This window comes from Pseudomonas congelans (assembly GCF_900103225.1).
In the GTDB taxonomy this organism is placed as follows: domain Bacteria; phylum Pseudomonadota; class Gammaproteobacteria; order Pseudomonadales; family Pseudomonadaceae; genus Aquipseudomonas; species Aquipseudomonas congelans.
In genome coordinates, this window is the sequence record NZ_FNJH01000001.1 from 1,370,919 (window position 1) to 1,428,208 (window position 57,290).

The window sequence follows — 57,290 nt, forward strand, 5'->3', positions numbered from 1 at the left end:
GCCATCCTGCTTCCCCCGCCATATGTTTAGTCTGCCGCTCAGCGTGGCATGCACCTGCACGACCAAAAACCGAGCCAGGCGAACAGGCCTCTGAAAAACCTTCCTAAAGTGCCTTCTGCCAGAACATGGCGCGCCCCATTTCAGGGCTCAATTGATAATTATCAAAACCGAGCTTCCTGTAGGCCCCCTGTGCAACCTCGTTGCCCTCCAGAACTTCAAGCGTCAGCTTGCAGCAGCCACGCTGGCGCGCAATCTCTTCGACCTTGAGCAACATTTTCTGACTGATACCCATGCCACGGTATTGCGAGATGACCGCTACGTCATGAATGTTCACCAACGGACGACAGGCAAAAGTTGAAAACCCCTCGAAACAGTTGACCAGCCCTACCGGCTCTCCCGAGATGAATGCCAGCACGCTGAACGCGTAAGGACGCTTGGCGAGCTCAATTGCCAACTGCTGACGGGTATCGCTCGACAGAGGCCGCCCTGTGCCCATGGCATCCATCGAATACTCGTTCAGAACGAACCCGATCGCATCCGCGTGCACAGGATTTGTGTAACTCGCTTGCAGTACCAGTACCTCGGGGGCTTCCATTTCCATCCTCGTCAATTCAATCAGAGTGATTCAGTGAAATCAGTCAAAGGGTAATGCCTCAGGCCAGCGTCAAGGCCGGGGCTTGTGGCCCGATTCTATCCTGCCCTGCTGCAAAATGTTCCAGCGTAGATGTAAGGATTTTCTCGTCGCGCCCGAAGATTGACCGCTGTACGCACTCGGAAAAGGCGTTGTGCACCGTTGCTGCTCGTCACGACCTGCTGCGAATGCTATTTAGTGATGCAAACCAAGCGTCTGGACCGAATTGTCCAACGATCCGACGACCGGTAATGGCCCTTACGGGCGCAAAAAACACCGGTAAAAAAGCGCAGCGACCGCCGGGCTGCCACCTGCAGCGTGCCACCACCTGCGGCGTTGAAGCCTGTCCCAGACATTCGCAAATAAAAAAGTCGAAACTTCTCCAAAACGACCGGGTCAGGTGATTAGAGCATCTATGCTATTGGCTGACATCCGGTAATGGCGACATCACACCGCTTTGTCACTATGCATGGTCCAAACGGGTATCGATCTTGCGTAGTGCACGTATGTGTACCCGGCCATAGGAAATGGCCAATAAAAATCAAGTGATGCACCAAGACTGTTTTAAGGGGAAAAACTGATGATTAGCGCCGCTGTGAAAACCCAGAAGGGAGAGAGTTTTAACCAGCCTGTCGGCGAGCTGACTCATCTTCCGGTGTTCTCTACCAAGAGCGTTCCTGTGTTGCAAATGCCTACGTCGACTGTTCAGCCTCAGCCGACCATGTCCCAGGTCAACAGACGCAAAGTGTTGTTCGTGACCTCCGAGCTGGCCGATCTGGTGAAAACCGGTGGGCTGGGCGATGTGTCTGCCGCACTGCCGCGAGCCATGCGCCACCTGCATGACGTTCGAGTACTGATTCCAGGTTATCCGCAGGTCATCAATAGCGGTAATCCGATCCATATCATCAGCCAGCTGGGTGGCTATGCAGCGTTGCCGCCTTGCAAGGTGGGTCGCATGGACATGAAAGACGGTCTGGTGATCTACGTACTGATCTGCCCGGAGCTTTACGAGCGCGAAGGCACCCCTTACGCCGACAGCACCGGTCGCGACTGGTCCGATAACCATATTCGCTTCGCCCGTCTGGGCCTGGCAGCTGCCGAGTTCGCCGCTGGCGAAGTCAAGAGCCAGTGGTGCCCCGAGCTGGTTCATGCCCACGACTGGCCGGCCGGCCTGGCGCCTGCGTACATGCGCTGGCGCGGGCAGTCCACGCCAAGCATCTTCACTGTTCACAACCTCGCCTATCAAGGCACGGTAAGCACTGCCTCGAGCCGTGAGCTGGGCATCCCGGACTCCGCCATTACCCCCGAAGGCATGGAGTTCTACGGTCAGCTGTCGTTCATCAAGGCGGGCATGGCCTTTGCCAGCCACATCACCACCGTGAGCGCCACCTACGCCCGGGAAATCACGACCCCGGAGTTCGGTTGCGGCCTGGAAGGCTTCCTGCAAAGCAAGGCCAACAAGGGTCAGCTCAGCGGCATCCCCAACGGTATCGACGAAAGCTGGGACGCGGCCACCGACGAACACCTGATCTGCCACTTTGCACCCAACGAGTGGACGCGCAAGGAAATCAACGCTGATTACGTACGTGAGCTGTTCGAGCTGGATGCATCGACCGGGCCGCTGTTCGCAGTGGTATCGCGCCTTGTGTATCAGAAAGGCCTGGACCTGACGATCGGCGTCGCCGAACACATCGTCAACAACGGCGGACAGATCGCAATCATCGGCCGCGGCGAGCCCGAGGAAGAGCAGGCCATGCGCGAGTTGGCGGAACGCTTCCCCGGACGTATCGGCGTGCGCATCGGCTTCAACGAAACCGACGCACGACGCATGTTCGCCGGCAGTGATTTCCTGTTGATGCCGTCCCGCTATGAACCATGCGGTCTGAGCCAGATGTACGCGCAACGCTTTGGCTCTCTGCCTGTCGCACGCAACACTGGTGGCCTGGCAGATACGATCGAAGACGGCGTCACCGGCTTCCTGTTCAACGAATCGACAGTTGAAAGCTATACCGAGGCCCTGAATCGCACCTTCCAGGTCTTCGCCCATCCTGAGCTGCTCAACGCCATGCGCTGCCGCGCCATGGCGGCTCCCTTCAACTGGCATCAGGCAGTAGAGCCCTACGCAGATCTCTATCGCGACCTGTTGAAGAAAAACGTGAGCATTTCCAGCAACTACTAGGTTAAGGATTTAATGGATGCCCCTGCGTACAGACGATAACTGGCGCCACGGCGCCGTTTTGTTGGACCCTGAACACACCCGGTTTGCCCTCTGGGCACCGGATGCCTCCTTCGTAAATGTCGAACTGCAGGATGGCCAGTCACTGGCCATGCTGCCTCAGTCCGACGGCTGGTTCGTCCTTGAGGCCCGCTGCAAGGCGGGTACTCGCTACCGCTTCAGGATCGACCATGAACTGGACGTTCCTGACCCCGCATCACGCGCGCAGGTCGATGACGTTCATTCCGAAAGCCTCGTCGTCGACCCTCATGCTTACTCATGGCAAAACAGCGCATGGAACGGTCGTCCGTGGCATGAAGCGGTGATCTATGAGCTGCACGTGGGCGCCATGGGTGGCTACGCTGGCGTGGAAAAGCACCTGCCGCGACTTGCCAAACTGGGCGTTACCGCAATCGAACTGATGCCGATTGCACAGTTCCCCGGTGACCGCAACTGGGGCTACGACGGCGTTCTGCATTACGCCCCGCAATCCTCCTACGGCACGCCCGAGCAGCTCAAGCACCTGATCGACACCGCTCACGGTCTTGGCCTGATGGTGATTCTGGACGTGGTCTACAACCACTTCGGCCCGGACGGCAACTACCTGGGCAGTTACGCCAAGGAGTTTTTCCGCAGCGACCTGCACACCCCATGGGGCGATGCGATCGATTTCAGACGCCCGCAGGTGCGCGACTTTTTCGTCGACAACGCCCTGATGTGGCTGCTCGAGTATCGCTTCGACGGCCTGCGCATGGACGCTGTGCACGCCATTCGCGACAAGACCTTCCTACCGGAATTCGCCGAGCGGGTACGTGGCCGCATTGAACCGGGCAGACACGTGTGGCTGAACCTCGAGAACGAGTTCAACCAGGCCAGTCTTCTGGAAAAAGGCTTCGATGCACAGTGGGACGACGACGGGCACAACACCCTCCATGTGCTGCTGACCGGTGAAACGGACGCCTACTATTCCGACTTCGCCAAAGAGCCTACGCAAAAGCTCGCGCGGCTGCTCAGCGAGGGGTTTGTCTACCAAGGCGAACCAACGCGTCACGGGCACACGCGCGGTGAGCCCAGCGCGCACCTGCCGCCATCAGCCTTTGTGCTGTTCCTGCAGAACCACGATCAGATCGGCAACCGCGCACTCGGTGAACGCTTGCCGCAACTCTGCTCGCCGGCTGCATTGAAAGCCGCCACTGCCCTGCTGCTGCTTTCACCGATGATTCCGCTGATGTTCATGGGCGATGAGTGGGCGGCCAGCGAACCGTTTCTGTTCTTCACCAGCCACCATGGCGAACTGGCCGATGCGGTACGCGAGGGACGTCGCAAGGAATTCGCTGATTTCGCCGCGTTCGCCGACCCGGAAAAGCGCGAGCACATTCCTGATCCCAACGACATCAAGACGTTCGAAGCCTCACGCCCGGCATTTTCAGCGGTCGATCTCGACACCGACATAGGCCTCGATCACCGCAGCTGGCTGGAGTTCTACACGCAGTTGCTGGCCTTGCGGCACAAGGAAATCATGCCGCGCCTGCAGGGCGCACGCTTTCTGAGTACCGATATTCTTGGCGACAAAGCGGTCAGTGCACGCTGGACGCTCGGCGATGGCAGCGAACTGCGTATTGACCTCAATCTCAGTGAGCACGCGGTGGACGCGCCGCAACAAACCGGGGCCCGCGAGATATTCTCCAGCGCCGAAAAATCGTCCGAACTTTCCCCACGCGGCATCCTCAATGCTTACACGGCCATTGTCAGCCTGAAAGCAAGTGATGTTCTGGAGGAACAGGATGAACAATGAGCAATTGGAGAGGCTTGCGACCGAGGCAGGATTGTCGGTGCACTGGGTCGATGCCAACGCTCGGCCGCAGACCGTCAGCCCTGATGTGCTGCGCAAGGTTCTGGAAGCGCTGGGCTATCCTGCTGAAAACGGCGAGGCTATCGATGCCAGCCTGCTGCGCCTGCAAAAAGCCAGTCACGGCACCAGTGCCCCGCCACTGCTGACGGTCGATGTGGAAAGCAATCTGGACCTGTCCCAGTGGTTTGCTCCACAAACGCCGTTCACGCTACACCTCGAAGACGGCTCCTCACTGGATGCCAGGCTAACCTCGAATGCAGAGCTTCCGGCATTGGCCCCGCCAGGCTACCAGCAGCTGGAAATTGCCGGCCAGCACCTGACCATCGCGGTCGCGCCGAAAACCTGCTTCAGCATGGCAATGGCCACCGACACTTCAAAGCCGCACGGCTGGGGGTTGACCGCTCAGCTTTACAGCTTGCGCCGCGAAGGTGATGGCGGTTTTGGTGACACCGAGGCACTGGAGAAAGTCTTGCGCTCTGCTGGCGAGCGAGGTGCCGACGCACTGGGCATCAGCCCGATCCACGCCATGTTTGCCAACGACCCTCACCGTTACAGCCCTTATTCACCTTCCAGCAGGCTGTTCCTCAACAGCCTGTATGCGTCGCCTGGTGCGATTCTCGGTGAAAGTGCGTGGCGTCAGGCAATCGAAGACGCGCGTGTCGGCGACGAGATGAAGCGCCTTGAAACACAGACGCTGATCGACTGGCCAGCCGCTGCCAACGCCAAATGGAAAGCGCTTCACGCGCTCTATGAAGGCTTCAGTGCAGGTGATCACCCACTGCATGAAGACTTCAACAGCTTCCGCCACAGCGGTGGTGAAGCGCTGGAAAATCACTGCCGCTTCGAGGCGCTGTGTGCCGAGTCCGAAACGCTGAACATTGGCAGCAATTGGCATGAATGGCCGGAGCAGTTCAAAGACCCTCGCGGTGACGCAGTAGCAGAATTCGCCAAAAGCCATAGCGAGCAGATCAGCTTTCATGCGTTCGCCCAATGGCTCATAGCCCGTGGCCTGGAGCGCGCGCAGGTTGCAGCACGCAGCAGCGGCATGCGCGTCGGCCTGATTGCCGATCTGGCAGTGGGTGCCGATGGCGCCGGAAGCCAGGCCTGGAGCCGTCAGGACGAGCTGCTGTCGGCCCTGACCGTTGGCGCACCACCCGACATCCTCAACCGCGCTGGCCAGAGCTGGGGTATTTCCGCGTTTTCACCGGACGGCCTCAAGCGTAACGGCTTTCGTGCGTTCATCGAGATGCTGCGGGCCAACTTTGCTCATGCAGGCGGTCTGCGTATCGACCATGTCATGGGCCTGCAGCGGCTATGGGTCATCCCGCAGGGAGCGCCTCCCAGCGAAGGCGCGTACCTGAATTTCCCGCTGGACGACATGCTCCGCCTGCTGAGTCTGGAATCCTCGCGGCACAAGGCGATCGTGCTGGGTGAAGACCTCGGTACAGTGCCCGAAGGCCTGAGCGAAAAACTCAGTGCCCGGGCGATTCTCGGCATGCGCGTCCTGCTGTTCGAACAGAACAATGGTCAGTTCAAGCCGATTCTCGATTGGTCGGATCAGGCACTGGCAACCACCAGTACCCACGACCTGCCTACCCTCGCGGGCTGGCTCAGCGAACTGGATATCGAATGGAATGCGCGCCTCGGGCACATCGACGAGCAGCATGAATCGCAATGGCGCGAAGAGCGCACCCGGGAATATGAAAGCCTGCGGCGTGCCTTGAGCCAGAACATCGACAGTCTGCCGTCCGATACTGAAGACCCGGCGCAGATTATCGACGCGAGCATCAGCTACCTGGGTCATACACGTGCGCCACTGGTACTGCTGCCGATAGAAGACGCGCTGGGTGTCGAGGAGCAGGCCAACCTGCCCGGCACCATTGACAGCCACCCCAACTGGCGCAGACGTCTTCCCGGCGATGCGGCCTCTCTGCTTGATAACCCGAATGCTGCTCGACGACTGGAATTGCTTTCCCGATCCCGGCTGCAGGCTACGGAGCGTGATCAATGACCCGTCCATTACAGCCTTTGCGCGCCACCCAGCGCCTGCAATTTCACAAGGACTTCACCCTCGACGACGCCGTACCACTGGTGCCCTACTTTGCCAGTCTGGGTATCAGCCACCTCTACGCGTCGCCGCTGCTCAAGGCCCGTGCCGGCTCGATGCACGGCTATGACGTGGTCGACCCGACGGTCATTAACCCGGAACTGGGCGGCGAACCTGCCCTGCTGCGCCTGGTCGAGACCTTGCGCGAACACGGCATGGGGCTGATTCTCGACATCGTGTCCAACCACATGGCGGTCGGTGGTGCCGACAACCCGTGGTGGCTGGACCTGCTGGAATGGGGCCGTCGCAGCCCTTATGCAGAGTTCTTCGACATTCAGTGGAATTCGCCGGACCCGCTGCTGGAAGGTCAGCTGTTGCTGCCATTCCTGAGCAGCGACTACGGCACGGTATTGCAGGCCGGCGAAATCCCGTTGCGCTTCAATGCCGAGCAGGGCTCGTTCTACATCGAGCACTATCAGCATCACTTTCCGGTCTGCCCGTTGACCTACGACTCGCTGTTGCAGGCCGTGGACCACCCGCAACTGAAGGAAATGGCCCAGCGCTTCACTGCACTGGCGCAGTTCCCGCAAGCTTATGAGCGCGCACGCCAGGCCAGAGCCGAGTTGGCCGAACTGGCCAAGGACCCGCAGGTGCTCAAGGGTATCGAGCAGGTTCTCGCGCATTTCGATTCCAGCAAGCCGGAAGGCTTTCAGCGTCTGCACCAGTTGCTGGAGCGTCAGCACTACCGCCTGGCCAGCTGGCGCACCGCCGGCGATGACATCAACTGGCGGCGCTTCTTCGACATCAACGAGCTGGGCGGCCTGCGTGTCGAGCGGCCACAGGTGTTCGAGGCCACCCACGGGAAGATATTCCAGCTGATCGCCGAGGGCCTGGTCGACGGGCTGCGTATCGATCATATCGATGGGCTGGCCGACCCGCGCGGCTACGGTCGCAAGCTGCATCGTCGGGTCAAGGGCCTGCTCAAGCTGCGCCCCGAGCACGCACAGATCGATCATCTGCCGATCTTCGTCGAGAAAATCCTCGGCCCCGACGAGCCGTTGCGTGAAGACTGGAGCGTTGACGGCACAACGGGTTACGAGTTCATGAACCAGGTGTCACTGCTGCAACACGACCCCAAGGGCGAAGAGCCTCTGGGCGAGCTGTGGAGCCGCCTGACAGAACGTACCGCCGACTTCGATCAGGAAGTACTGGTAGCCCGGGATCTGGTCCTGCACGGCACACTGGCGGGTGATTTCGAGAACGTTGCCCAGTCGTTGCTGCAGGTTGCACGCAGCGACCTGATGAGTCGCGACCTGACCCTGGGTGCGATTCGCCGCGCACTGCTCGCGCTGATCGTTAATTTCCCGATTTATCGCACCTATATCTCGGTGTGCGGCCGCTCGGCGCAAGACGACAAGTACTTCCAGCAGGCAATGGAAGGCGCGCGCGAGACGTTGAACGAAGGTGACTGGCCGGTGCTGGATTACCTGGCACGCTGGCTGGGCGGCGAACCCTGGCGCAAACTGCCACGCGGCAGGCTGCGCAAGCTCTACAAGAATGCCTGCGTACGCTTCCAGCAACTGACCTCCCCGGTTGCCGCCAAGTCGGTCGAAGACACCTCGTTCTATCGCTCTGCCGTGTTGCTCTCGCGCAATGATGTGGGTTTCCATCCGCAGCACTTCAGTGCGCCGGTAGAAGACTTCCATCAGGTCTGCCTACAGCGTCTGGAGAAGTTTCCAGCCAATCTGCTGACCACCGCAACGCACGACCACAAGCGTGGCGAAGATACGCGCACACGTCTTGCGGTCCTGAGTGAATGCGCCCCGTGGTACGCCGAACAGGTAGAACGCTGGAGACAGCTGGCGATACCGCTCAAGGGTGACGAGCCGACTATCAGCGCCGGCGACGAACTGATGCTTTACCAAGCCCTGCTTGGCAGCTGGCCGCTGAGCCTGGAGGGCGAAGAAGCTCACCAGGAATACGCGAAGCGCATGGTCCAGTGGCAAGAGAAAGCCCTGCGCGAAGCCAAGCTGCAAAGCAGCTGGAGTGCACCGAATCAGCCCTACGAAACCGCTTGCCGCGAATTTCTGGAGCGTTTGCTGCTGGCTCCGGAAGCACTGGCGTTGCGCCAATCCCTCAGTGCGACAGCCAACCGTATTGCCACCGCCGGCGCGCTCAACAGTCTGGCGCAAACCTTGCTACGCTTGAGCGTACCCGGCGTTCCCGATTTGTATCAGGGTACCGAGTTCTGGGATTTCAGCCTGGTGGATCCGGATAACCGCCGCCCGGTCGACTACGCTGCACGTAAACAGGCCCTGGCGGAAGAGACAAGCGTTGCCGACCTGCTGACTGACTGGAAGGACGGACGCATCAAGCAGGCTCTGATCGCGAAGGTCTTGAACCTGCGGGCCGAACATCCGGGACTGTTCAGCGAGGGCAGTTATCAACCTCTGGAAATAAAGGGCAGCCACGCCGAGCAGGTGATGGCTTTTGCCCGGGAGACGCAAGGAGTGCGCGCTATCATCGTAGTACCACGCACATGCAGTGAACTATTGGGTACTGCGCAAACTCCATTGATTAATGCTGCCAATTGGGGCGACACGCGGATCATGTTGCCGTTTGCCGACTCCGGTTCTGACTGGAAGGGACTCTTTTCTGACGTTGTCGTGACGAGTGATCGGGAAGTACCGCTCAGTGCAGCGCTTGAAAGATTTTCCGTCAATTTGCTTATTCAAACTATGTAATAGCTGGGAGTCTCAAGATGAGTGCCGACGAAAAAAGAATTCGCGACTTTGCTTACCAAATCTGGGAATCGGAGGGCAAACCGTCCGGTCATGACGAACGTCATTGGGAAATGGCGCGCAAGCTGGCCGAAGCAGAAGCACTGGCGCCGAACAAGTCCAGTGTGCGCAAATCGACCAAGCCCAAGCTACCTGAAGTAGACAGCGCCAAGGCGCCGGCCAAGGGTGCAGCCAAGCCCGCAGCAAAATCGGCGCCTGCGCCAAAGCCTGCTGGTGAAGCCAAGCCCAAGCCTGCTCCCAAGGCGGCCGCCAAACCTGCACCCAAGGCCAAGCCCGCTGCAGCCGCTACAACCGATGCCCCTGCCAAACCCGCTCCCAAGAAGCCGCGCAAGCCGTCGAATTCTTGAAACTCTTCTGGCCGCGCACCGGTCAATTAATGCAGGTCTCGCTCTGACCAGAGATGAGGCCTGCTACACCCCCTTGCATTATCGTCAGTATCGGAGCCTGCGGCTCCGATAGCGGTCTTGGCCGCTCAGAAAATCATTCGACGTCAGGAAGTCATCATGAATACGAAGTCCACTACACCGGCAGAAGATAATTCGGCCCCGCTAGACAACCCTGGCAGTACCCCGTCTCGCATTCGTGAAGGACTTCCCTTTCCTCTCGGTGCAAGCTGGGATGGCCTGGGCGTCAACTTCGCCCTGTTCTCGGCAAACGCCACCAAGGTAGAGCTGTGCCTGTTCGACTCCACCGGCGAAATCGAACTGGAACGCATCGAACTTCCGGAATACACCGACGAGATTTACCACGGCTACCTGCCGGACGCGCACCCGGGCCAGATCTACGGCTATCGTGTGTACGGTCCGTACGATCCGAAGAATGGCCATCGTTTCAACCATAACAAGCTGCTGATCGACCCGTACGCCAAACAATTGGTTGGCGAACTGAAGTGGTCGGAAGCGCTGTTCGGTTACACCATCGGCCATCCTGACGGCGACCTGAGCTTCGACGAACGCGACAGCGCCCCTTTCGTACCGAAAAGCAAGGTGATCGACGAAGCCTATACCTGGGGCCGTGATCAGCGCGTCGGTACGCCTTGGGACAAGACGATTTTCTACGAAACCCACGTGCGCGGCATCACCATGCGTCACCCTGAGGTGGCCGAAGAGCTGCGCGGTACGTTTGCCGGTCTGGGATCAGCCCCGGTCGTCGAGCATATTCGCAAGCTGGGTGTGACCTCCGTCGAGCTGCTGCCAATCCATGCCTTCGTCAACGACCAGCATTTGCTGCAGAAGGGCATGACCAACTACTGGGGCTACAACAGCATCGCGTTCTTCGCCCCGGACCCGCGTTATCTGGCAAGCGGCAAGATCGCCGAGTTCAAGGAAATGGTTGCGCACCTGCACCATGCCGGTCTTGAGGTCATCCTCGATGTGGTCTACAACCACACCGCCGAAGGCAACGAGTTGGGCCCTACCCTGTCGATGCGCGGTATCGACAACGCCTCGTACTACCGGTTGATGCCGGACGACAAGCGCTACTACATCAACGACTCGGGCACCGGCAACACCCTCGACCTGAGCCACCCTTGCGTATTGCAAATGGTCACCGACTCCCTGCGTTACTGGGCTTCGGAAATGCACGTCGACGGCTTCCGCTTCGACCTGGCGACCATTCTGGGCCGCTACCATGACGGTTTCGACGAACGCCACAGCTTCCTGGTCGCCTGCCGTCAGGATCCGGTGCTGCGTCAGGTCAAACTGGTCGCCGAGCCATGGGACTGCGGTCCGGGCGGCTACCAGGTGGGCGGTTTCCCACCAGGCTGGATGGAATGGAACGACAAGTTCCGCGACACCGTTCGTGCCTTCTGGAAAGGCGACGAAGCTCAGTTGGCCGACTTCGCTGCGCGCATGACCGCGTCCGGCAACATGTTCAACCAGCGCGGTCGTCGCCCTCAGGCGTCCGTGAACTTCATCACCGCGCACGATGGTTTCACGCTGCATGACCTGGTGTCGTACAACGACAAGCACAACGAAGCCAACGACGAAAACAATCAGGACGGCAGCAACAACAACCTGTCCTGGAACCATGGCGTCGAAGGTCCGACCGAAGATCCGGAAATCAATACCCTGCGTCTGCGCCAGATGCGCAACTTATTCGCCACCCTGCTGCTGGCACAAGGCACGCCGATGATTGTTGCAGGCGATGAATTCGCGCGTACTCAGCACGGCAACAACAATGCCTACTGCCAGGACAGCGAGATTGGCTGGATCAATTGGGATCTGGACGAAGATGGCGAAGCACTGCTCAAGTTCGTCACCCGCGTGATCAAGCTGCGTCAGACCTACCCGATCCTGCGTCGCAGCCGCTTCCTGGTAGGCGATTACAACGAAGAGATCGGCGTCAAGGACGTGACCTGGCTCGCTCCGGATGGCAACGAGATGAGCGTCGAGCAATGGCACGATGCCAATGGCCGTTGCCTGGGCATGCTGATGGATGGTCGCGCACAGGAAACCGGTATCCGTCGCGCGGGTGCCGACGCCACGCTGTTGCTGGTGGTCAACGCGCATCACGACGGCGTCAACTTCACCTTGCCGGAAGTGCCTGAAGGTACCCATTACGAGTGTCTGATCGACACCAATCAGGATGATGCACGCAGCAAGGAGCACTTTGCGTTCGGTTCGCAATACACCGTGACGCCGCGTTCGCTGCTGCTGTTCGAACTGAAGCGTGAAGACCAGCAATGATTGATGCCTTGAGTGAGTTTCTCGACTGGCGCAAGCACGGTTATGCCGATACGCGTGCGCTGGGCGAGTGCTTGCAGGCATTGGTCAACGAAGGTCTGGATCAGCTTCCCCTGCCTGCCCGCGGTCAGACACTTGAGCGCTGGCGGGCGCTGGCCTGCGTTGCAGGCCACGACCTGGGGTTGTGCAAGTTGTACGAGGGGCACACAGACGCCTTGGCGATCATGGCGGAACTGGGTGCCCCGCCCCCCGAACAATTCAGCACCTGGGGCATGTGGGCGGCAGAGCCGCCGCAGGCACGGGTGAATATCAGCGGCGCAGGCGATGCACTTCGCCTGCACGGCCGCAAGGCATGGTGCTCGGGCGCTGCGGCGCTGAGCCATGCGTTGATCACTGCATGGGACGCCGAACATCGTCAGCAACTGGTTGCAGTGCGCCTTGACCAGCCTGGCGTGCACATGACCAGTGACGGTTGGCGCGCGGTGGGCATGGGCGCTACCGGCAGCATCGATGTGGTTTTCGACAACGCCATCGGTCAAGCGATCGGTGCGCCGGGCGGCTACCTCGACAGGCCTGGCTTCTGGCAGGGCGGCATCGGCATAGCGGCCTGCTGGTACGGCGCATCACGCGCCATCGCGCAGCGCCTGCTGGCCCACGTCGGCAAGCGCGAAGAGCCGCACGCCCTCGCGCACCTTGGCGCCGCGGACGTAGCGCTGCATGCTGCAATCGATGTATTGCGCGCAGCTGCCGTGCACCTGGATCAGGCCCCGACCGACAACGCCGAAATACTTGCCAGACGTTGCCGTGCTTATGTCGAACAAGCCGCCGATCTGGTGATTCAGCATGTGGGCCGTGCCGTCGGCGCGGGTCCTTATTGCAAGGACCCGCACTTTGCCCGGCTGATCACCGACCTGCCGGTTTTCCTGCGTCAGAGCCACGCCGAGCAGGACCTGGCGGCATTGGGTCAATTGGCTGGCAAGGCATTGCCTGCGGCACGGACGTGGTCACTATGAGAGCGTATAGAGCATGAGTGAAGGGTTCGTGGTGAGTGATGACGAGTCCGGCCAGGGTACTTCCCTCGCCGCCTGGAATGCTTCGAACAAGCTGCGCGGCCTGCCTGCGATCACCGCCGACTTGCTGGTGCCGACCAATTGCCGAGCCGTGATCATCGCCCCGCACCCGGATGATGAAGTCCTGGCCTGTGGCGGCCTGATGAGCCAGCTGGCACAGCTGGAACGTAACCTGTTACTGATCTCGGTGACCGATGGTACGGCCAGCCATCCGGGCTCCACGCTCTGGCCTGTCGATCGTCTGTGCAAAGCCCGGCCTGAGGAAAGCGCCGAAGCCTTGAATCGCCTCGGCATACCTGTCGAGCGCCTGGAGTGGTTGCGTTGCGGCTTTCAGGACGGCGCAGTGGCCGAAGCGGAAGATCAGTTGGCGGCCTTTCTCGAACAGCATCTGGGCCCTGCCGACGTGGTGTTCGCCACGTGGGCAGAAGATGGCCATAGCGACCATGAAGCGGTTGGCCGGGCCAGTGCCAGAGCCTGCGCGACGACTGGGGCACAGCTTCACGAAGTACCGGTCTGGGCCTGGCACTGGGCTGATCCTGAAGACCAACGTTTGCCATGGGACAGAGCACGCAAGCTGCTGCTCGATCCGGTGACGCTTGCGCATAAACGCAATGCCGCTCAGGCGTTCACCAGCCAGTTGCAGGGTGATCCGGCAATCGGTCTTTCCCCGGTTTTGCCGGACGCCGTGCTGGAAAGACTGCTGCAGCCCTTTGAAGTGGTGTTCACATGAGCGTCGAGGACAGCTATTTCAATGAACTGTTTCTCAACAGTGACGACCCGTGGGCATTCAAGCAACGCTGGTACGAACGGCGCAAGCGCGCCCTGACGCTGGCTGCCCTGCCCCGCGAACGCTACCGCTCGATATTCGAGCCCGGCTGCGCCAACGGCGAACTCAGTGCCGATCTTGCCGGGCGTTGCGACGCACTGGTGTGCTGTGACACTTCGAGCCTGGCTGTGGACCTGGCACGCAAGCGTCTGGCCGACCTGCCCCATGCCCGAGTGTTGCAGGCGCGGTTGCCGCAGCAATGGCCGCAGGGCGAATTCGATCTGATCGTCTTCAGCGAGATGGGTTATTACCTGGACGCCGACGACCTGCACGGCCTGATCGACCGCGCGCTGTCGGCCCTTTCACCGGACGGCCAGTTGCTCGCCTGTCACTGGCGGCCGGATATCGAAGGCTGCCCGCTGAACGCCCAGGCGGTCCACGACATCCTCGCCGCACGCTTGTCCATGCACCGACTTTTCAGTCATCACGAACAGGATTTCCTGCTGGACCTGTGGAGTCGTGATGGAACCTCCGTAGCAGAACAGGAATTCTCCGATGATCGGCATACTGATCCCGGTGCACAATGAAGAGCAGTTACTCGACTTGTGTCTCGAAACGATAAAGCAGGCGGCTGCACACCCCGACCTCAAGGGCGAATGCGTGGAAGTGCTGGTGGTTCTCGACAGCTGCACTGATCGCTCGGCGGAGATCGCCCGGGCCCATGGCGTGATGGTTCTCGAAGTATCAGCGCGCAATGTGGGCCAGGCTCGAGCACAGGGCGCGGAGTTTCTTCTCGACCGGGGTGCACGCTGGCTGGCGTGTACCGATGGCGACAGTACCGTGGCCAGCGACTGGCTTGCCGAGCAGTTGGCGCTGGATGCCGACGCCGTGTGCGGAACAGTTACGCCCGGCGACTGGAGCAAGGACATTTCGGCTGCCGCGCAGGCTGCTTACCTGCAGCATTACCAGCACCGTGACGGTCACCGCCATATTCATGGTGCCAATCTGGGCGTCAGCTCGATTGCTTACATCAGCGCCGGTGGATTTCCGGCACTGTCCTGCCACGAAGACGTGCACCTGGTTCGGCAACTGGAATTGATCGGTGCACGGATCGCCTGGAGCTGCCGCCCCAGGGTCACGACCAGCACCCGCCTCGACTCTAAAGCCAGGGGCGGGTTTGGTGATTTTCTGAGTTCGCTGAATGCCTGAACGGCGTGTCTACTGATGATGCGCTGTCTGCATGCCTGAACGGTCATCGTCGGCCGAATTGAGTGCTGCACTGAAGAACCGCACCGCTTCGGCGCTCAGGTTGCGGTGAATATCCTCACGGTCGACTCCGTCAGGGTCGTTACACAGCAACGGCGCACTCGCGCGTTGTTCATCACTGCACGGTGCCATGAATACGAAATGCCCTGCCCCGGCCAGTAACTTGTAGTCGGGCGGCTGCGGCAGCTTGCGCGCCAGTGCTTCTGCGTTTCTGTCGATGGCCAGCAACTGATCATCGTCCCCCGCGTACATCAGCACCGGCACATGCACATCACCCAGCGTGTGACGGCCGAACATCAGGCTCAACGGGGCCATCAACATCAGTGCGCCAACCCGCGGATCAGCCTGAGCGTGAAGGTCATCACGGTCTGCGACCAGTTCACCCTGCGTCTTGCAGGCGTCGCGGTCTGTCGGGCGTTCGACGCAGTACTGACGCAGACGCTGCAGATCAGGTTGTGCGCCGGCAAGAATCAGCGCGGTTTCGCCACCGGCCGAATAACCGATCACACCCACCTGCCGGGCATTGAGATAAGGAGCCAGCAAGGGGTCGAGCAAGGCCGTGCTGATCGCCTCGGAAATCTGCAGCGGGCGGCCATACAGGTTACTCAGGCTGCCGAGGCGGCTGTGATCGCGATCATTGTCGCCAGGATGAACCACGGCAACCACCACAAACCCCTGACGCGCCAGCGAAGTGGCCAGGTCATGCAGCGCCAGCGGAGTACCGGTGTTGCCGTGCGACAGCAACAGCAACGGGAACCGGCCCATTGCGATAGGTGCCTCTTCACCGGCCTCGACGCGGTAGCCATGAAGGGTGCTCACCTGCTCGGCGGCGGTCGACGGGTAAAAGGCGATGGCCTCGACCGGCTGGGAATCCAGCGGGTCAGGGAAACTCAACTGATGATAGCCCGCGCTCCAGGACTCATCCGCCTGAGCGTGCACCGAAACAAGGCTATCGAGCAGGAAAACCAGCATCACTGCACAAAGACGTACCATGGCAAGGCCCAACCTTTGCAAATCCGGAACCTCGTCCGGACAATCCATCAAGCGCTTGTGTCGAGCCTCATGCTCCAGCGCGCCGTTCCCACCCAGATATGAGTGTTGAAAACAGAAATAGTGCACAAGCCGGGCCATAAACTGCCCGTTGTTTTTTCGCGAGGGCGAATGTTTCCGCCATCCTGACAAGGCAGTGCGCGAAAACCCTAGTCTAATCCCGGAACCGCCCCGCTACCTGTAAGAAAGCTGTCAAGGTTGTCTCCCGTCAACGAGCAGTTCACTGCAACCTGTCGCCATGCAGCAGAAACAAAAAAACTCCACAACCCGGCAGGCCCCCCCGCGCAGGTTGTAGAGTTTCGTGCAGACCGCTGTTGATCAGGCCGCGAACAGCTCGTTCTGAATGTAGTGCTGAGCAGCGCTCATGGCGTTGGCACGCGGCTCTTCGCCATACGCCAGGCCGTGGGCACGGACGAACTGCAGGTCGGTGATACCGATGAAGGCGAACAGCGTCTTGAGCAGCTCTTCGTGACCGGTGCCAGTAGGTTGCCCGGCGTGCAGACCACCCGAGGTGGAAACGATAATGACTTGCTTGCCGCCACACAGGCCTTCAGGGCCCGCTTCGGAATAACGGAACGTACGGCCTGCAATGAGAATCCGGTCAAACCAGGCTTTCAACTGGGTCGGAATGGTGAAGTTGTACATGGGTGCGCCGATGACCAGCACATCCGAATCGAGAAACTGCTGCAAGGTGGCTTCATTGCCTGCCACTTCCTGCTGCTGGGCGGCGTCACGGACTTCTACCGGCGTGCCCGCTGCGGCGAGGCTGGCGGCAGAAAAATGCCCAAGCGCGTCGCTGGCCAGATCGCGGTAGGTGACCTGGCTGTCGGCGTGCGCATTCAGGTAGGCCTGGACAACCTCATGGGTCAGCTGACGCGAAGCAGAATGATCGCCGAGGATGCTGGAGTCGAGGTGCAATAGATTCATAAACGTAGCTCCCATAAGAAAATCGCCACTGGGCGATGAAGTGGCGAGCATCCTATCCTTGATCGCAATAGATGATTAGTGGTCTTGAATGCGACTGTTCGTTCTATTAAGAGAACAATAAAGCGAGTCAGGACTGAGGCTCAATTCTTTGAACGAAGTCTCGAACACATCCAGCAGGCCCCTGACGGCCGGAAGCAGGCCACGGCGCGAGGCGAACACGGCATGCACGATGCCGCACTTGGGTCGGTGCTCGCTGAACAGCTCTACCAGGCGTCCGTCCTGCAAGGCTTCCCTGGCAATCAGCTCGGGCAGCTGTGCCACACCGACACCCTGCAAGGCGGCCTGCAGCATCATGTCCAGGTCCGAGCTGATGAGCCGGGGCGTGTGGCGTATTTCGGCATAGTGGCCGGGCTGCGTCTCCAGCAACCAGCGGTGCTCGTGATTCGAAGAGGGCATGTCCAGGCTGGGCAGTGTCGACAGCGCGTCGAGAGAAGGCGTTGCCGACAGCCGCGCCGCCAGATCCGCGCGTGCCACCAGACGCTGGGCGCTGTGCCCGAGCTTCTTGACCACCAGCCCGTCGTCTTCCAGAGGCGGAAAGCGCACACGCAGCGCAATGTCGATGTTCTCGGTCAGCGGATCGACGCGTCGGTTGGTACTTTCGACCTGGATCTGAACCTTGGGGTGCTCGGCCGCGAAACGGGCGATGGTCTCGTTGAAGCCCATCGCTGCCAAAGCCGGAGGACAGCTGATCACCACCCTGCCCTGCGGTTCGGATTTGGAACGCAGGATGGCCTCTTCGGCAGCTTCGGCCTCGACCAGCATGGCCACGCAATGAGCGTAATAGTCACGCCCGCTTTCGGTCACCGCGAAAGTGCGGGTCGAGCGGTGAATCAGGCGCACACCCAAGCGCTCCTCGAGCCCGGCAATACGGCGGCTAAGCTTGGACTTGGGGATCCCCAGCTTGCGACTTGCCGGCGCGAAGCCAAGGCACTCGACCACCTGGACGAAATAAAACAGATCGTTGAGATCAAACACCCGGCCACCTCGTTTTCAGAGCCGGGAGTATGCAGCGCCGTGACCCGTGCCTCAAGACCGGGGCTGAGGAACGCGCAGGGTTATTCCGCAGTCAGAAATGCCAGCACCGGCACAGTGAATGCCTCACCCGCCTCGACGCTGGACAGGTGAGCCGCGTGCAGCTCGATGAGCTGCGAACCCTGAATCCGTTCGACCATGAAACGCCCGTCCGCCGGGGTCGTTACCGCGTCCTGCGTGCCACAGACCACCAGCACCGGCAGCTTGATGGACGCGATCTGCTCACGGAAATCCGCATCGCGCACAGCCGCGCAATTGGCCGCGTAACCCTGTGGCGAGGTGCGTGCCAGCATGCCGACAACCGTGTCGACCGCAGCGGGCTCGGCGTCGGCGAAGGAAGGCGTGAACCAGCGTGCGATCGAGGCATCGCGCAACGCGACCATGGCTGAGTGGCCGTCACGCAGAACGGTTTCGATGCGAGGATTCCAGACATCGGGGTTGCCGATTTTGGCCGCTGTGTTGCACAGCACGACCTTGTGCAGGCGCTGCGGCGCATTGATTGCCAGCCATTGACCGATCAGGCCACCCATGGACAGGCCGCAGAAAAAAGCCTTGTCGATGTCCAGCGCATCAAGCAGCGCCAGCACATCGCGGCCGTTTTGCTCGATGCTGTAACTGCCCTCGCTGACCAGCGATTTGCCATGGCCGCGCGTGTCGTAACGCAATACCTGAAAGTGGCGAGTGAATGCAGGCACCTGGTTGTCCCACATGTGCAGATCAGTGCCCAGGGAATTGGACAACACCAGCACCGGCGCGCCCGCCGGGCCTTCGAGCAAGTAGTTCAGTTGACCATCAGCGAGTTGCACGGCAGACATTCGAGACTCCGGAGAAAGACAAAGCTGCACACTAATGAGTGTCGCAGCAGCATACAATCCGCTGATCGAAGATCCGTGCGGCTATCGAACAGCTTACCGTGCGCCGCCAGAACCCAGGGAGCCCACATGCCAAAGAGCCCGCAAAAGACCCTGCACAGGGAAGACATCGCCAGCTTCTGCCTCGAACTGCCAGGCGCGCGTGAGGACTACAAATGGGGCGGCGTGCGGGTTTTTTCCGTCGCCGAAAAGAAAATGTTCGCGGTCATGGATCTGGTCGGCGAGGACCTTGCCTTCAAGGTCCACGCGGAATTGTTTCTGGGTTACGTGGATCGCCCCGGCATACGACCTGCGCCCTACCTGGCGCGTGCGCACTGGATCAGCGTGACAGACCTGCAGACGCTGAGTGCCGATGAATTGCGCGACCTGCTGACCCGCTCGCACCAGTTGGTGGTCGGCAGGCTGCCGAAACGGCAACAGATCGGCCTGAAGCTATAACGGCAACAGCTGCCCGAGCCGCTTGCCCAAAAACAGCCAGTCAATCCACAACGCCTGATGCACCACCACGATCAGCCAGAACACAATCTGAAAAGACACCTTGCGGGTCTTGTGCCGGAACACCTGCTGCGCCAATAGCGCGCCGGGCCAGCCGCCGAGCAGCTCGACGCAATGCAGGACGTTTTCCGGCGTGCGCTGGCCCGCGTTGCCGGCCTGTCGCTTGTCATGCCGGTAAAGCACGAACGCCAGCAGGCTCATGACGATCAGGACCAGCGCAGGAATCGGCGTGACCTGCCTCAGCCACAGCGATGCCGAGCCATAGACCGGCAACGCACACAACAGCAACAACACCAGGATCTTCAAGCGCAATTGCCGGACCGGCGGCCTGCCACGGCTGGCTGGTCGTGACGACTCTCGGCTCGCTGTCATGCCTTGGCCGATGCCCAGTCGATCCAGCCAAACTGCCAGGTCGCCAGAATCAGCAGACCGAAGGCGATGCGATACCAGGCGAACACCGCATAGCTGTGAGTGGCGATGAACTTGAGCAAACCGCGCACTGCAATCATCGCGAAGATGAACGAAGTGACGAAGCCGATGGCAAACACCGCGAAGTCGTCCGGGCGAAACATGTCACGGTACTTGTAGCCCGAATAAACGGCGGCACCGACCATGGTCGGCATGGCCAGGAAGAACGAGAATTCGGTAGCCGCCTTGCGGGACAGGCCGAACAGCAGGCCGCCAATAATCGTCGAACCGGAACGCGAGGTGCCGGGGATCATCGCCAGGCACTGTACCAGCCCTACTTTGAGCGCATCGCTCCAGCTCATGTCATCGACGGTTTCGGTGCGCACGGTGTGCTCGCGGCGCTCGGCCCAAAGCATGATCACACCGCCAACGACCAGCGCCGTGGCCACAGTAATGGCGTTGAACAGGTAGTGGTGGATGGCATCGGCGAAAATCACCCCCAGCACTACGGCTGGCATGAAGGCGATCAGCAGGTTGAGGGTGAAACGCTGCGCTTGTTGCTGTCTGGGCAACCCCACGACCACGTCGAGGATCTTGCGCCGAAACTCCCAGACCACCGCCAGAATCGCTCCCAACTGAATGATGATGTTGAAAGCCATGGCACGCTCGCCGCCGAAATCGATCAGGTCGGCGACGATGATCTGATGCCCGGTACTGGAGATCGGCAAGAACTCCGTCAGCCCTTCTACAACACCCAATATCAACGCCTGAGCAGCGGTCCAAAGATCCATCATTCCCCCATGAAGCGATGCCGCAGGCTCGCTGTTTAATGTTGTCGTGTAAAAAATGCTTGCCACTATGCCGCCACATGCCTGAACGAAGCTTGAAGAAACTCGCGCAAATGCAAGGCGCGGAATGCTAGCAGACCTGCACGCACAAAGCCTGCTGACGTAAGCTCTGGCGCAACACAGGCTGCACGCCGCGCGCAGAAGCGCATACAATCGCCGGCCCCGCCTCCCACTACCCTCACCAAGGAGCCGCCATGTCCGGGCTTGAACTCTTCGCTGCCGCCATCGGCGTTATCGCAGTCTGGCTGACAGTGAAGCAGAATCCCTGGTGCTGGCCAATTGGCCTGGTCATGGTGGTGATTTACATCTGGATATTCTTCGACGTGAAGTTGTATTCGGACATGCTCCTGCAGGTCATCTACGCAGCCCTGCAGGTCTATGGCTGGCTGCAATGGACCCGGCACGGTGACGGTCTGCCCGTCAAAGCCGTGAGCACGTTGCAGAACAGTTCGGTGCTCAAGGGGCTGGCGGTCGGCGCCCTCATCAGCATCGCACTGGGTGCCGGCATGGCGCATTTCACCGATGCGGCACAGCCCTGGCTGGACGCCGCGCTGACCGGGTTCAGTCTGGTGGCGCAGGTCTGGATGGCGCAAAAACGCGTGCAGTGCTGGCCGCTGTGGATCCTGCTCGATGTGATTTTCGTCGGCCTGTTCATCTACAAAGCGCTGTACCTGACGGCTGCGCTGTATGGCTTGTTCACCCTGCTGGCGGTGCAGGGCTGGCGCGAGTGGCGCAACGATCTGGCGCTGGCGCGATGAAGGTCCTGGTGCTCACCGGCCCCGAGTCCAGCGGCAAAAGCTGGCTGTCGGCGGAAATACAGCATCGCTTCGGCGGCCTGCTGGTCGGCGAATATGTCCGGCATTTCATCGATCAGCAAGGCCGTGATACCGATTACGCCGATATTCCGGCCATTGCCCAGGGCCAACTGACCTGGGAAGACGCCGCACGCGGTGCCGAGCCTGACCTGCTGATACTCGACACGCACCTGTTGAGCAACATGCTCTGGAGCCGCACCCTGTTCGGCGACTGCCCTGCGTGGATCGAACAGCAACTGCTGAGCCGCAACTATGACCTGCACCTGCTGCTGTCGCCCGAAGGCGTCGACTGGATCAGCGACGGCCAGCGTTGCCAGCCGCAGTTGGGTGAACGCCAAGCCTTTTTCGACGCCAGCCGGGAATGGCTGGAACATCACCGGCAGGCTTATCGGGTACTGGGCGGAAACTGGGAGCAGCGCCGCGAACAGGCGCTGACTGCTGTATCGCAGCTGTTGGGTGATTCAACGGATCTGGTGCTTGTGTAACAGCCGATAAAACGTCGGTCGCGAAATACCCAGCACTCTGGCCGCCACACTCAGATTGTCACTGTGGCGCGTCAACACATCGCACAACGCCTGACGCTCGGCGCGGGACTTGTAATCCTCCAGCGTCCCCATGCTGCCGACACTGTCCTCCTCACCCAGCAGGCCCAGATTTGCCGCTTCTATCTGCCTGCCTTCGGCCAGCACCAGCCCGCGCCGAACGCGACCGGCCAGCTCGCGGACATTGCCCGGCCAATCGTGCTTGCCCAGCGCCACCAGCGCATCCTGACTGAAACTGCGCGCCCGCCTACCCGTTTCCTGACTGTACAAATGAGCGAAATGGTTAGCCAGCAACGCCAGATCGCCATGACGCTCGCGCAGCGGCGCTACACCGACCTGCAGCACATTGAGCTGGTAATACAGGTCCTCGCGAAAGCGCTTTTTGCGTACAGCCGTTTCAAGATCCTCGCGGGTAGCGGCCAGCACCCGCACATCCACTGCAATCGGTTCGCCGCCGTCCGCGCGCTCGATCTGCCGGTCTTCGAGAAAGCGCAGCAGGCTCGCCTGGGTATCCAGAGGCAGCTCACCGACCTCGTCGAGCAACAACGTGCCGCCGTCTGCGGCTTCAAGCAACCCGCCCCTGCGCTCTTGAGCATCATTAAACCCGCCGTCCTCATGACCGAACAGCACGGTGTGGATCGACTGCCCGTCAGGCGCTGCGCAATCAACCACGATAAAGGGTTTGTCGCGTCGCAAGGACTGAGCATGCAGACTGCGGGCGATCAGTTCCTTGCCTGTGCCCCGCTCGCCCCTGATCAATACCGGCGAATCGGTGGGCGCCAGTTTGCTCAGCAGCCGGCGCAGTTCACGGACAGGCCGACTGTCGCCGAGCAGCTCGGGTTCCGCGTTGAATTGCGACGACGCGCCCTGCTCTTGCGGGTGCCCGGCCGTAAACGCCCTGTCCAGCGAGGCGTACAGCCGGCCGGCATCGAAAGGCAACGTGTGAAAATCGAAAAACCAGCGGCAGACGAAATCGCCGATTTTCTCGCGCCGCAGATCACTGGCCGACAGCACTGCAATCCAGCGTACGGGGCTGTTGACGAAAAGCGCCTGGAGCCTGGGCAAGTGTTCAAAATGATCGGACGTCAGGTGAATCAGGCCTACATCACAATCAGAAATGATTGCCGAAGCCGATGGGCTTTCCTGCACCGTCCAACCGGCTTCTATCAGAACAGGGACCAATGGATGACAGTCGTCACCGCCGTCGAGCATTAACAGACGTCGTGTTGGGGCCGATCCATGCATGAAGATTCCTTGGCGCCCGGCGTATGGAGGGATTTTTAAAAGCTTTTTATAAACAGTCTGTTGGCGAGCCCAACCATCACCCTAGCAAATATTTGACGCGGCGTTGTACCGTTTGGATCTAACGCTCATAACCTGCCGTCATTAACGCGCCAACTGTCCAACCCTCCGGCCAGAGTCAGCCCTGCACGCACGCCAACGAAAATAATTCGCAAATATTTTCACTGAACGGTGTGACTCATGCCCCCTTGTCGTTCATCAACACAAGTAACCAGCCGGACGGTCAGCCCGCCGCCGTGACTGAATTGATACGGGCACTTGAGGAAACGACCATGAACGCCCCACTGCGCTTCAACGATGCACTTCTGATCGCTGGACACGCTTTTGAACCCTTCCAGTGTGTTGCCTGGGCACCGCAGGACGGTAATGGCGAACTGAGCCTGACGGTGATCGACCGCACCAGCAACCGTATCGGTCGCAAGCAGATCCCGAGCAGCACCTATTCCGACAAGCGCCAGCTGGCCAGCGCTCTGGAGCAGGCCCGTGCAGAAATCAGCAACGAAGGCTACGACCTCGAACCGTGGACCATGCCGGCTTGATGGCTGACTGAGCGGGCTTCCCGCTTGGCGTAATGGAAAACCCTGTGGGATCGCCACCCTAGCAGCGCCTGCAGGGATTTGTTCTCAGTGCCATGCTCTGCGCATGCCAACCCCGCAGAGCATCGGCAAGAGAGCCGGGCCTGGCGGGGTTTTCTCCTCAGACCAGCTGCAACTCATCGATGTGCCGGTAATCAGCCCCCAGACTCGATGCCAGTTCCCGCGCCCTTCCCAGGCGGATCGGGCCTTTCTCGATATCGATCAGCAAACTGGCGCAGTCGAATGCAGGCAGTGCCGGTAACGACTTGATCCGGCCATCGGTCAGCACCAGAACCCGCTGCTGTTCGGCCGGATAGCGTTTTTGCCGTTGCGCCAGCCATTCAGCCGCCTGTTGCAGCGCTTCCGGTAGCGGCGTACCACCGCCAGCCCCCAATGCATCCAGCCAGGGCGTCAACGCCGATGAGGCTTTCAGACCCTGATGTTGCCAGCGCGGCGCAGTACCGCTGGCGGTCAGCAAGGCCAGCCGCGCCCGGCGTCGATAAGCATCGTCGAACATCTGCGACAGCAGGCCCTTGGCCTGACTCAATGCCTGATGGCGGCGGGTAGACGCCGACGCATCGACAATCACCAGCAATAATTCGCTGGGTCGGCTGCTGCGCGGCTGACGGACCAGATCCTTGCGGCTCTTCGGCTGACCGCGCAGAAAGGTCGGCAACCATTGCACCGGGCCATCAGCTCCGACACGCACAGCGCCCTGCCTGCCACAGGCCAGTCGACCGGGACGGGGAATGGCATCCGCCCCCTGTATAGCGCAGGGACGGATGCCTAGGGCTTTTTTGGCCAGCTCGGCACTTCGCGGCGTGATCCGGTCGTGACTGCCTGGGCGGGCAACTCACCCCAACTGCCCTGCCCGCTATCAGGCTCGGTCTGTTTGCTGGACGATCCTGGTGGCGGTGGCGGTGTCTCGGAATTTTGCGGCGGCGGTGAGGGCTCGCGGCGCCGGTGACGCAAGGCAAATTCGGCAACCGCCTCAATGTCCTGCTCTTCAATGTGCCCGGCACCCCGCCACGCTGCATGAGCGCGCGCAGCCCGCAGCCAGACCAGATCGGCGCGCATGCCGTCGACACCTGCGGCAAAGCAGCGCTCGGTGATCATTGCCAGGGACTGGTCATCCAGCTCGATGCCTGACAACAACTGACGTGCCTGTTCACAACGCAGCTTCAAGGCATCCTGCTGCGCTTGCCATTGCTGGCAGAAGCCCTGTGGATCGGTGTCGAAATCCAGACGGCGACGGATGATCTGACTGCGCTCGGCGGGCAGCGTATGGCCGCTCAGCGCCACATTGAGGCCAAAGCGGTCCAGCAACTGCGGGCGCAATTCACCTTCTTCGGGGTTCATGGTGCCGATCAGCACGAAACGCGCAGCGTGACGATGGGAGATGCCGTCGCGCTCGACCAGGTTAACGCCGCTGGCCGCGACGTCCAGCAGCAGGTCGACCAGATGGTCGGCAAGCAGGTTGACCTCATCGACATACAGCACGCCACCGTCGGCCTTGGCCAGCACACCCGGAGAGAAGCGCGCACGGCCCTCGCTCAGCACGGCGTCAAGATCCAGCGTGCCGACCAGACGCTCTTCGGTGGCACCCAGCGGCAAGGTGACGAACTGACCGCTGGCCAGCACATCGGCCAGCCCGCGGGCCAGTGTCGATTTGGCCATGCCCCGCGGCCCTTCGATCAACACGCCGCCGATGCGCGGATCGATGGCAGTCAGGCACAACGCCAGTTTCAGGTCGTCGGCACCGACCACAGCGGCCAGTGGAAAATGCGGAGTTTCGCTCATCGTTGAATCAGACACGGTCATCAGTTCTCTTCTATGTCCAGGAGCAGGTCTTCCAGCGCCTGCTGATACTCGCCAGGCTCCTGCCAGAGGCCACGCTGCTGGGCTTCGAGCATGCGCTCGGTCATGTCGCGCAAGGCATCGGGGTTGTGCTGGGCGATGAAATCGCGAGTCGCCGGGTCCAGCAGATAGGCGTCGGCGAGCAGCGCGTACTGGTGGTCATCGATCAGCTCGGTGGTCGCATCGAACGCGAACAGGAAATCCACGGTCGCGGCCATCTCGAATGCACCCTTGTAACCATGGCGCTTGGCGCCCTCGATCCACTTCGGATTCGCTGCGCGCGAGCGTATCACCCGGTTCAGTTCTTCCTTGAGGGTGCGGATTTTCGGCAGGTCTGGCTGGCTGTGATCGCCATGGTAACTGGCAGTCTTCTGCCCGCTGAGGCTTTCAGAAGCGGCGAGCATGCCGCCCTGAAACTGGTAGTAGTCATTTGAGTCGAGCAGATCGTGCTCGCGATTGTCCTGATTCTGCAGTACCGCCTGCACCTGAGAAAGCCGCTGGGCAAAACGCTGGCGGGCAGGCGTGCCCTCGTCCGCAGCTCCATAGGCGTAGCCGCCCCAGTTCAGGTAAACCTCGGCAAGGTCGTCGCGGCTCTGCCACAGGCGGCCATCGATAGCACCCTGCACGCCAGCGCCATAGGCACCGGGTTTGGCACCAAAGATCCGCCAGCCGGCCTGACGCGCCGCCTCGTCTTCATTCAGGCCTTCTGCGATGAAGCCTTGCCGTTCTTCACGGACCCTGGCCGCCAGAGGGTTCATGTCGTCGGGCTCGTCAAGCGCTGCGACGGCCTGCACCGCGGCGTCGAACAGTTTGATGAGGTTGGCGAAGGCGTCGCGGAAGAAGCCGGAAACCCGCAGCGTCACGTCCACCCGTGGGCGGTCCAGCAGGCTGATCGGCAGAATCTCGAAGTCATCGACCCGCTGACTACCCGTCGCCCACACCGGACGCACGCCCATCAGCGCCATGGCCTGGGCGATGTCGTCACCGCCGGTGCGCATGGTCGCTGTGCCCCACACCGACAAGCCCAGCTGGCGCAGATGATCGCCATGGTCCTGGAGGTGTCGTTCCAGCAACAGGCTGGCGGACTGGAAGCCGATTCGCCAGGCCGTGGTAGTCGGCAGGTTGCGCACATCCACGGTAAAGAAGTTGCGGCCGGTAGGCAGCACATCGAGGCGCCCCCGGCTCGGTGCACCGCTGGGGCCTGCCGGTACGAAACGGCCACTCAGGGCGTCAAGCATGCCCTGCATTTCACTGGGGCCGCAGGCGTCCAGACGCGGCGCGACGACGTCACGCAGGCTGTCGAGGATCTGGGCCAGATCATCGTGAGCCGGCAAGTCGGTCAACGCTTCGCCCTGCGTGACACGTTCGATGAGGGTAGCGGCGTAAAGCTCCAGCCGCTCACGAGCATCGCCCGCACTGCGCCAGGGGTCGCTGCTCAGGTCGTGCAACACAGCGGGGCGCGGGCCGGTCCAGGGTTCGGCCAGCTCGCAGTTCAACGGGTCGAAGTCCAGCTCGAACGCCTTGCTCAAGGCACGCAACAGACTGGATTGCGCGCCACGCCCGTCACCGCGCGGAATACGCAACAAGGCCAGCAAGGTGTCGATGCGCAGGCGCCCTTGCGGCGACTGACCGAAGATATGCAGGCCATCGCGAATCTGCGATTCCTTCAGATCACACAGGTAGGTATCCAGACGTGGCAGCCAGAGCGCCGCGTCGGCGTCGCTGTCGAGGTTCTCGCCCAGCGCCAGCTCGCGATCGATATGGGTTTCACGGACCAGTTCGAGAATGTCACGCTGCAGCTCGCGCGCGCGGCGCGGATCGAGCAATTGCGCTTCGTAGAATTCGTCGGCGAGCAGTTCCAGATTACGCAACGGGCCGTAGGTCTCCGCGCGGGTCAGCGGCGGCATCAGGTGATCGATGATCACCGCCTGGGTACGCCGCTTGGCCTGTGCGCCCTCGCCCGGATCGTTGACGATGAACGGATAGATGTTCGGCATGGCGCCCAGCACCGCATCCGGCCAGCAGGTTCGCGACAAGCCCACGCCCTTGCCCGGCAGCCATTCGAGGTTGCCGTGCTTGCCGACATGCACCACCGCATGCGCGCCGTAAGCCTTGCGCAGCCAGAAGTAGAACGCCAGATAGCCATGGGGTGGAACCAGATCCGGGTCGTGATACACCGCGCTCGGATCGACCTGATAACCCCGCGCCGGTTGAATGCCGATGAACGTAAGGCCAAAGCGCAGTCCGGCGATCATCATCCGGCCACTGCGAAACATCGGATCGGTGTCCGGCGTGCCCCAGCGGGCATTCACTGCATCGCGATTTTCCTGCGGCAGCTCATTGAACGCCGCCAGGTACTCCTCCAGCGCCATGCTTTGCTGACACGGGCGCTGGTCGATACTGTTCAGATCATTGGTCACGCCGCCCAGCAATTGCTGGATCAGTTCGGTGCCGCTGTCCGGCAAAGGTGCCAGCGGATAGCCCTCGGCCTGCATGGCGCGCAGGATATTCAGCGCCGCAGCAGGCGTATCGAGCCCCACACCGTTACCGATCCGCCCATCGCGAGTCGGGTAGTTGGCGAGGATCAGCGCCACGCGCTTTTCGCCATTGGGCAGGCGCGCAAGCTCGATCCAGCGCCGCGCCAGTTGCGCGACGAAATCCATCCGGTCCGGCTGGGCGCGGTAGCAGACCACGTCCGACTGACTGCGCTCGCTGCGCCAGGCCAGGTCCTTGAAGCTGATCGGCCGACTGATGATGCGTCCGTCGAGCTCCGGCAAGGCAATGTGCATCGCCAGATCACGAGCGCCAAGCCCCTGTTCGCTGGCCTGCCAGGCTGGCTCGTTGTCCTGCGCGCAGATGGCCTGAATGACCGGAACGTTGCGTCGAAACGGACGCAGATGCGGCGCTTCCGGGCTCGACTGGGCAAAGCCGGTGGTATTGAGGATCAGCTCGGTTTCAGCCTCATCCAGCCAGTCCTCCACCTGAGTGAAACAGCCTGGCTCCTTGAGGCTGGCCACGGCGATGGGCAGCGGGTTGATGCCTTGCGCCTGCAAGCGCACACAGAACTCGTCGATGAAACCGGTATTGGCGGCCTGCAGGTGCGAGCGATAGAACAGCAGCGCCACCACCGGTTGCTCGGCAAGCCAGTCTGCCCGCCAATCGGCAAGCTGCGCACTTGCCAGGCGAGGATGGTAGATCGCTGTGCGCGGCAATGGCGCGGGCTCGGCCCAGGAATAATCGCGGTTCAGCCAGCGGCTGGCCATGCAGTTGTAAAGTTGCAGCGCGTTTTGCAGGCCGCCCTGACGCAGAAACTGCCAGAGTCGGTCGCGCTCGACGGCAGGCACGGTGCTCAGATCACTCAGTTCCGGATCAGGACGGTCATCACCGGGCACCAGAATGACCTGAACGCCGCGTGCCGCGAGTTCCATGAGCCGCTCGACGCCGTAGCGCCAGTAGCCAATACCGCCGTGCAGAGAAATCAGAATGACCTTTGCGTGACGCAGCACTTCATCAACGTAGAGGTCGACAGAGGCGTGATTCTGGACCTGCATCGGGTTGGCCAGACGCAGGCTCGGGTAGTCTTCGGGGAGCTGCCGGGCAGCTTCGGCCAGCAGTGCCAGGCTGGAGTCGCCACTGCAGAGAATCACCAGCTCGGCCGGGGTCTGGCCCAGATCGGCAATATTGTCGTCAGGTACGAAACCGCCGGGCTGGGTTCTCAGTAAATGCATGGGTTAGCCGACAATCGCAGCATTGAGTTGCGCTTGCAGGGCCACGGCATCCAGCTCCTGACCGATCAGCACCAGGTGCGTGGCACGCTCTTCATCGGCACGCCAGGCGCGGTCGAAGTGCTTGTCGAAACGAGTCCCGACACCTTGAATCAGCAGGCGCATCGGCTTGCCGGGAATAGCCGCGAAGCCCTTTACACGCAGAATGCCGTGCTGCACCACCAGTTGATTCAGTGCATCGAGCAGGACTTTTTCGTCGGCTTGCGGCAGTTTCAGGGAAATCGAATCGAACGCGTCGTGATCGTGGTCATCATGATCGTCATCGTCGTGATGATCATGATGAGTCTTGCGAGCATCGATATGCAGCTCGGACTCGGCACCGACACCCAGCAGCACGCTGATCGGCAGGCGACCACTGCTGGCCTCGATCACCTTGACCGCAGGCGGCAACTCTTCGGCAACTTCGGCACGCACTGTCGCCAGACCTTCGGCGTCGATCATGTCGGCCTTGTTGAGGATCACCAGATCGGCGCTGGCCAGTTGATCGGCAAACAGTTCGTGCAGCGGCGACTCGTGATCCAGGTTGGGATCGAGCTTGCGCTGCGCATCGACCTGATCCGGGAAGGCGGCAAAGGTACCGGCCAGCACCGCCGGGCTGTCGACCACCGTGATCACCGCATCGACCGTGCAGGCGTTGCGGATTTCCGGCCACTGAAAAGCCTGGACCAGCGGCTTGGGCAATGCCAGACCCGAGGTTTCGATCAGGATATGGTCCAGGTCACCACGGCGCGCGACCAGTTCGCGCATGACTGGAAAGAACTCTTCCTGCACGGTGCAGCACAGGCAGCCGTTGGCCAACTCGTACACCCGGCCGTTGGCTTCTTCTTCAGTGCAGCCGATCGTGCACTGCTTGAGGATTTCTCCATCGATGCCCAGCTCGCCGAACTCATTGACGATGACCGCGATGCGCCGCCCTTCGGCGTTGTCGAGCATGTGCCGCAACAGGGTGGTCTTGCCCGAGCCGAGGAAGCCGGTAACGATGGTGACGGGAAGCTTGGCCAGTGTTTTCATCAGGTGCCCTTTGGCAATGCGGCGGGCAAACAGGACGAGAACCGCATGCATGACACGCAGATCGGATCGCCACCGGATCACCCCGCCCGGTTGTAGTGAGAATTCTCGGAGGCCGCGGCATGCGTGGCCCGTTCGAGGCAGGTCTCCTGGCTCACGGCGGCGTGCGGCAGGCAATGAATAATGTGCCGACACGCATTCATTGCGCCTTCCCGCCGCAGCAGTGGCTGTGCAATGAACATGACCGTTTACAGTTGCGGGGGCAGCTGCGGCATGTACCGCATTCCCGTCTTAGCTCCACTGGGTGATGTTTTACACAGGGAGAACCTCGAACCGGCAAGGCTACGCAGTGACTGCAGGCAGGTCAATCGTTCAGATTGACGCTGCCCCGCCGCCCATGCTCTCCTGTGCGCCTTGTTTCGGGTGCCCCTCACGGGGTGAAACGGGAAACCGGTGCGCTCGCGTTGTCGAGCAAGTCCGGTGCTGCCCCCGCAACGGTAAGCGAGAGTAGGTCTGATCCACTGTGCCGCTGGCATGGGAAGGTGACCTTGCAGGCTTTGACGCACTGACGTCGCAGCCCCTCGCGAGCCCGGAGACCGGCCCGATATGCTTGCAATGACAAACCCGCGGTGGGCGGGCGCAGTTGAAACCTCCGGCGTCTGCCGGCAGGTTCTTTTGCGCGTGGCCCACTTGCCAATCATCAAGAGGGAACGCCATGTCGACCATCAGCAGCCACGCCGCCGCGCACAGCTCCACACGCACTCAACGCCTGACAGCCGCCATCAGCGCTGCGCTTCTCGGCGCCTGCCTGGTGTACTTCGCCGGTTTCTCGCACATCGCGGCCGTGCACAATGCGGCACACGACACCCGTCACAGCGCTGCCTTTCCTTGCCATTGAGGGCGACACAATGTTCAAGCGAATCGCTTACACCGCAGGTTTCACCGGCCTGCTCGCCGCCCTGCTGCTGACCCTGCTGCAAAGCCTGTGGGTGGTGCCGCTGATCCAGCAGGCCGAGACCTACGAAAACGCACCTGCCGAGCAACTGCATCAGCACGCTGACGGCGCGATGGCCGAACACAGTCACGCCCATGACGAAGCGGCCTGGGAACCTGAAAACGGCTGGCAGCGTGTGCTGTCCACCACCGGCGGTAACCTGGTGGTCGCGGTGGGCTTCGCCCTGATGCTTGCCGGGCTCTACACGCTGCGCGCGCCGGGTCGCACCGTGCACGGCGCATGGTGGGGACTGGCCGGTTTTGCGGTATTTGTACTGGCCCCGACCTTTGGCCTGCCACCCGAACTCCCGGGCACAGCCGCCGCCGAGCTGAGTCAGCGTCAGTTGTGGTGGCTCGGCGCCGCCGCATCGACTGCCGCCGGGCTGGCCTTGCTGGTGTTCGGTCAGAACTGGCTGCTCAAAGCACTGGGTGTGGCCATTCTGCTCGTCCCGCATGTGCTCGGCGCGCCACAGCCGCTGGTCCACGAAAGCCTGGCCCCCGAGGCGCTGGAAGCGCAGTTCATGATTGCCTCGCTGCTCACCAACGCGCTGTTCTGGGTCGCGCTGGGATTGATCAGTGCCTGGCTGTTCCGCAGAAACGATGTGCACAACGACAATGTCGACCTGCATCAGGCCTGATCCAGCGACGCGTCAACCCGGCGCAGCACTGGTGGCCGGGCTGGGCTGTCGGCGCGGCTGTTCGGCTGCGCTGTTGCGCGACCTGCTCGAGCAGAGCCTGCAGGCACTTGGTCTGGAAATTGGCCAGGTGACCGCACTCGCGTCCATCGACCTGAAAGAAACCGAGCCCGGCCTGCTTGAGCTGGCCGGGCAACTGGCAGTGCCACTGGTATGCTTTAACGCCGCGCAACTGGTAGCGTGGGAACTGCACCTCACCCACCGTTCTGCGCAGGTCTTCCAGAGTACTGGCTGTCACGGCGTCGCCGAGGGTTCGGCGCTGGCACTGGCGGCGCAACTCGGAGACGGTACGGCCACCCTGCTGATCGAACGGCAGAAAAGCGCGCAGGCTACATTTGCCTTGGCAATCAGCCCTGCGCACAGCGGATAATCTCCCCCGCGCTCATTCACTCCGGAGAATTCATTGACTGTCTATTTCATCGGCGCCGGCCCTGGCGATCCCGAGCTGATCACCGTCAAGGGCCAACGCCTGATCCGCAGCTGCCCGATCATTATCTACGCAGGCTCGCTGGTGCCCCGCGCCGTGCTGGAAGGTCATCAGGCCGTGCAGGTAACCAACAGCGCCGAGCTGCATCTGGAGCAGATCATCGATCTGATCAAGGACGCCCACGCACACGGCCAGGATGTGGCGCGCGTGCATTCCGGAGACCCGAGCCTGTATGGCGCTATCGGCGAGCAGATCCGCCATCTGCGCGAACTGGACATTCCGTTCGAAATCATTCCGGGGGTGACCGCAACCGCTGCCTGCGCTGCACTGCTGGGCGTCGAGCTGACCCTGCCGGACGTTTCGCAGAGCGTGATTCTGACCCGCTATGCCGACAAGACCTCAATGCCCAGCGGCGAGGAACTGGCCAGCCTGGCCAGCCATCGGGCAACCATGGCGATTCATCTGGGGGTTAACAACCTGCAGCGGATCGTTGAAGAGCTCGTGCCACATTACGGCACCGACTGCCCGATTGCCGTGGTGCACCGCGCCAGCTGGCCGGATCAGGACTGGGCCATTGGCACGCTGGCGGATATTCAGGAAAAGGTGCAGGCCAAGGGCTTTCGCCGTACGGCACTGATTCTGGTCGGACGTGTGCTTGCCGACGACACCTTCAGCGAGTCCTCGTTGTACCGCGCCGGGCATGCTCATTTGTTCAGGCCGCAGTAGTCATTCCCTCCACGCCGCACGATGATCGCGGTGCCAAGCAGTGACGCGTGGCGTGATGAAAAGCGTGCCAACGCCGGGTTGGCACGCTGATCGATAGTGCCCTCCTCAGGCAGCCGCCTCATACAGCTTCGGCGCAGCCACTTCGCCGCTTTCCAGGCTCTTGCGCAGGATATCGGCCTGCACGGCAGCCGCTTTCATGGCGCTTTCCTTGATGTAGCCATAGCCGCGAATGCGTTCCGGCAGACGTGCCAGGCTCAAGGCTGTGTGGCGATTCTGCGCCTGAAGGTGCTGCAAGATCAGTTCGACATCGCTGACATAGCGGTCAATCAACGCCCTCTCCTGCTGACGTTCAAGGCTGCGACCGAACGGGTCGAGCGCAGTGCCGCGGAGGAATTTGAATGTCGCCAGCACATCGAAAGCACGCAACATCCATGGCCCAAAGCTGCGTTTGCGCGGCAAGCCATTGTGCGGGTCGCGCTTGGCCAGCCACGACGGCGCCAGGTGAAACTCCAGCCGATAGTCACCCTCGAACTGCGCTTGCAACTGGCGGGTAAACTCGCCGTTGCTGTACAGCCGCGCCACTTCGTATTCGTCCTTGTAGGCCAGCAATTTGAAGTAGTTGAACGCCACCGCCTCGGTCAGCGTCGGCTGCTGGCCAGGGAACGCGCGCGATTCGCTGTCGCGTACGCGTTGCACCAATGCCAGATAGCGCTTGGCGTAGGCGGCGTTCTGATACTGCTTCAAGGTATCGACATTGCTCTGGATGCGCTGATCAAGGTCCATTGGCTGCGGCTCGCTAACCTTGTTTTGCGGGTTGACGAAGGCCTCCACGGCGACAGGATCGTGTGCAGTACGACGTCCCCAGAGAAACGCCTGCTGATTCAGGTTGACCGCAACGCCGTTGAGTTCGATGGCCTTCTCGATGGCTGCCGAGGTCAACGGAATCAGGCCCAGCTGGAAGGCATAGCCGAGCATGAACAGGTTGCTGGCAATGCTGTCACCCATCAGTCGGGTGGCCAGCGATGTGGCTTCGACAAAGTGGGTCTTCGCCGCGCCGACCGCCTCGATGATGGTCTGCTTCATGGCCTCGGCCGGAAACACGGCATCCGGATTGCGCGTGAACTCGGCGGTTGGTGTTTGCTGGCTGTTGACCACGGCATGGGAAATCTTGCTGTCGAGCTTGGCGATCGCATCCGGACCGGCAGCCACCAGCAAGTCACAGCCGAGCAGCAGGTGTGCTTCACCGGCGGCGATACGCACAGCGAACAGATCCTCTTGACGCGCAGCAATGCGGATATGGCTGACCACCGGGCCGAATTTCTGTGCCAGACCGGCCTGATCGAGCACGCTGCAGCCCTTGCCTTCCAGATTCGCCGCATAGCCCAGCATCGCGCCGACGGTGGTCACCCCGGTCCCGCCGACACCCGGCAGGAGAATATTGAACGGCCTGTCGAGCGACGGCAGCTCCGGTTCCGGCAGACGTGCGAACGCTTCGACCTGCTTGGGCAACGCAGGCTTGCGCAGCTTGCCGCCGTGCACCGTGACGAAGCTTGGGCAGAAACCCTCGACGCAACTGAAATCCTTGTTGCACGCGCTCTGATCGATTTCGCGCTTGCGCCCCTGCGCGGTTTCCTTGGGCAGCACAGACAGGCACCCGGACTTGACCCCGCAATCGCCGCACCCTTCGCACACCGCCGGGTTGATCAACGCACGCTTTTCCAGATCGGGCATCGTGCCGCGTTTGCGACGGCGGCGCTTTTCAGTGGCGCAGGTCTGGTCGTAGATGATGACCGATACCCCTTTGAACTCGCGTAACTCGCGCTGCACGCTGTCCAGATCGCGCCGATGATGAAAGCTGGTAATCGGCGCGAAGTCCTCGCGACTCGGGTACTTGTCCGGCTCGTCCGAAACCAGCGCGATGCGCTGCACGCCCTCGTTGAACACCTGACGGCTCAGTTGATCGACGCGCAGCACGCCGTCGATCGGCTGGCCACCGGTCATGGCCACCGCGTCGTTGTAGAGAATCTTGTAAGTAATGTTGACCTTCGAGGCCACCGCCGCACGCAGCGCCAGGTGCCCCGAGTGAAAATAGGTGCCGTCGCCCAGGTTCTGGAAAACGTGCGGGGTTTCGGTAAACGGTGCCTGACCGATCCAGGTCACGCCCTCGCCGCCCATCTGGGTAAACGTATCGGTTTCGCGGTCCATCCAGATGGTCATGTAATGGCAGCCGATTCCGGCCAGGGCGCGACTGCCCTCTGGCACCCGTGTCGAAGTGTTATGCGGGCAGCCTGAGCAGAAATGCGGGGTGCGCTGAGTGGTGAACAGCGGCGCCTGCAGCGCTTGCTCCTTGTCGCTGAGAAACTGCAGGCGCGCTTCGATCTGCGGGCTGCTGTAGAACGGTGCGAGGCGTTTGGCGATCACTCTGGCAATCATCGCCGGGGTCAGCTCGCTGAGGTTCGGCAGCAGTGAGCGGCCCTGCTCGTCGAACTCGCCGACCACTACCGGCCGACGGTCCACAGGCCAGTTGTAGAGCTGACCGGTCAACTGGTCTTCAATGACACTGCGCTTTTCCTCGACCACCAGAATCTCGTCCAGCCCTTCGGCAAAGTCGTGCACCGACACCGGTTCCAGCGGCCAGCTCATGCCAACCTTGAGCACACGAATGCCGACCCTCTCGCACAGTTCCTGGTCGATGCCCAGCTCTTCGAGGGCCTGGCGCACGTCCAGATAGGACTTGCCGGTGGTGATGATGCCCAGCCGGGGTTGCGCAGAATCGATCACCACCTTGTTGAGCTGGTTGGCGCGGGCAAAGGCCCTGGCTGCGTAGATCTTGTAGGTATTGAGGCGCGCCTCCTGGGCCAGCGGCGGGTCCGGCCAGCGGATGTGCAAACCGCCTTCGGGTATGTCGAAATCGTCGGGAATACGGGTTTTGATCCGCAACGGATCGACCTCGACTACTGCAGACGAGTCGACGTTCTCGGCAATGGTCTTCATCGCCACCCAGCAACCGCTGTAGCGCGACAGTTCCCAGCCGATGATGCCGTAGTCGAGAATCTCCTGGACGTTGCTGGGGTTGAGCACCGGAATCATCGAAGCGATAAACGCGTGCTCGCTCTGATGGGCGATGGTCGATGATTTGCAGCCGTGATCGTCGCCCGCCAGGATCAGCACACCGCCATTGGCCGCAACACCGGCTGAGTTGCCATGCTTGAAGACATCGCCGCAACGGTCTACACCCGGCCCCTTGCCATACCAGAGGGCGAACACCCCATCGTACTTGCCATGCGGGAACAGGTTGACCTGTTGACTGCCCCAGACGGCGGTGGCGGCCAGTTCTTCGTTGATCCCGGGCTGAAAATGGATGGCGTTTTGCTGCAGGTAGTCCTTGGCGTCCCAAAGGCTCTTGTCCAGATTGCCCAGCGGCGAACCGCGGTAACCGGAAATGAAACCGGCGGTGTTCAGGCCCTGCGCCTCGTCACGCTGCTTTTGCAGCATCGGCAGGCGGGTCAGGGCCTGTGTGCCGGTCAGGTACAGATTGCCGGTGGCAAGCCGGTATTTATCATCCAGACGAATATCAGCCAGGGACATGCGAATACCTCTCTTGTTCTTATAAGGTCAGGTCTTGTACGCCGGGACGGTCCTGCCCGGCAGCCTTGCAATTAGACTGCCAGCAGCAAAGAGGCTTTTTCTTTCTAAATGCGCGCAAATCTGCTGATATTGAGCATGCTTTTTTCGACCAGAACAAAAAACAAGGTCAATTCATGCAGCCAAAATTGAGCCCCATCGATCGCAAGATTCTTCGTCTGCTGCAACATGACGCCAACCTGTCGGCAGCGGAAATCGCCGAACGGGTCGAGCTGTCGCAGTCGCCCTGCTGGAGGCGCATTCACCGGCTTCAGGAAGACGGGGTGATCGAACGCACGGTCGCCCTGCTCAGTGCCCAGAAGCTGGGGCTGAGCATGACGGTATTCGTCGAGGTCAAGCTGTCAGGTCATGGCCGGCGCTATCTGGCCGAGTTCGAGGAGGCGATCATCGGTCACCCGGAGGTGCTGGAGTGCTACACGATGGCCGGGGGGATGGATTTCATGCTCAAGGTGGTCGCTCAGGACATTGCCAGCTACGAACGCTTTCTGCGCGATCATTTGCTGCAATTGCCCCACGTACACGAGGCGCATTCGAACATCGCCATGAGCACGGTCAAGCGCACCACGGAACTGCCGCTGGACTAGAAGAGTTGGGGGGAAAGCGCGGGAAGAGAATCCGCCAGGCGAGCGCCGGCGGATTATCGGTATCAATGAGGGCAATAAAAACATTTGACTTGCAAATGATAATGATTATTATTGCATCAGCGGGTCGCGAGACTCGCTGGATAACCCGGAAGTCTTAGGTCGGCTTCCTGATTATCTCCTCATCAGGCTAATCACGGTTTTTGACCCGGCTTTTTGCCGGGTCTTTTTTTGGTTCTTTCTTTATGGTTTCGCTGCTTCAGGCTAATGAAGTCTGGGTGTTGCGCGGTGTGTTGCAATGGCGCGGATCATAGCAAAGGCTCTTCGAACAAGGCCATGCTTTTAAGGCAAAAACGCCTGGATGCGGCAGATAAAAAGTAAATGCTGCGACTTTTCACTTGAGAATGATTCTCGTATTCACTAGTCTACGCTTGTCACGGACGCTACCCGACACCGCAAGGAAGACCCCCATGGACGATCAGCGAGCGATACATCATGAGTAATCAGCTCTCGTCTCTACTGCACCTCCCCGCCCGCCTGCCCGAGCCGCAACCCACGCTGCAGGCCATCGAACTCGGTCACCGACTGGGCAAGCTCTCGCGCCGGACCCGGCAGATATTCCTGCTCAGCCGACTCGACGGCCTGGCTTATGCCGACATCGCAAGCTTCATGAACGTCGACATCGGCCGGGTAGAACGTGCGATGCTTCGCGCGTTGGGCAAGGCCCATGAGCCTGGTGCCGCAGACACCACAAGCGCTGCCATTCAGGCCACCGCCAGCCGCTGGTATGTGCACTTGCAGAGCCCTGCAGCAACCGCCAGTGAACGCATCGAGTTTCGCCACTGGCTGGACGCCGATGCCGCGCACCTTTCGGCCTTCCAGAACAGCGAGCGCCTGTGGCGTCAGTTGCAGGCACCTGCTTCGTTGCTCGGCGCGTCCGGCTGGCATCGACGCAAGCGCCGTGTGTACCTGGCCTGGTGCCTGCTGACTGCCTTCATCTGCAGCCTGATGGTCACCGCCGAGGCCATGTCCTGACGCGCAGATGACCGTTGCAGTGAATTTTACGTCGCAGGGCGCGATGTCGATCGGTGTACAGTAGTGGCCTGAAAAGGCATCTACGCAAGCAGGCACCTATCTTGACTCTCACTATCGGTTCAGATTTCGACAGCGGCAACATTCAGGTTCTCGACGCAGGCGACCCGGCACATATCAGGCTGGCGATCCGGCCGGACACGCAAAGCGCGCATTTCCAGTGGTTTCATTTCAAGGCAGACGGCCTGAACGTCGGTCAGACGTATGGCTTCAGCCTCACTAATGCCAGCGAATCCACCTTCAACAGTGCCTGGTCCGGCTACAACGCCGTGGCGTCCTACGACCATCAGAACTGGTTTCGGGTACCGTCGGATTTTGACGGCAAGGCACTGAATTTCAGCCTGGCCGCGGACCAGCCGCAGGTCTGGTTTGCGTATTTCGAACCCTACAGCCGTGAACGCCATGACTGGCTGATCGAGCAAGCGCAGGAAAAAGCCGGTGCAAAGTTGCTGGCTGTCGGCAAAAGCGTCGAGGGCCGGGATATTCAACTGCTGCGCAAGGGTGACGGTGCCGAGGGTAAACGCAAGATCTGGATGATTGCCCAGCAGCACCCTGGCGAACACATGGCCGAATGGTTCATGGAAGGCGTAATCGAACGTCTCCAGCGAAAAGATGACGCCGTGCTGCAGCAATTGCTGACCGAGTCGGACCTGTACCTGGTGCCGAACGTCAACCCGGACGGGGCCTTCCATGGCCACTTGCGCACCAACGCCAACGGCAAGGACCTTAATCGTGCGTGGCAGGACAGTACCGAAGCGCTAAGCCCGGAGGTGTCCTTCATCAGGCAGCAGATGGAACAATACGGCGTGGACATGTTCCTCGACGTGCACGGTGACGAGGAAATTCCCTACGTATTCACCGCCGCCTGCGAAGGCAATCCGGGATATACCGCACAGCAACGCCAGCTTGAAGAGCGCTTTCGCAGCCGCCTGTGCGAGGTCAGCGACACCTTCCAGACGGCTCATGGCTACCCACGCAGCGCGCCCGGTCAGGCCAACATGAACCTGGCCGCAAATGCCGTGGGCGAGCGCTACAAGTGCCTGTCACTGACCCTGGAAATGCCATTCAAGGATCACGACAACGCGCCGGACCCGGTCACCGGCTGGTCAGGCAAGCGCTCCGCGCAACTGGCCGGCGATGTACTGACCGTGCTGTCCGAGATGGTAAAAGAGCTGCGCTGAGGGCTCTCCTGACTTCACGCAAACCGGAATGCCCACCTACGCGTGGGCATTTTTGTTTGCGCTGGCGGCACGGCGCACGATCAGACTGGCCAGCGCGATCAGCGCCAGCGTGATCACCACTGCCCCGTAGACATTGCTGGTCATCACCAGCCCCGCCGAGCGGGCAAAGAATCCGGCGACCAGTGCCGGTATGCAGAAGGCCAGATAACTGAGCACCAGAAAAGCCGACATCAGCCCGCCCCGCTCGTGGGCATGCGCCAGGGGCATGAGCATGCGCAGCGCGCCGAGAAAGCTCGATCCGAAACCGATACCTGCGACCACTGCGCCGACAAAAAACAGCCATAGCAAACCCAGGTTGATCGAAAGCAGTATCACCGCAACACCCAGCGACAGAAAGCTCGCGCCTACCCACAAGCCAAGCACCGGCTCGCGCTGACGCAAAGTCAGAATCGCCGCTGCGCCACTAAGGGTCAGCGCCGCAACCGCCAGGCCGCCATTGAGCGGTGAGGTGGAGCCGGTCGCCGCCACCAGCAAGGACGGGCTCAACGACAGAAAGAAGCCACCCAGTGCCCACGCGGCGATGTCCACCGGCAAGACCAGCAAAAGCATGCGCCGTGCCTGCAGCGGTACATGCAACGATGGCTTGAGGGATTGCCAGACACCAGGCTGGCGGCTGACGGTTTCCGCGACGCGTCCCAGGTACAGCGCCTGGCTCATGAATGCGGCCAGCAGCAAGCCGTAGCCCAGCATCAGCGGAAACGGTGCGAACTCCGCCAGCAGTGCCGTCCCCAATGCACCAACGGCCATGCCGAGCATCGGCGAAATACTATTGATCAACGGCCCTTTGACCGAATCATTGTCCAGCAAGGCTGCGCCCAGCGCGCTGGCCGCCAGCCCCGTTGCAAAACCCTGCAGCAGGCGCGCGGCCACCAGCCAGCTGACATCACTGGCCAGAATGAACAGCAGCATCGAGGCGCTTTGCAGCAGCAAGGCGCCAAAAATCACCGGACGCCGTCCCAGATAGTCAGACAACGACCCGCCCATCAGCAAGGCGGCCAGCAGGCTGAACGCATACACTGCAAAAATCAGCGTAAGCACACCCGCAGAGAATCCCCATGCTTCCTGGTACAGGTGATATAGCGGCGTGGGCGTGCTGGACGCGGCAAAAAAGCATAACGTGGTAAACGCCAGAAACCCGAGATGGTTTCGTGCCCGGCCGTCAGCCTTCACGTCTGGCGACGTCGAATCGTTTGAAGAAAGGGACATGGATACGCTCTCCGCCAATGCAACCCGTTAAAGCCATAAATTAGCTTTTGCGGAGTGTGCGACGTGATAGCGCTTAAAGCAAATACTTTGTGTTAAGGTCCGCCGCATGGCTATCAAAGAAGCAGTTCGTACCGGAGGCCGCAGCGCCCGCGTGCAGGAATCCATTCACCGCGCCGTGCGCGATTTGTTGCTGGAACACGATCGGTCAGCACTCAGCGTGCCGATGATCGCGACCCGGGCAGGCGTTACGCCGTCGACCATTTATCGCCGCTGGGGTGATCTGACCACACTGCTGGCGGACGCTGCCCTGGAGCGTCTGCGCCCCGACGCGCCGATCGATCAGGGCAGCCTGCATCAGGATCTGCTGACCTGGAGTGAAATGTATCTGGACGAAATGTCCTCGGCACCTGGCCGGGCATTGATGCGCGATGTCGCCGCCAGCACGTCCGGTTGTGTCGGCAAGTGCGCGGCAATGGTTCGCGAGCAGTTGCAGGTCATGATCGATCGCGCCATCGCCCGCGGGGAAGTTTCCCCCAGTGCCGACGATATGATCGATGCCGTCGTTGCGCCGATGATTTACCGGATTCTGTATGCCGAATCGGCACCTACGCCCGAACGCGTGCGTCAATGGGTCGACCGCTGCCTGAGCTGAGCCGCTTTGTAGGGAGTCAGCAGCCGCAACTCCCGTTATCATGCGCGCCTTGTCCGACATCAATGACCGAACCTATTCATGCACACCCTCGCAGATCTACGCGCCGGCAAGCTGGCAGGCATCAAACGCCTTGACCTCTCCTGTGGCCTGAGCGAATTTCCGGTCGAAATCTTCGACCTGGCCGACACGCTTGAAGTCTTGAATCTCAGCGGCAACAGGCTGACCTCGCTGCCTGACGACCTGTGTCGCCTGACCCGCCTGCGCGTGCTCTTCGCATCAGACAACGCCTTTACGCACCTGCCGGAAAGCATTGGCCAATGCCAGCAGTTGCAGATTGTCGGCCTCAAGGCCAACCGCATAGAACAGGTCAGCGCCGCTGCACTGCCACCTCGCCTGCGCTGGCTGATCCTCACCGATAACCATATTGAGTCGCTGCCCGACGAACTGGGCCGCCGCCCGGACCTGCAAAAACTGATGCTCGCCGGCAACCGCTTACGCACCCTGCCCACGACCCTTGCGCAGTGTCACAAGCTGGAGCTGATCCGCATTGCAGCCAATTGCCTGACCGAGTTGCCGGACTGGCTGCTGAGCCTGCCCGCCCTGGCATGGCTCGCCTTCGCCGACAATCCGTTGTGCGCCGAACGCCCCTCTGTGCCGATCCGGGAAATCCCCTGGCAACACATCAGCCTTCATCAACGCCTGGGCGAGGGTGCGTCGGGGATCATTCAGCAGGCGGTCTGGCATGACGCCGGCGCTGAGCGCATGGCAGCGGTCAAGCTGTACAAGGGCACAGTCACCAGCGATGGCTCGCCCCTCAATGAAATGGCCGCCTGCATCGCCGCAGGCCGGCACGCACAGCTGATCGAGGTTCTAGGACAGATCAGCGGGCATCCCGAGCAGCAACGCGGCCTGGTCATGGCGCTGATCGCCCCCGCTTTCGGCAATCTTGCCGGCCCGCCGAGCCTGGAGTCCTGTAGCCGCGATGTCTATGCCAGCGACACGCGCTTTTCTCTGCCGGTGCTGCTGCGCCTCGCTGAAGGCATCGCATCGGTCACCGCGCATCTGCACGCACGCGGGATCACGCATGGCGACCTCTATGGCCACAACATTCTTGTCCAGGAGGATGGTCATTGCCTGCTGAGCGACTTCGGTGCGGCGTCCTTTCACCCGTCAGCCGTGCAGGGGAAGGCGCTGGAGCGCATCGAAACACGCGCATTCGGTATCTTGCTGGGGGAATTGCTGGAGCGTTGCGAGGCAGATCCGCACGATCAGAACGTCATGGCGGGTCTACAGGCCCTGCAGGCGAGCTGCGTGCAGCCTGATTGCCAGCAACGACCGTCGCTGGCAGAGATTCTTCTACAGATAAAAGCATGGAGCGCGTAAAGCGCTCCATTGCACAGTGATCAGCCTGCCAGGCCCACGTACACGTTCTGCACGTCATCGTGGTTGTCGATGGCTTCGAGAAACGCTTCGACTTCGGCCATCTGCTCATCGGTCAGCCCGTCCACGGTGCTTTTCGGGCGATAGCCCAGTTGCGCGGACTGGACGGTGAAACCGAATTCCGGGAGCGCCTTGCAGACCGCGTCCATGTCTGTGGATTCGGTGAGGAACAGCGTCGCGCCCTCTTCACCTGGCTCGAAATCCTGGGCGCCGGCCTCGATTGCCGCCAGCTCCGGATCGGCATCCGGTGATGCAGGAACAGCCTCGATCATGCCCTGATACAAAAAGTCCCAAGATACGGAGCCCGCAGCGCCCAGCTGGCCCTTGCGGAACAGCACGCGAATTTCCGAGACCGTCCGGTTGATGTTGTCGGTCAGGCACTCGACGATCACCGCCACGCGGTGCGGCGCAAAACCTTCGTAGGTCAGACGCTCGAAGTTGACGCTCTCACCCAGCAGGCCTGCGCCTTTCTTGATGGCACGCTCCAGGGTCTCGCGCGGCATCGAGGCCTTCTTGGCCTGCTCGACCACCAGCCGCAGACGCGAGTTCATGTCCGGGTCTGCACCAGCGCGAGCCGCGATCATGATCTCCTTGGACAGCTTGCCAAACGTACGTCCCTTGGCATTGGCTGCCGCTTCTTTATGCTTGACCTTCCACTGTGCGCCCATGTCTGCTCTCTTGATTCGCTAGGCACCTCGCCGCCTGCGCCTGCATGACTGACAGAACGCGGCGCTGGCAAGGCGCTGAAAAAGGGTCACCGGCAAATACCCTGTCCGGCGCGGCGCATTTTATACGCGATCACGGCAGATGAAACCCCCGATAGACAGATTGGCCTGACGAACTCGCCAAGATGACTGCCAATCCGGCCAACGGCAATCATCGTCTTTCCGTCAACGCTTGTAGGCTCTTTCCGAAAAATCTTGCAGCAATGCTTTTGTGCCCCCTTATTCCGTAACCTGCGCGGCCCCGTTTTTGAAGCTGGAGAGCCCCGCAGATGCGCAAGGACCTGCAAGTGCCCATCATGCTGGCGATCACCGACTGCCAGCCGGATCTGCATGTCATCAGCTTCGCTGGCCATGAAGCCCTCAATGAAACGTATAGCTTCGACATCTGGATGATCGGCAGCAATCCGCATCTGGATGTCGGCAGCCTGCTGCATCGCGAAGCGTTTTTAAGCTTCGGCGAAGCTGGCAGCGGCCGGCATGGCCGTATCGAGCATGCGGTCCGGCTCCACAGCGGGGCTCGCCTAAGCCTTTACCATCTGACCCTGGTGCCCGATCTGCAACGGCTGGCGCAGCATCAACGACACCGCACCTATCAGGACCTTGCGATTCCTCAACTGATCGTGCAGTTGCTTGAAGCGCACGGCATAGGAGCGAACGCTTACCGATTCGAGCACGTGAACGGTCTCTATCCTGCCAGACCGCTGCATATCCAGTACGACGAAAGCGATCTTCACCTGTTGCAGCGCTTGTGCGAGGAAGAAGGCATGCATTTCCGTTTCGAGCATCGCCAGAGCGGCCACCGGCTGGTGTTCTCGGACGACCCTGCGAGCTTTCCGGCGCAGCCATTGCCGGTCCGCTTCAAGCGCCCGGAAGCATCAGGCGCATCGCGAGAGACGCTGTTGCACCTGGCCGAACGACTGGCGTTTCCGTACGTTTCAAGACTGCCCGTCGAGCACCCGCAAGCGCACGCAGCCTCGTCGTTACACGATGAGCATCCTCTGACGATAGCGGCCAATCATGCATTTCAACCGCCTGGCTTTCGTGGAGCAATCAGTCATCAGGAGGCGCTGAGTCGGCAGCGTGGCAGTCGCAGGCTGGAGCGCCTGCGTTGCGAACGGCGCGATGTCAGAGGACAAGGCACCGACACTGCCTTGCAGTGTGGTGAAGTCATCCAGGTGCTCGATCACCCGGAGCCATTGCTTAACGATCAGTGGCTGCTGACCGAAGTCATGCACGCGGGCAGACAGCTACAGGTGCTGAGAGGCGCTGCCGCGCATGATGCTCTGGCAATTCTGCGCATCCTCGTCGAAGCGCAACGTTCGTCACCCGAGGCTGAACAGCTGCAAGGCAACGGTTACTGCAACAGCTTCAGGGTAATACCGTGGGCGACGCCGTTTCGCCCTTCGATCAACCATCCTCGCCCCCCGGTCACCGGTGAGCATTACGCCACCTTGCAGCGCAACGACATCCGCCCGGACCCACCTGGATACCGTTCCATCCGCTTCGACTGGCACGTGCAAGGTCTGGAAGACGATCCCGCACAACGTTGGCCGGTGGCCGAGGTTGCCTGCCCGGAGATTCATCGGCTACCGCCAGGCACACGTGTACTGGTCCGCTTTCTCGACAATCATCCCGAACGGCCTGTGATTTGCGCAGTACTGTCACCGAGTCATGAGCTGGACGGCATGACTGCACACCCGGTCAACGGTATTCGACTGGCGAGCGGTCAGCATCTGCACATCAGCGCCCACGACGGATTGCTTGTGCGCGGGCAAGCCGCGGCGCTGCACGTCGACGCGCAGCGTATTCTGATCGTGGGCCATGGAGATCAGCAGTCCTTGAAATCGGGCTGGCGCTTGTCGATAAACGCGCGCATGCCCTCCTTCTGATCCTGACTGGCGAAGGCAGCGTGAAAGACCCGGCGTTCGAAGCGGATGCCTTCGGCCAGGCTGACCTCGAATGCACGGTTGACGCTCTCCTTGACCATCATCGCCACTGGCAGGGATTTACTGGCGATCACCGCTGCCACTGCCAGCGCTTCCGGCAGCAACTGATCAAGCGGCAGCACGCGGGCCACCAGACCAGCGCGCTCGGCCTCGTGAGCATCGATCAACCGGCCGGTCAGGCACATTTCCATGGCTTTGGCTTTGCCCACCGCACGGGTCAGACGCTGCGTGCCGCCCATGCCCGGCAACACGCCAAGATTGATCTCGGGCTGGCCAAACCTGGCGTTTTCGGCAGCTAGAATGAAATCGCACATCAATGCCAGTTCGCAGCCGCCACCCAAGGCAAAACCGGCCACAGCAGCTACCAGGGGTTTGCGCCGGGCGGCGACCCGGTCGCTTTCACGAAACAGGTCATCGAGGTAGATCTGCGGGTAGGACAGGTCGACCATTTCCTTGATGTCCGCACCGGCGGCGAAGGCTTTTTCCGAGCCGGTCAGCACGATGCAGCCGATCGCGCTGTCCGCCTCGAACTGGTCGAGCGCATGGTTCAATTCGTTGATCAGACGCGCATTCAAAGCGTTCAAAGCCTTGGGCCGGTTGAGCCTGATCAGGCCCACGCTATCTATAACTTCAATGAGAAGTATCTCGTAAAGCATTGATAAATATCCTTTTTATTTAAATAGAAAATTCAGTGGCTTTTCTCATAATCAACATTCATTTATCAGTATAAGCAGCTGAATAATAAGACTAATCTAGAATTTCAACCGCTATTGCAGTAGCCTCGCCGCCGCCTATGCAGATCGCTGCCATGCCACGCTTGAGCTGTCGATGCTGCAACGCTGCCAGCAGCGTCACGATGATCCGCGCCCCCGAGGCGCCGATCGGATGGCCGAGCGCGCAGGCACCGCCGTTGACATTGACCTTCTCGTGCTCAAGCCCCAACTCTTTCATCGCCACCAGCGGCACCACGGCAAACGCCTCATTGATCTCGAACAGATCGACGTCATCCAGGCTCCAGCCTGTCTTGCCTAAAAGGCGTTGAATGGCGCCTATCGGCGCCGTTGGAAACAGCCCCGGCTGGTCGGCAAACGCAGCATGCGCATGAAACACCGCCAGAGGCCGCAAGCCGCGCCGCCGAGCCTCGGACTGACGCATCAACAGCAGCGCGGCTGCGCCGTCGGAGATAGAACTGGAGTTGGCTGCGGTGACCGTACCGCCCTCGCGAAAAGCGGGTTTGAGCGTGGGAATCTTGTCCGGACGCGCCTTGGGCGGCTGCTCATCGTGGGTGATTTGCCTCGACTCTTTGCCCACGGTGACTTGCACCGGCACGATCTCGGCGTCGAAATGACCTCCGGCAATGGCCCGTTGCGCACGAGCCAGTGAGGCCAGGGCAAACGCATCCTGCGCCTCGCGACTGAAACCGTTTAGCTCGGCGCAGTCCTCGGCAAAGGTGCCCATCAGCCGGCCCGGCTCATAAGCATCCTCCAGTCCGTCGAGAAACATGTGATCGAGCACCTTGCCGTGCCCCATGCGATAACCGCTGCGCGCGCGGTCCAGCAGGTAAGGCGCATTGGACATGCTCTCCATGCCGCCAGCCACCACCACTGCAGTGCTGTCTGCCAGCAACAGGTCATGGGCCATGATTGCGGTCTGCATGCCGGAACCGCACATTTTGTTGACCGTGCTGCACAGCGTCGCATGGCTCAGCCCGGCACCCAGTGCCGCCTGTCGAGCAGGTGCCTGACCAAGACCTGCCGGCAGAACACAACCAAACAGCACGTGCTCCACATCTGCAGGCTCGATGCCTGCGCGCTCGACAGCGGCGCGGATGGCGATCGAACCCAGGGCGGTGGCGCTGAGGCTCTGCAGGTCGCCCTGAAAACCGCCCATGGGCGTGCGCACGGCACTGACAATGACCACGGGGTCTTGATGAGGGGGTGTCCTTTCGATGGACATGGCTATCTCCAGTCTTGTTTTTATAGGTACGGTGGAATCATCAACCTGCTGCCTTGCTGACGCAATGGTTGAGGCAGGCAGATTAGCCGCTATCCCGGCATCGTGCCCGACGCGACGAATCTCTCACCACCGGCGAGGTCTGAAGATCACTGAACCTGACGCTGGAGCACACGAATGTCGCTACGCCTGATCCGCGCCCTGCTCTCGGGGCTGCTCATCCTCGGCTTGAGCGCCTGTGCGCTGATTCCCCATCGAGACCCGCTGGCGATCAGCGTCGTGGGTATCGAACCCATCCCCGGTCAGGGCCTGGAACTGCGCATGGCGGTCACGTTGCGGGTGCAGAATCCAAACGAAACCGAGATCAACTACAACGGCGTCGCGCTGGACCTGGACGTGAACGACAGGCTGCTGGCCTCCGGGGTAAGCAATCAGAAAGGCACTGTAGGACGCTTCTCCGAGGCGGTGCTGGTGGTGCCGGTCAGCGTGTCGGCATTCGCTGCCTTGCGCCAGGCACTGGGGCTGAGTCAGAGCCAGCGCCTGGACAACCTGCCCTATACGCTTCGCGGCAAACTGGCCGGCGGTCTGTTTGGTACGCTGCGCTTCAGTGACAGCGGCACGCTGGATTTGCGCCAGGCAGAAGGAGACCCCTGGTAACACGCATGGCGGGTGGTGATGTCTGTCCGGGTCTGGCAGGGTAAACAGGGCGATACAGGTGGCATGCTTTCTGCTGGCTGACTGCAGCGCATGCTCTGCGCCTTCTCACTCTCAAGGAAGATTTGCCAATGACCCCACAGAACCCGTCAGCACGTTTTTTCCCGACCTTTCTGGCCCTTGTGACGCTGATGCTCAGCCTGTGCATAGCACCGGCATGGTCTGCAGAAAAAAGCGCCAAGCGCGGCATCGCCTATGACATCGCCCTGCCCGCCGACCTGAGTGCGTTATCTTCGGGCGTGAGCTGGTGGTACAACTGGAGCCCCAGGCCCCATGACCGTCTGGCGTCGTACGATTATGCCTCGATGTACGGCATGGATTTCATCCCGATGGTGTGGAACGGCAATGTCGACGACGGGCAGTTGAAGCAATACCTGCTGGCTCACTCAGCCATCCGCTATTTGCTGGTGATCAATGAGCCCAATCTGCTCGACCAGGCCAATATGACGCCCGAAGCGGTGGCCAGCTTCTGGCCCAGGCTGGAACAGATCGCCGCTCAGACCGGCGTAAAACTGGTGGGGCCAGGCATGAACTGGGGAACCATGCCGGGCTACGGCGACCCGGTCGTGTGGCTCGATGCCTTTTACGCGGCCTATAGGTCCATGAATCAGAACCGCGACCCGCGGATCGATTACCTGGCTTTTCACTGGTACGACTATGGCTTGCCAGGGATGCTCGACCGACTGTCGAAGTACGGAAAACCCTTCTGGGTCACCGAGTTCGCCAATTGGCATGCCCTGGATGACGGAGCGCAGATTGATTCAGTCGACAAGCAGAAGCGGCAGATGGCGGAAATGGTCGCCACCCTCGAGCAGCGCCAGGACGTATTCAGATACGCCTGGTTCACGGGCCGGATGAACCCCGACCCGCACTTTTCCAGCTTGCTGGACGCTGAGGGCAAGCTGACTGAACTGGGCCAGTATTACCTGTCGCTGCCATACAGCGAGTAACCACTCGCGGCTCTTCGCAGCCTCTTAGCGAGGCTGCGCCGATCTCGGTCAGACCGCTGATGATGTGCTGGGTGTAGGGAAATGACTGATCGGGCTCCAGGACTCTTGTCGAGATCAACAGCCCTTCCCTGACCAGCGTGTCGACGGTTTCCACACAGGCGTGGATTGCCGGGGCGCTTGAATAAGCGCGCACCAGCTCCCTGTAGATCTGACCGAATGTCAGTTTTTGCGGTTTGCTGAAGCACAGGCGACCGACGATGCTCAACACCGCGAGGTCCACCCGCTGTTTCCCGTCACTCACCACTATTGCCTTTAACGAAATAAAAATGACGCACCATAGGCTGATTATTCCTATCGCCCTTGTGCCATCTGTACATGGCAAAGGTTGATCGGTAATGCACAATTTCACGTCCAGTTTTAATGGAATACATATTAAGGGCGTCGTTGATTAATGTTCACTCCAAGCGGTGAAAACCCCTTTAAGCGTTCATTAATTCATGTGGAAATCCCGATACTTTCTCTTAAAGAGCCAGCCTTTAAAACGCGCACGAACCACGAGGATGCGAAGCTTACCAGCTCACTAAACCTAACGACAATTAGGTTTATTAAAAAACAATAAAAACCTAAGAAAATTGAGTTTTTTGGCTTTTAATGTCTTAGAAACGGAAAATTTACCGATTTTATTCTTTAAATAATGCCTAAATCCTCCGACCTCATCTGGAAAAACCATATGATGGCCATATGTCATCATTTATTAAAATCTCCATTCCCCATACTTTAGCGACCTGTGAACTGTTTACTGTCGCGCTGGACTGAGTGTTCAGCCGAGCCCTGCGCCATTGCAACAGCCGTCCGTTTTTATCCTGCAAACCATCAATCGAGATTCAATCGATGACTAGATCAATGCTGTCTGTTTTCAGTGCAGTACTTCTGTGCGCGCAAAGTGCCTTAACGTTCGCCGCAGACTCAACTTCCAGCACAAATACCACTGGGTCCGATCAACAGATCAGGACCCAGGTGGAAGCCAAACGCGACCAGCTGTCAGGCGCCGACAAGATCAACCCGGCCCGACAACAGAGTTCGTCGTCCCTGCTCGATGCCCCGGTGGACACCAACGACGCCCCTGCCCAGGCACAACGACCATGAACAACCTCAATCAACCGATCATATCGACCGGAAGGACACTTGCCTTGTCAGCCTTCAAACAGACGCTGGGCCTGAGTCTGCTGACGTTCAGCGTCATGCAGGCCAACCTTGCACTCGCCGCCGTAACCCCGGCGACCGGCAACGAAGTCGAAGCGCGCGTCAGCTCGATTCTCGACAACATGAACCAGTCGGAAAAGATCAACTTCACCCGCGTCAACGACGGTCACATGATCCCGTCGCTGCTCAAGTGGGGCATCAAGGGCACCGTGGCGTATGACTCGTCCATGGGCGTGCACGTCAACAACGCCACGTTCGGCGCTCAATACCCTTCGCAGTCTGCGCTGGCAGCGACCTGGAGCATCAACCGGGCCAAGGAATTCGGCCTGGCCATCGCTTATGAGACACGAATTTCCGGCGGTCAGCAGATGCTCTCGCCAGGCGTGAACCTTTACCGGACGCCCTACAACGGCCGTTCGGCAGAATACGTCAGTGGTGAAGACCCGTTCCTCGGCGCCGTGCTGGCACCGGCTATCGTCAACGGCATCCAGGCTCAGGGTATCCAGGCCAGCGGCAAGCACTACCTGGCCAACGAGCAGGAAGCCAATCGTCAGGCGGTCGACGTCAAGGTCGACGAGCGCACCCTACGCGAGCTTTATCTGCCAGGCTTCGAGTCGATGGTGAAGAACGCCAATGTCGCCTCGATCATGTGCGGCTTCAACAAGGTCAACGGCGACTACGCCTGTGAAAACCACCACCTGATCACTGAAGTGCTCAAGGGCGAATGGGGCTATCAGGGCATGGTCATCAGTGACTTCAACGCCATTCATGATGCCTTCAAGGGCGCGTGGGCCGGTACGGACATCGACATGCCCTCCGGCCTGCAATTTACCGAAGCCAATCTCCTGCCCTACCTGTGGAGCGGGCAACTGACCCAGAACGTGATTGACGACAAGGTCAAACGCAACCTTCGCGGCATCGTCAGCTATGACTTCCAGGACAACCTCAACACTGCCAAGACCCTGGAGCATCCGGAATACGGCATGCGCGCCGCACTGAATACCGCGCGCGAATCCATCGTGTTGCTGCGCAACGAGAACACCGCTGCCGGCAAACCGCTGCTGCCGCTGGAGCGTTCAGCGAAAATCGCCGTGATCGGCAACTGGGCGCACGACGTACCGGCATCGCCTTTCGGCACCGCTAACTCACCACCCAACAGCTACGTGACCGAGCTGAGCGGTTTGCAGCAACTGGCATCCAGCAGCAGCGATGTCACTTATCTGTCAGAGATGAGCCTGAACCCCGCGAGCTCGGTGTGGTATCAGCCAGCAACCGGTGACAACGGGATCAGCAATGCCGGGGTAAAAGCCGAATACTTCTCCAACACCAGCTTTTCCGGTGACCCGGTGCTGACGCGTGTCGAGCCCGGTGTGAACCTGAACTGGACCACCGGCAGCAACGTGACCAACGCAGGCAGCACGGCGGTGTCTGGCTTCAGCCCGACAGCCGGGGCTTTCTCGGCGCGCTTTACTACCACCATCAAGCCCACCATCTCGGGCGCTCAGGCATTCAAGGTGCGTGCGGATGGCCCTTACAAACTCTGGGTCAACGATGAACTCATCGTGCAGAGCGACGGCGTGCCTTACTCGGGCGATGTGGTGAATGCGCTGACCACGTCGGGGAAAACTGCGGCGTTGTCGGCCGGTAAGACCTATACCGTGAAACTGGAATACCAGCGCGTACAAGGCAATTTCATCCCTGCATTGGGCGGCCTGACAGGCGTACAGATGAGCTGGGCTGCGTTGCGTCCGCCAAAGGACCTGTCGAAATACGATGCGGTGGTGGTGGCGACCGGTACCACGTCTGAAAACGAAGGCGAAGGTTCCGACCACGGCTTCGACCTGCCAGACCAACAGGCTGAACTGATCAGCTTCGTCGCCAAGGCCAATCCCAACACCATCGTCGTCATGCACGGCGGCGGCGTGGCCAACATGCAGCCATGGGCGAACAAGGTCGGCGCCACGCTGCAAGCCTGGTTCCCGGGCCAGCAAGGCGGTCAGGCACTGGCCGAGATTCTCTACGGCAAGGTCAACCCGTCCGGCAAGTTGCCGGTCACGATCGACAAGAAGATCGAGGATAACCCGAGCTATGCCTCCTATCCGGATCCAGCGGCCTATCGCGGCAGCAACCCGCTGACCGAAATGACCTACAGCGAAGGCCTGTACATGGGTTATCGCGGGTATGACAAGAAACACGCCAAGCCGCTTTATCCGTTCGGTTACGGCCTGTCCTACACCACGTTCAGCTACAGCGACCTGAAACTGTCGACCAACGTGCTGACGCCAGGCTCGACGATCGACGTGAAATTCACGGTGACCAACACCGGCGACAAGGCAGGCTTCGAGGTGGCGCAGCTGTATGTGCAGCCGGTCAAACCTGCTGTGGACCGTCCGGAGAAAGAGCTCAAGGGCTTCACCAAGGTGTACCTGCAGCCGGGCGAGAGCAAGACCGTCAGCGTACCGATAGACTCGCGCTCCCTGGCTTACTACGTCGACAAGACGGCAAGCTGGGACGTCGATGCCGGCAAGTTCAAGATTCTCGTCGGCGCGGATTCGGAGAACCTCACGCTCAACAGGACGCTGATTACCCTGTACCCGGAAAAACTGACCACTCGTGACAGCAACCCGCTGCCCTTGCCACTGCGCAAGGCAGTCCAGGTCAGCGCGGCACAGACCTACTGATGCACCCCGTCAAGGCTCATGGATGAGCCTTGATATCCCTTCCCAATCGCTGCACGTAGATATCGAAAACCGCCATGACATCCACGTCCTGGGGGCTTCGCAGCCACTGAATCTGCAAGCCGTCCATGACCGAGAAGATCTCCTGGGCCAAGGCTTTGACATTGATATCGCCGCGCACTTCCCCCGCCTCGATCAACGCCTGCAAATGACCGCGCGCGTGTTCGTGGGTCAGCTGGAATCGTTCAAGGTGCCAGGCCCATGCCGGGTGCGCCTTCGACAGGCTCTCGGTATTCATCAGCAGCGCTGCCTGACACTCCTCGGCATTTTCGATACTGAAACTCATGCTCAGTTTGAGAAACTTCAGAAACCCTTCAAGCGTCGGCTCGGTGACCAGATCCTGAAAGCGCGACGTGACACGCTGGTCCCTGCGTTCCAGCAAGGCCGCGAGCAATGCTTCCTTGTTGGGGAAGTGGTGCAGCAGCCCGACCGTGGTAATACCGGCAAGCAGTGCAACCTCGCGCATCGACGCACTCGAATAGCCGTCTCTGGCAAAAACAACGGTAGCGGCGTCCAGCAAGGCCTTTCTGCGCATGTCTCCCTTGGGTGCGCGGCGACGCTTGGGTGGGGGCGTTTCTGCGGATTCATTCCCTGATTCTTCGATAACCATAAAAACCTGATAACGCCTTGATTCAATGTGCCCCGATGCTCATGACCGGGGCCCTGCTGGTAAAAAACCGTTTCGCCGTCAGCGACGCCGTGGTGATGGAGACCAGCGCAATGATCGCATTGCCGGTAAACATGCCGGGCAAGGCACCACTGCTGCCGAACCAGTGAGTTCCGGCGAAGACGAACGGCACTGTACCCGCCGTTGCCCTGAGCCAGGCAAATACCGCGACCCACCACGACCTGTTCATGGTCAGGAACACGGCGATGGCGACGAAATCCAGACCAATCAGAACCCAAAGACCGCCGCCCCACAGGCAAAAGGTCATGAACACGGCGCGGGCTTCGTCCCCCAGTTGGTAGAGGTCGGCAATCATGCCACCACAGAGCACCAGCACCAGCCACACAGCCAGCCCGTAACAGACCACCAGCCGCCGGGTGAAAATGACCGCAGAACGCACACGATCATCCCGGCTCGCACCAATGTTCTGACCCAGCACCGGAGCAAGCGCCCCAGGCAGGGCAAAAAAAGCGCAGTACGAAAACTGTATGACCCGATCCAGCACCGTCATCGCGGCCAGGGCCGGGGTGCCGAATGCCGACAGCGAGGCGACAAGATAAGCCAAACCGACGGGTGTCGCCAGATTTGCCGCCATCGCCGGGAGCGCCAGCCTGAAGGTATGCCGTGCATGCAGGCGCAACAGTTTCAGATGGCGCGTGAACACCATGCCTATCCGGCTGCGCACCCAATACAGCCCGATGGACGCGGAAACGGCCGCCGATACGGCGAACGCGATGCCTGCACCGTCGAGCCCCAGACCGAGCCCAAAGATGAAAAACGGGTCTGCCACTGCCAGCGTGGCGGCAGCGGACAGCACGACGCCCATCGCCCGACGGTTGTCACCAATGGTTCTGAGCATCTGCGCCGACATCTGCATCACTGCCTGCAATGCCGTAAAAGGCAGGGTCAGCCAGATAAACCTGCGCGCTGCCTCGTAAGTGGCCGCCTCGGCACCCAGCCATCGCGTGATAGGCACGATAAACGTCAACTGCGCGGCGGCTGCCAGACCGCTGACCATGATTACCATGAGCATCAGGCTGCCGGCGAGCCTGGGTATCGATCTGGCCGCCCGATGGCCGACGCGCGCGGAAAGCACCGAGGCTGCGGCGATGATCAGGCCGGTTGCCAGCGCGCCGTTGAAAAACATCAGGACCTTGGCAATGCCGACTGCCGCCAGAAGCACGGGGTCATGCAGCATCGATACGTAGACCAGCGTGAGAATGTCGACCAGAAAGACGGCGAACAGACTCAATGCACTGGCACTGGCGGTGACGACGATATGGCGCGCTACGCTGCCCTGGGTAAATCTTGCACTGGCTTCGGCCATCAATATTCTCAAAAGGCCTGACGGGCCAGGAAGGCAAGACTCCCTTACCAAGATACCCTCACGCTAAAACGTGAAGAACGATCAGCGCCGGATTGTCGGGTCGCTGTCGGCCGGTGCTGCTACCTGCTCGCCGCCATCAAGCGATTCACTTCACTGCGAACCATGTTGGCGTATTCCGGCGGACTCATGGTGTCCAGCTCGGACCGAACCCACTCAGACCACTTGCCCTTGCGCTTGGCGCGCTCGCCCATCAAGCGTGCCGCCTCGCCCTTGGCCTTGCCCAGATTGCTCTGCCACAGTTCGAACAGTCGGGATTTTTCGTCTTCCAGAGCGGTACGTTCGGGGAGCGGCCGATTGGCCAGATTGAAACTCATCACAGTCACCTACGGCTAAAAACGGCTGCATCTTACACCCGTAAGGGGCATTGCTTGCAGAGTCTTGCGTCGGGTCATTCAAGCAATTGCAACTTTTCAGGATGCGCGAGACTCCATTGAACACTGTTGCCACCACTTGAAAGGAATACACCCATGGCTCGTAAGACCCCTGCTCAGCAAGCTGCCGATCAAATCAAGGATCAGGCATTCAGTGACCTGCAGGCACTGATCGAAGAATCCGACAAACTGCTCAAGGAAAGTGCTGCTCTGGTTGGTGAAGAAGCAGAGACATTGCGCGCGCAGTTGAGCGTCAAGCTCAAGCAGGCACTGGACTCGATGGCCAGCGTTCGCGACCGCACCAAGCCGGTTGTTGAAGCGACCGAAACCTACATCGGTGGTCACCCATGGCAGACCGTGGCTATTTCTGCCGGCTTTGGCCTGGTAGTCGGCCTGCTGCTGGGTCGTCGTTGATCGACTGATGAACGGCATCGCGGGCCAGGTTGCCGGCCCGCGATGCCGATGCAGTAAAGCGTGATGAATAAGGTGTAAATCCGGCGAGCGCCCTTATCGGGTGTGCTGTATCACCGAAGGCTCGGCAAAACGGTGCGACTTGGTCACCTTCGCCTGTAACGCCACGCGCTCTTCCTCGGCCTTGGCCTGGCTTTCATAAGGCCCTATCAATACCTGCTGTTTACCGTCCACGTCCACGATGACCGGGGCATAACTGCGCTCGAGCAACCAGGCACTGGTATCGCTGACCGCCTCGCGCGAGTTCATCTGAATGAACCACTGCGGCGTAGAGACCGGAGCAGTCGTTGCAGCCTCCTGGACTTTCTCCCTGGCGGGCGCACGCGAACCGCCTGCATCGCATCCGGCCAGAGCCAGTACCGCTATCATCATTACCGTCTTGCGCACGTAGGTCTGCTCCTCGTCTGAAGTGGCGCGAGTCTAACATCGCGGCGCGGCCCGTTGATCACCTGTGTCGAGGTGTCGCACGCCCCCTGGAATGACGTGAAGTACCGGCAATACCGGGCTATCGCCACATCAGTCGGGCTTGGCAGCAACCGCCGATCATGTAATCAGATAT

50 protein-coding genes, 1 pseudogene and 2 riboswitches are annotated in these 57,290 nt (G+C 60.6%); of the genes and pseudogenes, 29 read left to right on the forward strand and 22 right to left on the reverse strand.

All coding sequences use genetic code 11. The annotated features are described in order from the left end of the window. Window positions 1-103: 103 nt before the first annotated feature. A complete protein-coding gene (locus BLR20_RS05540; RefSeq protein WP_010431052.1) occupies window positions 104-595 on the reverse strand; it encodes a GNAT family N-acetyltransferase in 492 nt (163 codons plus the stop codon). Between the two features lie 616 nt (window positions 596-1,211). Here BLR20_RS05540 and glgA point away from each other — a divergent pair. The 10 genes from glgA to BLR20_RS05590 all read left to right on the forward strand — a co-directional run bounded on the left by glgA (window position 1,212) and on the right by BLR20_RS05590 (window position 15,275). Beyond that, complete coding sequence (glgA, locus tag BLR20_RS05545) at window positions 1,212-2,810, forward strand: glycogen synthase GlgA (protein WP_010431057.1); 1,599 nt, start codon at window positions 1,212-1,214, stop codon at window positions 2,808-2,810. A gap of 16 nt (window positions 2,811-2,826) precedes the next feature. Continuing rightward, entirely contained in the window at window positions 2,827-4,641 is a 1,815-nt protein-coding gene (treZ, locus tag BLR20_RS05550; protein WP_054993868.1) for a malto-oligosyltrehalose trehalohydrolase, read from the forward strand. Continuing rightward, window positions 4,631-6,709 (forward strand): 4-alpha-glucanotransferase, encoded by a 2,079-nt coding sequence (gene malQ, locus BLR20_RS05555; protein ID WP_054993867.1) that lies wholly within the window; start codon window positions 4,631-4,633, stop codon window positions 6,707-6,709. The genes treZ and malQ overlap by 11 nt, the downstream gene beginning before the upstream one ends. After that, a complete protein-coding gene (locus BLR20_RS05560) occupies window positions 6,706-9,489 on the forward strand; it encodes a malto-oligosyltrehalose synthase (RefSeq protein WP_032612718.1) in 2,784 nt (927 codons plus the stop codon). Before malQ ends, BLR20_RS05560 begins: the two co-directional genes overlap by 4 nt. Window positions 9,490-9,506: 17 nt before the next feature. Beyond that, entirely contained in the window at window positions 9,507-9,893 is a 387-nt protein-coding gene (locus tag BLR20_RS05565; protein ID WP_010431068.1) for a DUF2934 domain-containing protein, read from the forward strand. 156 nt (window positions 9,894-10,049) lie between these two features. Further along, window positions 10,050-12,233, forward strand: a complete 2,184-nt coding sequence (gene glgX / locus BLR20_RS05570; RefSeq protein WP_004417444.1) for a glycogen debranching protein GlgX — start codon at window positions 10,050-10,052, stop codon at window positions 12,231-12,233. After that, a complete protein-coding gene (locus BLR20_RS05575; RefSeq protein ID WP_054993866.1) occupies window positions 12,230-13,243 on the forward strand; it encodes an acyl-CoA dehydrogenase family protein in 1,014 nt (337 codons plus the stop codon). The genes glgX and BLR20_RS05575 overlap by 4 nt, the downstream gene beginning before the upstream one ends. A 13-nt stretch (window positions 13,244-13,256) precedes the next feature. Further along, window positions 13,257-14,030, forward strand: coding sequence for a PIG-L deacetylase family protein (locus BLR20_RS05580; RefSeq protein WP_010431078.1), 774 nt, complete (start codon window positions 13,257-13,259; stop codon window positions 14,028-14,030). Further along, window positions 14,027-14,653 (forward strand): SAM-dependent methyltransferase, encoded by a 627-nt coding sequence (locus BLR20_RS05585; protein ID WP_032612714.1) that lies wholly within the window; start codon window positions 14,027-14,029, stop codon window positions 14,651-14,653. Before BLR20_RS05580 ends, BLR20_RS05585 begins: the two co-directional genes overlap by 4 nt. Further along, complete coding sequence (locus BLR20_RS05590; protein WP_032612713.1) at window positions 14,622-15,275, forward strand: glycosyltransferase family 2 protein; 654 nt, start codon at window positions 14,622-14,624, stop codon at window positions 15,273-15,275. Before BLR20_RS05585 ends, BLR20_RS05590 begins: the two co-directional genes overlap by 32 nt. Window positions 15,276-15,284: 9 nt before the next feature. On the opposite strand, the gene BLR20_RS05595 is transcribed toward BLR20_RS05590, so the two are convergent. From BLR20_RS05595 to pcaD, 4 genes are all read right to left on the reverse strand, one after another. After that, window positions 15,285-16,325, reverse strand: coding sequence for an alpha/beta hydrolase family protein (locus BLR20_RS05595; protein ID WP_032613029.1), 1,041 nt, complete (start codon window positions 16,323-16,325; stop codon window positions 15,285-15,287). Between the two features lie 375 nt (window positions 16,326-16,700). Next, window positions 16,701-17,309, reverse strand: coding sequence for an FMN-dependent NADH-azoreductase (locus BLR20_RS05600; RefSeq protein ID WP_010431089.1), 609 nt, complete (start codon window positions 17,307-17,309; stop codon window positions 16,701-16,703). Between the two features lie 75 nt (window positions 17,310-17,384). Further along, the gene (locus BLR20_RS05605; RefSeq protein ID WP_010431093.1) at window positions 17,385-18,344 is read right to left on the reverse strand and encodes a LysR family transcriptional regulator; all 960 of its coding nucleotides are present in this window, start codon (window positions 18,342-18,344) and stop codon (window positions 17,385-17,387) included. 80 nt (window positions 18,345-18,424) lie between these two features. Further along, on the reverse strand, window positions 18,425-19,216 hold the full coding sequence (gene pcaD / locus BLR20_RS05610) for a 3-oxoadipate enol-lactonase (protein ID WP_010431096.1): 792 nt from the start codon (window positions 19,214-19,216) through the stop codon (window positions 18,425-18,427). 126 nt (window positions 19,217-19,342) lie between these two features. On the opposite strand from pcaD, the gene BLR20_RS05615 reads away from it, so the two are divergent. Further along, a complete protein-coding gene (locus tag BLR20_RS05615; RefSeq protein ID WP_010431097.1) occupies window positions 19,343-19,711 on the forward strand; it encodes an MmcQ/YjbR family DNA-binding protein in 369 nt (122 codons plus the stop codon). Here BLR20_RS05615 and BLR20_RS05620 read toward each other — a convergent pair. After that, a complete protein-coding gene (locus BLR20_RS05620) occupies window positions 19,706-20,140 on the reverse strand; it encodes a DUF1294 domain-containing protein (protein WP_054993865.1) in 435 nt (144 codons plus the stop codon). The two genes, BLR20_RS05615 and BLR20_RS05620, sit on opposite strands and share 6 nt — an antisense overlap. Continuing rightward, window positions 20,137-20,967, reverse strand: coding sequence for an undecaprenyl-diphosphate phosphatase (locus tag BLR20_RS05625; RefSeq protein ID WP_054993864.1), 831 nt, complete (start codon window positions 20,965-20,967; stop codon window positions 20,137-20,139). Before BLR20_RS05625 ends, BLR20_RS05620 begins: the two co-directional genes overlap by 4 nt. 251 nt (window positions 20,968-21,218) lie before the next feature. On the opposite strand from BLR20_RS05625, the gene pnuC reads away from it, so the two are divergent. Further along, window positions 21,219-21,782 carry a nicotinamide riboside transporter PnuC gene (gene pnuC / locus BLR20_RS05630; protein ID WP_054993863.1) on the forward strand — a complete coding sequence of 188 codons (564 nt, stop codon included), beginning with the start codon at window positions 21,219-21,221 and terminating at the stop codon, window positions 21,780-21,782. Continuing rightward, window positions 21,779-22,324 carry an AAA family ATPase gene (locus BLR20_RS05635; RefSeq protein ID WP_010431102.1) on the forward strand — a complete coding sequence of 182 codons (546 nt, stop codon included), beginning with the start codon at window positions 21,779-21,781 and terminating at the stop codon, window positions 22,322-22,324. Before pnuC ends, BLR20_RS05635 begins: the two co-directional genes overlap by 4 nt. Here the strand turns inward: BLR20_RS05635 and BLR20_RS05640 are convergent. Further along, window positions 22,301-23,626 carry a sigma-54-dependent transcriptional regulator gene (locus tag BLR20_RS05640; RefSeq protein ID WP_054993862.1) on the reverse strand — a complete coding sequence of 442 codons (1,326 nt, stop codon included), beginning with the start codon at window positions 23,624-23,626 and terminating at the stop codon, window positions 22,301-22,303. The two genes, BLR20_RS05635 and BLR20_RS05640, sit on opposite strands and share 24 nt — an antisense overlap. A gap of 329 nt (window positions 23,627-23,955) precedes the next feature. Here BLR20_RS05640 and BLR20_RS05645 point away from each other — a divergent pair, with 329 nt between their 5' ends. Further along, complete coding sequence (locus BLR20_RS05645; protein WP_003315350.1) at window positions 23,956-24,222, forward strand: hypothetical protein; 267 nt, start codon at window positions 23,956-23,958, stop codon at window positions 24,220-24,222. 157 nt (window positions 24,223-24,379) lie between these two features. On the opposite strand, the gene BLR20_RS05650 is transcribed toward BLR20_RS05645, so the two are convergent. From BLR20_RS05650 to cobW, 4 genes are read right to left on the reverse strand one after another with little or no spacing between them, the layout of a single operon-like run. Further along, the gene (locus BLR20_RS05650) at window positions 24,380-24,991 is read right to left on the reverse strand and encodes a vWA domain-containing protein (RefSeq protein WP_025990943.1); all 612 of its coding nucleotides are present in this window, start codon (window positions 24,989-24,991) and stop codon (window positions 24,380-24,382) included. Window positions 24,992-25,044: 53 nt separating this feature from the next. After that, window positions 25,045-26,079, reverse strand: a complete 1,035-nt coding sequence (locus BLR20_RS05655; protein WP_010431109.1) for a magnesium chelatase ATPase subunit I — start codon at window positions 26,077-26,079, stop codon at window positions 25,045-25,047. Next, window positions 26,079-29,843 carry a cobaltochelatase subunit CobN gene (gene cobN / locus BLR20_RS05660; protein WP_054993861.1) on the reverse strand — a complete coding sequence of 1,255 codons (3,765 nt, stop codon included), beginning with the start codon at window positions 29,841-29,843 and terminating at the stop codon, window positions 26,079-26,081. Before cobN ends, BLR20_RS05655 begins: the two co-directional genes overlap by 1 nt. Window positions 29,844-29,846: 3 nt before the next feature. Continuing rightward, a complete protein-coding gene (gene cobW, locus BLR20_RS05665; RefSeq protein ID WP_010431114.1) occupies window positions 29,847-30,911 on the reverse strand; it encodes a cobalamin biosynthesis protein CobW in 1,065 nt (354 codons plus the stop codon). Between the two features lie 119 nt (window positions 30,912-31,030). After that, window positions 31,031-31,254, reverse strand: a riboswitch (cobalamin riboswitch). A gap of 58 nt (window positions 31,255-31,312) precedes the next feature. Further along, a riboswitch (cobalamin riboswitch) is annotated at window positions 31,313-31,527 on the forward strand. 96 nt (window positions 31,528-31,623) lie between these two features. Between cobW and BLR20_RS05670 the strand changes: the two genes are divergently transcribed. The 4 genes from BLR20_RS05670 to cobM are packed head-to-tail and all read left to right on the forward strand — an operon-like array spanning window position 31,624 to window position 33,749. Beyond that, window positions 31,624-31,806, forward strand: coding sequence for a CbtB domain-containing protein (locus BLR20_RS05670; RefSeq protein WP_010431116.1), 183 nt, complete (start codon window positions 31,624-31,626; stop codon window positions 31,804-31,806). Between the two features lie 10 nt (window positions 31,807-31,816). Further along, window positions 31,817-32,539 (forward strand): CbtA family protein, encoded by a 723-nt coding sequence (locus BLR20_RS05675; protein WP_032612704.1) that lies wholly within the window; start codon window positions 31,817-31,819, stop codon window positions 32,537-32,539. Beyond that, a complete protein-coding gene (locus BLR20_RS05680) occupies window positions 32,517-32,966 on the forward strand; it encodes a cobalamin biosynthesis protein (RefSeq protein ID WP_054993860.1) in 450 nt (149 codons plus the stop codon). Before BLR20_RS05675 ends, BLR20_RS05680 begins: the two co-directional genes overlap by 23 nt. 33 nt (window positions 32,967-32,999) lie before the next feature. Then, the gene (gene cobM / locus BLR20_RS05685) at window positions 33,000-33,749 is read left to right on the forward strand and encodes a precorrin-4 C(11)-methyltransferase (RefSeq protein WP_032612700.1); all 750 of its coding nucleotides are present in this window, start codon (window positions 33,000-33,002) and stop codon (window positions 33,747-33,749) included. A 105-nt stretch (window positions 33,750-33,854) separates the two neighbouring features. Here the strand turns inward: cobM and BLR20_RS05690 are convergent, their stop codons facing one another. Next, window positions 33,855-37,337 (reverse strand): indolepyruvate ferredoxin oxidoreductase family protein, encoded by a 3,483-nt coding sequence (locus BLR20_RS05690; RefSeq protein WP_054993859.1) that lies wholly within the window; start codon window positions 37,335-37,337, stop codon window positions 33,855-33,857. Window positions 37,338-37,510: 173 nt separating this feature from the next. Between BLR20_RS05690 and BLR20_RS05695 the strand changes: the two genes are divergently transcribed. From BLR20_RS05695 to BLR20_RS05710, 3 genes are all read left to right on the forward strand, one after another. Next, window positions 37,511-37,978, forward strand: coding sequence for an Lrp/AsnC family transcriptional regulator (locus BLR20_RS05695; RefSeq protein ID WP_032612696.1), 468 nt, complete (start codon window positions 37,511-37,513; stop codon window positions 37,976-37,978). A 492-nt stretch (window positions 37,979-38,470) separates the two neighbouring features. Then, on the forward strand, window positions 38,471-39,010 hold the full coding sequence (locus BLR20_RS05705; RefSeq protein WP_032612694.1) for a sigma factor-like helix-turn-helix DNA-binding protein: 540 nt from the start codon (window positions 38,471-38,473) through the stop codon (window positions 39,008-39,010). A 101-nt stretch (window positions 39,011-39,111) separates the two neighbouring features. Next, window positions 39,112-40,248 carry a M14 family metallopeptidase gene (locus BLR20_RS05710; RefSeq protein WP_054993858.1) on the forward strand — a complete coding sequence of 379 codons (1,137 nt, stop codon included), beginning with the start codon at window positions 39,112-39,114 and terminating at the stop codon, window positions 40,246-40,248. A 36-nt stretch (window positions 40,249-40,284) separates the two neighbouring features. On the opposite strand, the gene BLR20_RS05715 is transcribed toward BLR20_RS05710, so the two are convergent. After that, window positions 40,285-41,514, reverse strand: a complete 1,230-nt coding sequence (locus BLR20_RS05715) for an MFS transporter (RefSeq protein WP_054993857.1) — start codon at window positions 41,512-41,514, stop codon at window positions 40,285-40,287. A 106-nt stretch (window positions 41,515-41,620) separates the two neighbouring features. Between BLR20_RS05715 and BLR20_RS05720 the strand changes: the two genes are divergently transcribed. Further along, window positions 41,621-42,166 carry a TetR/AcrR family transcriptional regulator gene (locus BLR20_RS05720; protein ID WP_032612687.1) on the forward strand — a complete coding sequence of 182 codons (546 nt, stop codon included), beginning with the start codon at window positions 41,621-41,623 and terminating at the stop codon, window positions 42,164-42,166. Between the two features lie 78 nt (window positions 42,167-42,244). Then, window positions 42,245-43,549, forward strand: a complete 1,305-nt coding sequence (locus BLR20_RS05725) for a leucine-rich repeat-containing protein kinase family protein (RefSeq protein WP_054993856.1) — start codon at window positions 42,245-42,247, stop codon at window positions 43,547-43,549. A 20-nt stretch (window positions 43,550-43,569) separates the two neighbouring features. On the opposite strand, the gene BLR20_RS05730 is transcribed toward BLR20_RS05725, so the two are convergent. After that, window positions 43,570-44,274, reverse strand: a complete 705-nt coding sequence (locus tag BLR20_RS05730; RefSeq protein ID WP_054993855.1) for a YebC/PmpR family DNA-binding transcriptional regulator — start codon at window positions 44,272-44,274, stop codon at window positions 43,570-43,572. Between the two features lie 326 nt (window positions 44,275-44,600). Between BLR20_RS05730 and BLR20_RS05735 the strand changes: the two genes are divergently transcribed. Then, window positions 44,601-46,220, forward strand: a complete 1,620-nt coding sequence (locus tag BLR20_RS05735) for a type VI secretion system Vgr family protein (RefSeq protein ID WP_054993854.1) — start codon at window positions 44,601-44,603, stop codon at window positions 46,218-46,220. Here BLR20_RS05735 and BLR20_RS05740 read toward each other — a convergent pair. Together BLR20_RS05740 and BLR20_RS05745 are read right to left on the reverse strand one after the other, a co-directional pair. After that, window positions 46,160-46,933: an enoyl-CoA hydratase gene (locus tag BLR20_RS05740; protein ID WP_054993853.1), complete on the reverse strand. Its 774-nt coding sequence runs from the start codon at window positions 46,931-46,933 to the stop codon at window positions 46,160-46,162. The genes BLR20_RS05735 and BLR20_RS05740 overlap by 61 nt on opposite strands. 91 nt (window positions 46,934-47,024) lie before the next feature. Beyond that, window positions 47,025-48,233, reverse strand: coding sequence for an acetyl-CoA C-acyltransferase (locus BLR20_RS05745; RefSeq protein WP_054993852.1), 1,209 nt, complete (start codon window positions 48,231-48,233; stop codon window positions 47,025-47,027). Window positions 48,234-48,407: 174 nt separating this feature from the next. Here BLR20_RS05745 and BLR20_RS05750 point away from each other — a divergent pair, with 174 nt between their 5' ends. After that, a complete protein-coding gene (locus BLR20_RS05750) occupies window positions 48,408-48,887 on the forward strand; it encodes an LEA/WHy family protein (RefSeq protein ID WP_054993851.1) in 480 nt (159 codons plus the stop codon). 188 nt (window positions 48,888-49,075) lie between these two features. After that, window positions 49,076-49,894, forward strand: a complete 819-nt coding sequence (locus tag BLR20_RS05755) for a glycoside hydrolase family protein (protein WP_412778631.1) — start codon at window positions 49,076-49,078, stop codon at window positions 49,892-49,894. A 25-nt stretch (window positions 49,895-49,919) separates the two neighbouring features. Here the strand turns inward: BLR20_RS05755 and BLR20_RS28280 are convergent. Next, window positions 49,920-50,243: pseudogene (locus BLR20_RS28280) on the reverse strand (hypothetical protein); the annotation flags it as partial. Window positions 50,244-50,797: 554 nt separating this feature from the next. Here BLR20_RS28280 and BLR20_RS05765 point away from each other — a divergent pair. After that, entirely contained in the window at window positions 50,798-51,040 is a 243-nt protein-coding gene (locus BLR20_RS05765) for a hypothetical protein (protein ID WP_025990840.1), read from the forward strand. Next, entirely contained in the window at window positions 51,037-53,778 is a 2,742-nt protein-coding gene (locus BLR20_RS05770) for a glycoside hydrolase family 3 protein (protein WP_010428253.1), read from the forward strand. The genes BLR20_RS05765 and BLR20_RS05770 overlap by 4 nt, the downstream gene beginning before the upstream one ends. A gap of 16 nt (window positions 53,779-53,794) precedes the next feature. Here BLR20_RS05770 and BLR20_RS05775 read toward each other — a convergent pair whose 3' ends face one another. From BLR20_RS05775 to BLR20_RS05785, 3 genes are all read right to left on the reverse strand, one after another. Beyond that, a complete protein-coding gene (locus BLR20_RS05775) occupies window positions 53,795-54,445 on the reverse strand; it encodes a TetR/AcrR family transcriptional regulator (protein WP_025990839.1) in 651 nt (216 codons plus the stop codon). 22 nt (window positions 54,446-54,467) lie between these two features. After that, window positions 54,468-55,829, reverse strand: coding sequence for an MATE family efflux transporter (locus BLR20_RS05780; RefSeq protein ID WP_054993849.1), 1,362 nt, complete (start codon window positions 55,827-55,829; stop codon window positions 54,468-54,470). 119 nt (window positions 55,830-55,948) lie between these two features. Beyond that, window positions 55,949-56,203: a hypothetical protein gene (locus BLR20_RS05785; protein WP_003315380.1), complete on the reverse strand. Its 255-nt coding sequence runs from the start codon at window positions 56,201-56,203 to the stop codon at window positions 55,949-55,951. Window positions 56,204-56,356: 153 nt separating this feature from the next. On the opposite strand from BLR20_RS05785, the gene BLR20_RS05790 reads away from it, so the two are divergent. Continuing rightward, entirely contained in the window at window positions 56,357-56,674 is a 318-nt protein-coding gene (locus BLR20_RS05790; RefSeq protein ID WP_003400563.1) for an ElaB/YgaM/YqjD family protein, read from the forward strand. Window positions 56,675-56,767: 93 nt separating this feature from the next. On the opposite strand, the gene BLR20_RS05795 is transcribed toward BLR20_RS05790, so the two are convergent. Further along, window positions 56,768-57,118, reverse strand: a complete 351-nt coding sequence (locus tag BLR20_RS05795; protein WP_054993848.1) for a hypothetical protein — start codon at window positions 57,116-57,118, stop codon at window positions 56,768-56,770. Window positions 57,119-57,290: the final 172 nt, after the last annotated feature.

Coding starts and splice junctions, on each gene's coding strand:
- BLR20_RS05765 (WP_025990840.1), top strand. CDS start 50,798: ATGCTGTCTGTTTTCAGTGCAGTACTTCTGTGCGCGCAAAGTGCCTTA.
- BLR20_RS05740 (WP_054993853.1), bottom strand. CDS start 46,933: ATGCTTTACGAGATACTTCTCATTGAAGTTATAGATAGCGTGGGCCTG.
- BLR20_RS05600 (WP_010431089.1), bottom strand. CDS start 17,309: ATGAATCTATTGCACCTCGACTCCAGCATCCTCGGCGATCATTCTGCT.
- BLR20_RS05790 (WP_003400563.1), top strand. CDS start 56,357: ATGGCTCGTAAGACCCCTGCTCAGCAAGCTGCCGATCAAATCAAGGAT.
- BLR20_RS05775 (WP_025990839.1), bottom strand. CDS start 54,445: ATGGTTATCGAAGAATCAGGGAATGAATCCGCAGAAACGCCCCCACCC.
- pnuC (WP_054993863.1), top strand. CDS start 21,219: ATGTCCGGGCTTGAACTCTTCGCTGCCGCCATCGGCGTTATCGCAGTC.
- cobW (WP_010431114.1), bottom strand. CDS start 30,911: ATGAAAACACTGGCCAAGCTTCCCGTCACCATCGTTACCGGCTTCCTC.
- BLR20_RS05615 (WP_010431097.1), top strand. CDS start 19,343: ATGCCAAAGAGCCCGCAAAAGACCCTGCACAGGGAAGACATCGCCAGC.
- BLR20_RS05715 (WP_054993857.1), bottom strand. CDS start 41,514: ATGTCCCTTTCTTCAAACGATTCGACGTCGCCAGACGTGAAGGCTGAC.
- BLR20_RS05705 (WP_032612694.1), top strand. CDS start 38,471: ATGAGTAATCAGCTCTCGTCTCTACTGCACCTCCCCGCCCGCCTGCCC.
- pcaD (WP_010431096.1), bottom strand. CDS start 19,216: ATGTCTGCCGTGCAACTCGCTGATGGTCAACTGAACTACTTGCTCGAA.
- BLR20_RS05735 (WP_054993854.1), top strand. CDS start 44,601: ATGCGCAAGGACCTGCAAGTGCCCATCATGCTGGCGATCACCGACTGC.
- BLR20_RS05745 (WP_054993852.1), bottom strand. CDS start 48,233: ATGTCCATCGAAAGGACACCCCCTCATCAAGACCCCGTGGTCATTGTC.
- BLR20_RS05620 (WP_054993865.1), bottom strand. CDS start 20,140: ATGACAGCGAGCCGAGAGTCGTCACGACCAGCCAGCCGTGGCAGGCCG.
- treZ (WP_054993868.1), top strand. CDS start 2,827: ATGCCCCTGCGTACAGACGATAACTGGCGCCACGGCGCCGTTTTGTTG.
- BLR20_RS05585 (WP_032612714.1), top strand. CDS start 14,027: ATGAGCGTCGAGGACAGCTATTTCAATGAACTGTTTCTCAACAGTGAC.
- BLR20_RS05625 (WP_054993864.1), bottom strand. CDS start 20,967: ATGGATCTTTGGACCGCTGCTCAGGCGTTGATATTGGGTGTTGTAGAA.
- BLR20_RS05780 (WP_054993849.1), bottom strand. CDS start 55,829: ATGGCCGAAGCCAGTGCAAGATTTACCCAGGGCAGCGTAGCGCGCCAT.
- BLR20_RS05575 (WP_054993866.1), top strand. CDS start 12,230: ATGATTGATGCCTTGAGTGAGTTTCTCGACTGGCGCAAGCACGGTTAT.
- malQ (WP_054993867.1), top strand. CDS start 4,631: ATGAACAATGAGCAATTGGAGAGGCTTGCGACCGAGGCAGGATTGTCG.
- BLR20_RS05560 (WP_032612718.1), top strand. CDS start 6,706: ATGACCCGTCCATTACAGCCTTTGCGCGCCACCCAGCGCCTGCAATTT.
- glgA (WP_010431057.1), top strand. CDS start 1,212: ATGATTAGCGCCGCTGTGAAAACCCAGAAGGGAGAGAGTTTTAACCAG.
- BLR20_RS05730 (WP_054993855.1), bottom strand. CDS start 44,274: ATGGGCGCACAGTGGAAGGTCAAGCATAAAGAAGCGGCAGCCAATGCC.
- BLR20_RS05755 (WP_412778631.1), top strand. CDS start 49,076: ATGCTCAGCCTGTGCATAGCACCGGCATGGTCTGCAGAAAAAAGCGCC.
- cobN (WP_054993861.1), bottom strand. CDS start 29,843: ATGCATTTACTGAGAACCCAGCCCGGCGGTTTCGTACCTGACGACAAT.
- BLR20_RS05580 (WP_010431078.1), top strand. CDS start 13,257: ATGAGTGAAGGGTTCGTGGTGAGTGATGACGAGTCCGGCCAGGGTACT.
- BLR20_RS05770 (WP_010428253.1), top strand. CDS start 51,037: ATGAACAACCTCAATCAACCGATCATATCGACCGGAAGGACACTTGCC.
- BLR20_RS05720 (WP_032612687.1), top strand. CDS start 41,621: ATGGCTATCAAAGAAGCAGTTCGTACCGGAGGCCGCAGCGCCCGCGTG.
- BLR20_RS05655 (WP_010431109.1), bottom strand. CDS start 26,079: ATGACCGTGTCTGATTCAACGATGAGCGAAACTCCGCATTTTCCACTG.
- BLR20_RS05590 (WP_032612713.1), top strand. CDS start 14,622: ATGATCGGCATACTGATCCCGGTGCACAATGAAGAGCAGTTACTCGAC.
- BLR20_RS05680 (WP_054993860.1), top strand. CDS start 32,517: ATGTCGACCTGCATCAGGCCTGATCCAGCGACGCGTCAACCCGGCGCA.
- BLR20_RS05640 (WP_054993862.1), bottom strand. CDS start 23,626: ATGCATGGATCGGCCCCAACACGACGTCTGTTAATGCTCGACGGCGGT.
- BLR20_RS05695 (WP_032612696.1), top strand. CDS start 37,511: ATGCAGCCAAAATTGAGCCCCATCGATCGCAAGATTCTTCGTCTGCTG.
- BLR20_RS05540 (WP_010431052.1), bottom strand. CDS start 595: ATGGAAGCCCCCGAGGTACTGGTACTGCAAGCGAGTTACACAAATCCT.
- BLR20_RS05785 (WP_003315380.1), bottom strand. CDS start 56,203: ATGAGTTTCAATCTGGCCAATCGGCCGCTCCCCGAACGTACCGCTCTG.
- BLR20_RS05645 (WP_003315350.1), top strand. CDS start 23,956: ATGAACGCCCCACTGCGCTTCAACGATGCACTTCTGATCGCTGGACAC.
- BLR20_RS05635 (WP_010431102.1), top strand. CDS start 21,779: ATGAAGGTCCTGGTGCTCACCGGCCCCGAGTCCAGCGGCAAAAGCTGG.
- BLR20_RS05595 (WP_032613029.1), bottom strand. CDS start 16,325: ATGGTACGTCTTTGTGCAGTGATGCTGGTTTTCCTGCTCGATAGCCTT.
- BLR20_RS05670 (WP_010431116.1), top strand. CDS start 31,624: ATGTCGACCATCAGCAGCCACGCCGCCGCGCACAGCTCCACACGCACT.
- BLR20_RS05565 (WP_010431068.1), top strand. CDS start 9,507: ATGAGTGCCGACGAAAAAAGAATTCGCGACTTTGCTTACCAAATCTGG.
- BLR20_RS05675 (WP_032612704.1), top strand. CDS start 31,817: ATGTTCAAGCGAATCGCTTACACCGCAGGTTTCACCGGCCTGCTCGCC.
- BLR20_RS05690 (WP_054993859.1), bottom strand. CDS start 37,337: ATGTCCCTGGCTGATATTCGTCTGGATGATAAATACCGGCTTGCCACC.
- glgX (WP_004417444.1), top strand. CDS start 10,050: ATGAATACGAAGTCCACTACACCGGCAGAAGATAATTCGGCCCCGCTA.
- BLR20_RS05725 (WP_054993856.1), top strand. CDS start 42,245: ATGCACACCCTCGCAGATCTACGCGCCGGCAAGCTGGCAGGCATCAAA.
- BLR20_RS05750 (WP_054993851.1), top strand. CDS start 48,408: ATGTCGCTACGCCTGATCCGCGCCCTGCTCTCGGGGCTGCTCATCCTC.